The organism is Pseudomonas sp. NFACC25 (assembly GCF_900100935.1).
Taxonomy (GTDB): Bacteria; Pseudomonadota; Gammaproteobacteria; order Pseudomonadales; family Pseudomonadaceae; genus Aquipseudomonas; species Aquipseudomonas marginalis.
In genome coordinates this window covers 114,707-172,377 of sequence record NZ_FMUC01000012.1, presented here as the reverse complement: position 1 = coordinate 172,377, position 57,671 = coordinate 114,707, and the positions used below count along the sequence as shown (strand labels likewise).

Annotated in this window: 48 protein-coding genes and 1 pseudogene (2 of these 49 running past the window's edge); 33 read left to right on the top strand and 16 right to left on the bottom strand. The window is 61.9% G+C overall.

All coding sequences use genetic code 11. The features are described from left to right. From BLQ09_RS24010 to BLQ09_RS23940, 15 genes are all read left to right on the top strand, one after another. Positions 1-673 carry the 3' portion of an acyl-CoA synthetase family protein gene (locus BLQ09_RS24010; protein ID WP_027604980.1) on the top strand. Its footprint begins 998 nt before the window's first position, so the window shows 673 of its 1,671 coding nt (coding positions 999-1,671); its start codon lies off the left edge, out of view; the stop codon is at positions 671-673. A 221-nt stretch (positions 674-894) separates the two neighbouring features. Beyond that, positions 895-1,629, top strand: a complete 735-nt coding sequence (locus BLQ09_RS24005; RefSeq protein ID WP_027604981.1) for a glycosyltransferase family 2 protein — start codon at positions 895-897, stop codon at positions 1,627-1,629. Beyond that, entirely contained in the window at positions 1,626-2,561 is a 936-nt protein-coding gene (locus BLQ09_RS24000; protein ID WP_027604982.1) for an LpxL/LpxP family acyltransferase, read from the top strand. Before BLQ09_RS24005 ends, BLQ09_RS24000 begins: the two co-directional genes overlap by 4 nt. After that, positions 2,545-4,086, top strand: coding sequence for an HAL/PAL/TAL family ammonia-lyase (hutH, locus tag BLQ09_RS23995; protein WP_092358773.1), 1,542 nt, complete (start codon positions 2,545-2,547; stop codon positions 4,084-4,086). The genes BLQ09_RS24000 and hutH overlap by 17 nt, the downstream gene beginning before the upstream one ends. Then, on the top strand, positions 4,079-4,504 hold the full coding sequence (locus BLQ09_RS23990) for an acyl-CoA thioesterase (RefSeq protein WP_027604984.1): 426 nt from the start codon (positions 4,079-4,081) through the stop codon (positions 4,502-4,504). The genes hutH and BLQ09_RS23990 overlap by 8 nt, the downstream gene beginning before the upstream one ends. Beyond that, on the top strand, positions 4,501-5,091 hold the full coding sequence (locus BLQ09_RS23985; RefSeq protein ID WP_027604985.1) for an outer membrane lipoprotein carrier protein LolA: 591 nt from the start codon (positions 4,501-4,503) through the stop codon (positions 5,089-5,091). Before BLQ09_RS23990 ends, BLQ09_RS23985 begins: the two co-directional genes overlap by 4 nt. Then, positions 5,081-7,393, top strand: a complete 2,313-nt coding sequence (locus BLQ09_RS23980) for an MMPL family transporter (protein WP_092358771.1) — start codon at positions 5,081-5,083, stop codon at positions 7,391-7,393. Before BLQ09_RS23985 ends, BLQ09_RS23980 begins: the two co-directional genes overlap by 11 nt. Before the next feature lie 33 nt (positions 7,394-7,426). Further along, entirely contained in the window at positions 7,427-8,674 is a 1,248-nt protein-coding gene (locus tag BLQ09_RS23975; protein ID WP_092358769.1) for an NAD(P)/FAD-dependent oxidoreductase, read from the top strand. Next, positions 8,671-9,405, top strand: coding sequence for a class I SAM-dependent methyltransferase (locus tag BLQ09_RS23970; protein ID WP_027604988.1), 735 nt, complete (start codon positions 8,671-8,673; stop codon positions 9,403-9,405). Before BLQ09_RS23975 ends, BLQ09_RS23970 begins: the two co-directional genes overlap by 4 nt. Then, positions 9,402-9,884, top strand: coding sequence for a hypothetical protein (locus BLQ09_RS23965; protein WP_027604989.1), 483 nt, complete (start codon positions 9,402-9,404; stop codon positions 9,882-9,884). The genes BLQ09_RS23970 and BLQ09_RS23965 overlap by 4 nt, the downstream gene beginning before the upstream one ends. Further along, a complete protein-coding gene (locus tag BLQ09_RS23960) occupies positions 9,881-11,047 on the top strand; it encodes a beta-ketoacyl-[acyl-carrier-protein] synthase family protein (protein ID WP_092358767.1) in 1,167 nt (388 codons plus the stop codon). The genes BLQ09_RS23965 and BLQ09_RS23960 overlap by 4 nt, the downstream gene beginning before the upstream one ends. Beyond that, entirely contained in the window at positions 11,044-11,505 is a 462-nt protein-coding gene (locus BLQ09_RS23955) for a hotdog family protein (protein WP_027604991.1), read from the top strand. Before BLQ09_RS23960 ends, BLQ09_RS23955 begins: the two co-directional genes overlap by 4 nt. Next, a complete protein-coding gene (gene fabG, locus BLQ09_RS23950) occupies positions 11,502-12,230 on the top strand; it encodes a 3-oxoacyl-ACP reductase FabG (protein WP_027604992.1) in 729 nt (242 codons plus the stop codon). The genes BLQ09_RS23955 and fabG overlap by 4 nt, the downstream gene beginning before the upstream one ends. Next, positions 12,230-13,456 carry a beta-ketoacyl-ACP synthase gene (locus tag BLQ09_RS23945; RefSeq protein ID WP_092358765.1) on the top strand — a complete coding sequence of 409 codons (1,227 nt, stop codon included), beginning with the start codon at positions 12,230-12,232 and terminating at the stop codon, positions 13,454-13,456. The genes fabG and BLQ09_RS23945 overlap by 1 nt, the downstream gene beginning before the upstream one ends. A 26-nt stretch (positions 13,457-13,482) precedes the next feature. Further along, entirely contained in the window at positions 13,483-13,929 is a 447-nt protein-coding gene (locus BLQ09_RS23940; RefSeq protein WP_092358763.1) for a hypothetical protein, read from the top strand. Between the two features lie 118 nt (positions 13,930-14,047). Here the strand turns inward: BLQ09_RS23940 and BLQ09_RS23935 are convergent, their stop codons facing one another. Continuing rightward, positions 14,048-14,971 carry a LysR family transcriptional regulator gene (locus BLQ09_RS23935; protein ID WP_092358761.1) on the bottom strand — a complete coding sequence of 308 codons (924 nt, stop codon included), beginning with the start codon at positions 14,969-14,971 and terminating at the stop codon, positions 14,048-14,050. Between the two features lie 172 nt (positions 14,972-15,143). Between BLQ09_RS23935 and BLQ09_RS23930 the strand changes: the two genes are divergently transcribed. From BLQ09_RS23930 to BLQ09_RS23920, 3 genes are all read left to right on the top strand, one after another. Further along, positions 15,144-16,373 (top strand): MFS transporter, encoded by a 1,230-nt coding sequence (locus BLQ09_RS23930; RefSeq protein ID WP_371914546.1) that lies wholly within the window; start codon positions 15,144-15,146, stop codon positions 16,371-16,373. A gap of 76 nt (positions 16,374-16,449) precedes the next feature. After that, complete coding sequence (locus BLQ09_RS23925; protein ID WP_092358757.1) at positions 16,450-17,715, top strand: AAA family ATPase; 1,266 nt, start codon at positions 16,450-16,452, stop codon at positions 17,713-17,715. Next, the gene (locus BLQ09_RS23920; RefSeq protein WP_081744406.1) at positions 17,712-18,356 is read left to right on the top strand and encodes a retron system putative HNH endonuclease; all 645 of its coding nucleotides are present in this window, start codon (positions 17,712-17,714) and stop codon (positions 18,354-18,356) included. Before BLQ09_RS23925 ends, BLQ09_RS23920 begins: the two co-directional genes overlap by 4 nt. Here BLQ09_RS23920 and BLQ09_RS23915 read toward each other — a convergent pair. From BLQ09_RS23915 to pilM, 11 genes and pseudogenes are all read right to left on the bottom strand, one after another. Then, positions 18,314-18,892 (bottom strand): cytochrome b/b6 domain-containing protein, encoded by a 579-nt coding sequence (locus BLQ09_RS23915; protein WP_081744407.1) that lies wholly within the window; start codon positions 18,890-18,892, stop codon positions 18,314-18,316. The genes BLQ09_RS23920 and BLQ09_RS23915 overlap by 43 nt on opposite strands. 195 nt (positions 18,893-19,087) lie before the next feature. Then, entirely contained in the window at positions 19,088-20,155 is a 1,068-nt protein-coding gene (hemE, locus tag BLQ09_RS23910; protein ID WP_027604999.1) for a uroporphyrinogen decarboxylase, read from the bottom strand. Between the two features lie 242 nt (positions 20,156-20,397). Beyond that, a complete protein-coding gene (locus tag BLQ09_RS23905; protein WP_027605000.1) occupies positions 20,398-21,816 on the bottom strand; it encodes an FAD-dependent oxidoreductase in 1,419 nt (472 codons plus the stop codon). A 32-nt stretch (positions 21,817-21,848) separates the two neighbouring features. Further along, positions 21,849-26,294 (bottom strand): glutamate synthase large subunit, encoded by a 4,446-nt coding sequence (gene gltB, locus BLQ09_RS23900; RefSeq protein ID WP_027605001.1) that lies wholly within the window; start codon positions 26,292-26,294, stop codon positions 21,849-21,851. 351 nt (positions 26,295-26,645) lie between these two features. Continuing rightward, the gene (locus BLQ09_RS23890; RefSeq protein WP_027605003.1) at positions 26,646-28,190 is read right to left on the bottom strand and encodes an SPOR domain-containing protein; all 1,545 of its coding nucleotides are present in this window, start codon (positions 28,188-28,190) and stop codon (positions 26,646-26,648) included. A gap of 10 nt (positions 28,191-28,200) precedes the next feature. Beyond that, a complete protein-coding gene (gene aroB, locus BLQ09_RS23885) occupies positions 28,201-29,301 on the bottom strand; it encodes a 3-dehydroquinate synthase (protein ID WP_027605004.1) in 1,101 nt (366 codons plus the stop codon). Between the two features lie 125 nt (positions 29,302-29,426). Continuing rightward, entirely contained in the window at positions 29,427-29,945 is a 519-nt protein-coding gene (aroK, locus tag BLQ09_RS23880; protein WP_003171222.1) for a shikimate kinase AroK, read from the bottom strand. 4 nt (positions 29,946-29,949) lie between these two features. Further along, a pseudogene (locus BLQ09_RS23875) lies at positions 29,950-31,215 on the bottom strand (type IV pilus secretin PilQ); the annotation flags it as partial. A 129-nt stretch (positions 31,216-31,344) separates the two neighbouring features. Further along, on the bottom strand, positions 31,345-32,316 hold the full coding sequence (locus tag BLQ09_RS23870; RefSeq protein ID WP_092358753.1) for a pilus assembly protein PilP: 972 nt from the start codon (positions 32,314-32,316) through the stop codon (positions 31,345-31,347). Further along, the gene (locus BLQ09_RS23865) at positions 32,313-32,864 is read right to left on the bottom strand and encodes a PilN domain-containing protein (RefSeq protein WP_092358751.1); all 552 of its coding nucleotides are present in this window, start codon (positions 32,862-32,864) and stop codon (positions 32,313-32,315) included. The genes BLQ09_RS23870 and BLQ09_RS23865 overlap by 4 nt, the downstream gene beginning before the upstream one ends. Beyond that, entirely contained in the window at positions 32,861-33,517 is a 657-nt protein-coding gene (gene pilM / locus BLQ09_RS23860; protein ID WP_027605008.1) for a type IV pilus biogenesis protein PilM, read from the bottom strand. The genes BLQ09_RS23865 and pilM overlap by 4 nt, the downstream gene beginning before the upstream one ends. Before the next feature lie 221 nt (positions 33,518-33,738). Between pilM and BLQ09_RS23855 the strand changes: the two genes are divergently transcribed. Next, positions 33,739-36,198 carry a penicillin-binding protein 1A gene (locus tag BLQ09_RS23855; protein ID WP_371263358.1) on the top strand — a complete coding sequence of 820 codons (2,460 nt, stop codon included), beginning with the start codon at positions 33,739-33,741 and terminating at the stop codon, positions 36,196-36,198. A gap of 200 nt (positions 36,199-36,398) precedes the next feature. Here the strand turns inward: BLQ09_RS23855 and BLQ09_RS23850 are convergent, their stop codons facing one another. The 3 genes from BLQ09_RS23850 to rpmE all read right to left on the bottom strand — a co-directional run bounded on the left by BLQ09_RS23850 (position 36,399) and on the right by rpmE (position 38,903). Further along, positions 36,399-37,667, bottom strand: a complete 1,269-nt coding sequence (locus tag BLQ09_RS23850; protein WP_027605010.1) for a malic enzyme-like NAD(P)-binding protein — start codon at positions 37,665-37,667, stop codon at positions 36,399-36,401. A 181-nt stretch (positions 37,668-37,848) separates the two neighbouring features. Next, complete coding sequence (locus BLQ09_RS23845) at positions 37,849-38,655, bottom strand: thermonuclease family protein (protein ID WP_027605011.1); 807 nt, start codon at positions 38,653-38,655, stop codon at positions 37,849-37,851. Positions 38,656-38,669: 14 nt separating this feature from the next. Then, positions 38,670-38,903 (bottom strand): 50S ribosomal protein L31, encoded by a 234-nt coding sequence (gene rpmE / locus BLQ09_RS23840; RefSeq protein ID WP_005784030.1) that lies wholly within the window; start codon positions 38,901-38,903, stop codon positions 38,670-38,672. 230 nt (positions 38,904-39,133) lie between these two features. Here rpmE and BLQ09_RS23835 point away from each other — a divergent pair, with 230 nt between their 5' ends. From BLQ09_RS23835 to BLQ09_RS23790, 10 genes are all read left to right on the top strand, one after another. After that, positions 39,134-41,353 (top strand): primosomal protein N', encoded by a 2,220-nt coding sequence (locus BLQ09_RS23835; RefSeq protein WP_027605012.1) that lies wholly within the window; start codon positions 39,134-39,136, stop codon positions 41,351-41,353. Positions 41,354-41,463: 110 nt separating this feature from the next. Then, positions 41,464-43,200 (top strand): arginine--tRNA ligase, encoded by a 1,737-nt coding sequence (argS, locus tag BLQ09_RS23830; RefSeq protein ID WP_027605013.1) that lies wholly within the window; start codon positions 41,464-41,466, stop codon positions 43,198-43,200. A gap of 1 nt (position 43,201) precedes the next feature. Then, a complete protein-coding gene (locus BLQ09_RS23825; RefSeq protein ID WP_027605014.1) occupies positions 43,202-43,903 on the top strand; it encodes an SPOR domain-containing protein in 702 nt (233 codons plus the stop codon). 258 nt (positions 43,904-44,161) lie between these two features. Beyond that, positions 44,162-44,692 carry an ATP-dependent protease subunit HslV gene (hslV, locus tag BLQ09_RS23820; protein ID WP_010563201.1) on the top strand — a complete coding sequence of 177 codons (531 nt, stop codon included), beginning with the start codon at positions 44,162-44,164 and terminating at the stop codon, positions 44,690-44,692. Between the two features lie 37 nt (positions 44,693-44,729). Continuing rightward, the gene (gene hslU, locus BLQ09_RS23815; RefSeq protein ID WP_027605015.1) at positions 44,730-46,067 is read left to right on the top strand and encodes an ATP-dependent protease ATPase subunit HslU; all 1,338 of its coding nucleotides are present in this window, start codon (positions 44,730-44,732) and stop codon (positions 46,065-46,067) included. Positions 46,068-46,216: 149 nt separating this feature from the next. Then, positions 46,217-46,594 (top strand): gamma-butyrobetaine hydroxylase family protein, encoded by a 378-nt coding sequence (locus BLQ09_RS23810; RefSeq protein WP_027605016.1) that lies wholly within the window; start codon positions 46,217-46,219, stop codon positions 46,592-46,594. A 249-nt stretch (positions 46,595-46,843) separates the two neighbouring features. Next, a complete protein-coding gene (gene phaC / locus BLQ09_RS23805) occupies positions 46,844-48,523 on the top strand; it encodes a class II poly(R)-hydroxyalkanoic acid synthase (RefSeq protein ID WP_027605017.1) in 1,680 nt (559 codons plus the stop codon). 137 nt (positions 48,524-48,660) lie between these two features. Beyond that, entirely contained in the window at positions 48,661-49,506 is an 846-nt protein-coding gene (phaZ, locus tag BLQ09_RS23800; RefSeq protein WP_027605018.1) for a poly(3-hydroxyalkanoate) depolymerase, read from the top strand. A gap of 88 nt (positions 49,507-49,594) precedes the next feature. Beyond that, positions 49,595-51,277 carry a class II poly(R)-hydroxyalkanoic acid synthase gene (gene phaC, locus BLQ09_RS23795; RefSeq protein WP_027605019.1) on the top strand — a complete coding sequence of 561 codons (1,683 nt, stop codon included), beginning with the start codon at positions 49,595-49,597 and terminating at the stop codon, positions 51,275-51,277. A gap of 27 nt (positions 51,278-51,304) precedes the next feature. After that, positions 51,305-51,925: a TetR/AcrR family transcriptional regulator gene (locus tag BLQ09_RS23790; RefSeq protein WP_027605020.1), complete on the top strand. Its 621-nt coding sequence runs from the start codon at positions 51,305-51,307 to the stop codon at positions 51,923-51,925. Positions 51,926-51,963: 38 nt separating this feature from the next. On the opposite strand, the gene BLQ09_RS23785 is transcribed toward BLQ09_RS23790, so the two are convergent. Next, positions 51,964-52,626, bottom strand: coding sequence for a response regulator transcription factor (locus BLQ09_RS23785; RefSeq protein ID WP_043293466.1), 663 nt, complete (start codon positions 52,624-52,626; stop codon positions 51,964-51,966). A gap of 370 nt (positions 52,627-52,996) precedes the next feature. Between BLQ09_RS23785 and BLQ09_RS23780 the strand changes: the two genes are divergently transcribed. The 4 genes from BLQ09_RS23780 to BLQ09_RS23765 all read left to right on the top strand — a co-directional run. After that, complete coding sequence (locus BLQ09_RS23780; protein ID WP_027605022.1) at positions 52,997-53,578, top strand: fimbrial protein; 582 nt, start codon at positions 52,997-52,999, stop codon at positions 53,576-53,578. A gap of 99 nt (positions 53,579-53,677) precedes the next feature. Next, on the top strand, positions 53,678-54,445 hold the full coding sequence (locus BLQ09_RS23775; RefSeq protein WP_223841667.1) for a fimbrial biogenesis chaperone: 768 nt from the start codon (positions 53,678-53,680) through the stop codon (positions 54,443-54,445). Positions 54,446-54,453: 8 nt separating this feature from the next. After that, positions 54,454-55,221 carry a fimbrial biogenesis chaperone gene (locus tag BLQ09_RS23770; protein WP_092358749.1) on the top strand — a complete coding sequence of 256 codons (768 nt, stop codon included), beginning with the start codon at positions 54,454-54,456 and terminating at the stop codon, positions 55,219-55,221. 158 nt (positions 55,222-55,379) lie between these two features. Continuing rightward, positions 55,380-57,671 carry the 5' portion of a fimbria/pilus outer membrane usher protein gene (locus BLQ09_RS23765; RefSeq protein ID WP_092358747.1) on the top strand. It continues 294 nt past the right edge of the window, so the window shows 2,292 of its 2,586 coding nt (coding positions 1-2,292); its start codon is at positions 55,380-55,382; its stop codon lies off the right edge, out of view.

Below are 57,671 nucleotides of genomic sequence, written 5' to 3'. Positions count from 1 at the left end.
CAAGCTGGAAGAAAAACGCATCTCCCTGCCCATGCTTGAGCAGGCGCTGATGGCCCACCCGTGGGTCGCCGAAACGCGCCTGGGGGTGGTGCAGGAAAACCGCGCCTCCCTCGGCGCGCTGGTGGTGCTCAGTGCCGACGGCCTGCACGCCTTGCGCAACCAGGGCCGACGGACTGTCACCCAGACCCTGCGCCAGCATTTGAGCCAGCATTGCGAAGCCCTGGCGCTGCCACGTCGCTGGCGGCTGCTGCGCCAGCTGCCGCTGAATGCCCAGGGCAAACTGCCCCAGGCCGATGTGGCCGCGCTGCTGCTGGCGCCCCGGCCCAAGGCGCCGGAAGTGCTGGAGCAAGTCGAAGTCGATGGCGAATGGACCTTGCAACTGAGCGTGCCGCCAGACCTGGCCTATTTCAGCGGCCACTTCCCGGTCACTCCGGTATTGCCCGGCGTGGTCCAGGTGGAGTGGGCGTTCAACCTCGGCCAACAACTGCTCGATCTGCCCGCCACCTTTGCCGGCATGGAAGTGCTCAAGTTCCAGCAACTGGTGCGCCCCGGCGACCGTATCGAACTGCACCTGCGCTTTGACCAGGAACGCGGCAAGTTGTATTTCGCCTACCGCAACGGCGTCGCCGCCTGCTCCAGCGGCCGCATCCAATTGGAAGCGGCCCATGCATAAGCTTTTGTGGCGAGCGGGCTTGCCCCGCGTTGGGCTGCGTAGCGGCCCCAAAACCTGCGCCGGAGGTCTGTCTGACACGTCTCGGTTACCTTACTGGGGCCGCTCCGCGGCCCAACGCGGGGCAAGCCCGCTCACCACAACAAGCCCGCTCGCCACGACAAGCCGGTTCACTACAACAAGCCCGCTCACCACAGGTTATTTACCAGACGGTGAGGGATACCATGCATAACCCCTGCGCCCTGATCCCGGTCTACAACCACGAAGCCGCCGTGCCCGCCGTGGTCCACAGCCTGTTGAACAGTGGCCTGCCGTGCCTGTTGGTGGACGATGGCAGCAGCCCGGCCTGCGCAGCGGTGCTGGCGCAACTGGCGCGGCTGGACAATGTCACCCTGCTGACCCTGCCGACCAATCAGGGCAAGGGCGGCGCAGTGATGGCGGGCTTTCGCGAAGCGGCGCGCCTGGGCTTCAGCCACGCGTTGCAGGTCGATGCCGACGGCCAGCACGACCTGCGTGAAGTCGAAACGTTTATCGACGCGTCCCGCAGGCAGCCCCACGCAATCATCTGCGGCTACCCCGAATACGACGAAAGCGTGCCCAAGGGCCGTTTGTATGCGCGTTACCTGACCCATGTGTGGGTGTGGATCAACACCCTGTCACTGCAGATCCGCGACTCGATGTGCGGCTTTCGCGTGTACCCGCTGGCACCGGTGCTGGCGCTGATGGACTCGGCCTATATCGGCACGCACATGGACTTCGACTCCGACATCCTGGTGCGCCTGGCCTGGCGCAACCAGCCGATGCGCTGGCTGCCGACCCAGGTGCATTACCCCGCCGACGGCCTGTCGCACTTCCGCCTGTTCCGCGACAACGTACGCATCAGTGCCATGCACACCCGCCTGTTCTTCGGCATGTTGGTGCGTGCGCCGCTGATCCTGTGGCGACGGTGGCAGGCATGAGCGACAGCACCAAGCACTGGGCCGACCGCGAAGAACGCGGCAGCTACTGGCTGATGAAATTCACCGCCCTCGCCGCCAAGGTCCTCGGCCGCCGCCTGCTGAGCCCGGTGCTGTACGGCATCGTGCTGTACTTCTTCCTGTTCGGCCGCACCGCGCGCCAGAGCGCCTGGCAATACCAGCAGCGCCTGGCCGACTGGAGCGGGCGCGATGAACTGCGCCCCAGCCAGCGCAGAGTCTTTGCCCAGTTCATGGCCTTCGCCGATGCCCTGCTCGACAAACTCGACGTGTGGAACGGCAAGCTGCGCCTGGAACAGATCGAGATCAACGACCCGGCGAAACTGCGCGGGCAACTGCGCGCCGGGCGCGGGCAGATGCTGGTGGGCGCCCATCTGGGCAACCTCGAAGTGTGCCGCGCGCTGGCGGAAATCGGCGAACAGGTCACCATGAACGTGCTGGTGCACACCAAGCACGCCGAACGCTTCAACCGCCTGCTGGGCGAAGCTGGTGCCACCCACTTGCGCCTGATCCAGGTCAGCGAGCTGGACCCGGCCACCATGCTGCTGCTCAGCCAGCGCCTGGACGACGGCGAGTGGCTGGCGATTGCCGGCGACCGCGTGCCCTTGCATGGCGGGCGCACGGTGCGCGTGGATTTCCTCGGCCATGACGCCGCGTTCCCCCAAGGCCCGTGGCTGCTGGCGGGCCTGCTGAAATGCCCGGTCAACCTGCTGATGTGCCTGAAACACCAGGGCCGCTATCGCCTGACCATCGAGCCCTTCGCGCAATTGATCGAATGGAAACGCAGCACCCGCGAGCAGGTCATCGCCCTGTGGACCGCGCGCTACGCCGCACGCCTGGGCCGGTTCTGCCTGGAAGCGCCCCAACAATGGTTCAACTTTTACCCTTTCTGGAAGACCGATGACGACGCATCTTGAGCCGGTAACCTTTGGCGAACGCCCCATGCGCATCGAAGACGTGCTGGCCCTGGCCAACCGTCAGGTGCCTACCCAGCTGCAAGGCGATGCCGCGTATCGCCAGCGCATCGCCAAGGGCGCACAGTTCCTCGACTCGCTGCTGGACAAGGAAGGCGTGATCTACGGCGTGACCACCGGCTACGGTGACTCCTGCGTGGTCGCGGTGCCGTTGCAACACGTGGAGGCCCTGCCCCGTCACCTGTACACCTTCCACGGTTGCGGCCTGGGCAAGTTGCTCGACGCCCAGGCCACCCGTGCGGTGCTGGCGGCGCGCTTGCAGTCGCTGTGCCACGGTGTCTCCGGGGTGCGCGTGGAACTGCTGGAGCGCCTGCATGGGTTCCTCGAACACGACGTGCTGCCGCTGATCCCGGAAGAAGGCTCGGTGGGCGCCAGCGGTGACCTGACCCCGCTGTCCTACGTGGCCGCGACCCTGTCCGGCGAGCGTGAAGTGCTGTTCCGTGGCGAGCGTCGCCAGGCAGCCGACGTGCATCGCGAACTCGGCTGGGAGCCGCTGGTACTGCGCCCCAAGGAAGCCCTGGCCCTGATGAACGGCACCGCGGTGATGACCGGCATCGCTTGCCTGGCCTTCGCCCGCGCCGATTACCTGCTGCAACTGGCCACCCGTATCACCGCGCTGAACGTGGTGGCGCTGCAAGGCAACCCGGAACACTTCGACGAGCGCCTGTTCGCCGCCAAGCCACATCCGGGGCAGATGCAAGTCGCAGCCTGGCTACGCGAGGATCTGGCGATCGACGCGCCGACCGCGCCGCTGCATCGCCTGCAGGATCGCTACTCGCTGCGCTGCGCGCCCCACGTCCTCGGCGTGCTGGCCGACAGCCTGAACTGGCTGCGTTCGTTTATCGAGATCGAGCTGAACAGCGCCAACGACAACCCGATCATCGACGCCGAAGAAGAACGCGTGCTGCATGGCGGGCACTTCTACGGCGGGCATATCGCCTTTGCCATGGACAGCCTCAAGACCCTGGTGGCCAACGTCGCCGACCTGCTTGACCGCCAGCTCGCCCTGCTGGTGGACGTGCGCTACAACCACGGCCTGCCGAGCAACCTGTCCGGCGCACCGGCGGACCGCGCGATGATCAACCACGGTTTCAAGGCGGTGCAGATCGGCACCAGCGCCTGGACCGCCGAAGCACTGAAAAACACCATGCCGGCCAGCGTGTTCTCGCGCTCCACCGAGTGCCACAACCAGGACAAGGTGAGCATGGGCACCATCGCCGCCCGCGATGCGATCCGCGTGCTGGAGCTGACCGAACAGGTCGCCGCCGCCACCCTGCTCGCCGCCAACCAGGGTGTGTGGCTGCGCGCCCAGGCCGACGACGCACGCCCGTTGCCGCCGGCGCTGGCGGCCATGCATGCAGAGCTGGCCCAGGACTTCCCGCCGGTCATCGAAGACCGTGCTCTCGAAGGCGAACTGCGCCTGTGCCTGCAACGCATCGCCGAGCAACACTGGAGGCTGCATGCGTAGCCCTGGCGTATTGCACAGCGACACCGAAATCCTGGTGCCGTTTTTTGACGTCGACACCATGCACGTCGTCTGGCACGGGCATTACGTGAAGTACCTGGAAGTCGCACGCTGCGCGCTGCTGGACAAGATCGGCCATAACTACACGGCGATGCTCGAAGCCGGCTACGCCTGGCCGGTGATCGACATGCAACTGCGCTATGTGCGCGGTGCGGTGTTCGGCCAGACGATCAACGTGCGCGCCAGCCTGGTGGAGTGGGAGAACCGCTTGAAGGTCAATTACCTGATCACCGACCTGGCCAGCGGCGAGCGCCTGACCCGCGCCAGCACTGTGCAGGTGGCGGTGGACATCGCCACTCGCGAGATGCAGCTGGCGTCCCCCAAAGTATTCACCGACGCCGTCGACAGGGCCTTGTCATGAAACTGATCACCTTCCTCGGCGCGTTGCTGCTGTCGCTTCAAGCCCAGGCCTTCGACCTGCAACAACTCAGCGACCAGTTGGCCAAACCCTCTGTGATCCACGGCAGCTTTATCCAGGAAAAACACCTGCGTGCGCTGCCGCAGCCGTTGGTCAGCAAGGGCACCTTCGTCCTGGCCAAGGACCACGGCCTGCTGTGGCTGCTGAAAACCCCGCTGCAACAGGACTACCGCATCAGCGCCCAAGGCATTGCCCGGCGTGACGCCAACGGCTGGCAACTGCTGCCGAACAAGAGCGCCGGCGCCGAACAGAACCGTCTGTTCCTCGCCGTGCTCCAGGGCGACAGCAGCGGCTTGCAGCGCGACTTCGAGCTGCAACTGCAAGGCGAAGCCCGGCAATGGAAGCTCACGCTGATCCCGCGTTCACTGCTGCTCAAGCAGGTATTCACCCAGATCAATATCGACGGCGGTGAACTGGTGCAGAAGATCGAACTGCTGGAAACCCAAGGCGACAGCACTGTGCTGCGCATGCAGGACAGCAGCGCCGGCCAGCCATTGAGCGACGCGGAGCAACACGATTTTGCCCAGTGAGCGCCTGCTGCCCCGCCTGTTCCTGATCCTGCTGGTGGCCGTGCTGGCCCTGGCCGGCTGGCAGTGGCGCGATGGTGCACCGCTGTCGGCCAACCTGATGGAGCTGGTGCCGGGCAGTACGCCGGACGCCCTGGAACTGCAAGCCGAACAGCGCATGCAGGAGCCGCTCAACCGCGAAATGCTGGTGTTGGTGGGGCACGCCGATCGCCAGCAAGCGGTGGCCGTGGCCCAGCAATTGGGCGAGCGCTGGCAGGCCAGCGGCTTGTTCGAGAAGGTCCAATGGAACCTGCAAGCCGACCTGCCGGCACTGCGTGAACAGTTGCTGCGCGGGCGGCTGGCGATGCTCTCGACCAAGGACCGCGAACAACTGATCGACCACCCGGACGCGTTCATCCAGCAACGGGTGCAGTCGCTGTTCGACCCCTTCACCGGCTTCAGCCTGGTGCCGAGCCAGGACGACTGGCTGGGCCTGACCGGGCGCATCCAGAACAGCCAGCCGCAACGCGGCTCGGTGCAACTGGACATCGGCAGCGGCGCCTTGATCGCCGATGCCGACGGCAAGAGCTGGGTGCTGCTGCGGGCGCGCACCACCGGCAATGCCTTCGACATGAAACTGCCGCTGCAGGTGGCGGATCTGCTCCAGGCCAGCCGCACGCAGGCCGGCGAACACGGCGCGCAATTGCTCGCCGCCAGCGGTTTGCTTTACGCCGCCAATGGCCAGCAGCAGGCCACGCGGGAAATCACCTGGGTCGGCGGCGGCGCCACCGTCGGCATTCTGCTGCTGCTGTTGCTGGCGTTCCGCCGCTGGCGAGTGCTGCTGGCGTTTGTACCGGTGCTGGTGGGCATGCTGTTTGGTGCCGTCGCTTGCGTGGCGCTGTTCGGCCATATGCATGTGATGACCCTGGTGCTCGGCTCCAGCCTGATCGGCGTCGCGGTGGATTACCCGCTGCACTACCTGTCGAAAAGCTGGAGCATGAACCCCTGGCGCAGTTGGCCGGCATTGCGCCTGACGCTGCCAGGGCTGAGCCTGAGCCTGGCCACCAGCTGCATCGGCTACCTGGCGCTGGCCTGGACACCCTTCCCGGCCTTGACGCAAATCGCGGTGTTCTCCGCCGCGGGCCTGGTCGGCGCCTACCTGTCAGCGGTGTGCCTGCTGCCGGCACTGCTCAAGGGTGTCGAACTGCGCCCGGCCCAATGGCCGCTGCGCGTCGCCGAATGCCTGTGGCGGATGCGGGCCACCTTGCTCAAGCGTGTGCCCAGTCCGGTGCTGCTGGTGTGGGTGCTGCTGTTCTGCGCCGGCGGCCTTTGGCAGCTGGACAGCAAAAACGATATTCGCCAGTGGATCGGTGCGCCGCCGCAACTGCTGCAAGAGGCACAGGCCGTGGCGCGCATTACCGGTTTCCAGCCCACCAGCCAGTTTTTCCTGATACGGGCCGACAACCAGCCGCAGTTGCTGGAGCGGCAAGCCGCCCTGGGCCAACGCCTGGACCAACTGGTGAATATGGACAAGCTCCAGGGTTACCTGGCGCTCAACCAACTGGTCAGCCTGCCCGCCGAACAGCAGCAACTGCGCGATGCCCTGAGCACACTTCCACAGCATTGGCAGCCGCTGCTGGACCTCGGCGTGCCCGCCGGCGCCCTGCACGCCGAAGTCGCGCAACTGCAAGCGCTGCCCACCGAAGACATCGACGCTGCGCTGGTGGGCCCCTTGGCCGAACCCTGGCGCACGCTGTGGCTGGGCCCGGTGGACGGCGGCGTGGCGGCCATGGTCAGCCTGCAGGGCTTGAACAACCCGGCGCTGCTGCGGGTGCAGGCCGTGGACCTGCCCGGCGTGCAGTTGGTGGATCGTCTCGGGGATTTGAACCGTGTATTCGCCGACACGCAGATCAGCGCCGCCGAATTGAAGTTGATGTCGTGCGTGCTGATCGTGCTGTTACTGATCCTGCCGTTCGGTTTCGGCGGGGCCTTGCGCATCGTCGCCCTGCCGTTGCTGGCTGCACTGTGCAGCCTGGCCAGCCTGGGTTGGCTGGGCCAGCCGCTGACCCTGTTCAGCCTGTTCGGGTTGCTGCTGGTCACGGCCATCAGTGTCGACTATGCGATTTTGATGCGCGAACAGATCGGCGGCCCCGCTGTCAGCCTTCTAGGGACGCTGCTGGCAGCGCTGACGACCTGGTTGTCGTTCGGCCTGCTGGCGGTGTCCAGTACCCCGGCAGTGAGTAATTTCGGCCTGTCGGTCAGCCTGGGCCTGGCATTCAGCTTTATGCTGGCCCCCTGGGCCGGCCAACGGAAACACGCCTCATGAATGTAGTTATCGCCAAAGCGGCAAGGAGCCCTCGTGCCCATAGTTGAAATGGAACGTCGCCAAGTGGTGGTGATTGGTGCCGGGCCATCCGGCGCGATTGCCGCCGCACTGCTCAAACGCAAAGGGCATGATGTATTGATCATCGAGCGCCAGCATTTCCCGCGCTTCTCGATCGGAGAAAGCCTGCTGTCGCACTGCATCGATTTCATCGAAGAGGCCGGCATGCTCGACGCCGTGCAGGCGGCGGGATTCCAGGTAAAAACCGGTGCCGCGTTTGCCTGGGGCGAGCGTTACAGCGCGTTCGATTTCGGTGACACCTTCAGCAACGGCAAGCCCACTACCTTCCAGGTGCAGCGCGGCGAGTTCGACAAGTTGCTGGCCGATCAGGCCGCCCAGCAAGGCGTCGACATCCGCTACGGCGAAACCATCGTCGGCGTGGATTTCTCCGGTGAGTGCCGCTACCTGCATGTGCGCCGCGAGAACGGCAGCGAGTACCACATCAAGGCCAAGTTCGTGCTCGATGCCAGCGGCTACGGCCGCGTGCTGCCGCGCCTGCTCGACCTGGAGGCGCCGTCGAATTTCCCGCTGCGCCAGGCGGTGTTCACCCACGTTGAAGACCGCATCGAACACCCAGGCTTCGACCGCACCAAGATCCTGGTCACCACGCACCCTACGAAACGCGACATCTGGTTCTGGACCATCCCGTTCAGCAACGGTCGCTGCTCGGTGGGTGTGGTCGCGGCCAAGGAGCATTTCGACGCGCGCGATGCGGACCTCGACGCCTGCCTGCGCGGTTTTATCGACGAAACCCCGAGCTTGTCCGGCGTGCTGGACAACGCCGTATGGGACACACCGGCGCGCACCATCGGCGGCTACTCGGCCAACGTCAAAACCCTGCACGGCCCCGGCTTTGCGCTGCTGGGCAATGCGGCGGAATTCCTCGACCCGGTGTTCTCCTCCGGCGTGACCATCGCCATGCGCTCGGCGAGCATGGCCGCCGGCGTGCTGCATCGTCAGCTCAAAGGCGAGACCGTGGACTGGCAAACCGAGTTTGCCGAGCCGCTCAAGCGCGGTGTCGACACCTTCCGCTGCTACGTCGAGGGCTGGTATGCAGGCACCTTCCAAGATGTGATTTTCCACCCCGGCAGCTCACCGGACATTCGCCGGATGATCAGTTCGATCCTCGCAGGTTACGCGTGGGACGAACGCAACCCGTTTGTCAGCGAGCCCAAGCGACGTTTGCGGATGTTGTCGGAAATTTGTGCGAGTGAACCGGTATGACGTCTCAATACCTGAGTAAAAACTACGTCGAAGAAACCCGCTTCGGCTTCTGGTTCCTGCGCAGCCATACCTGGCAGCACCATGTATTGCGCGTGGCAATCAACGACCTGCGCAGCCTGTTCACCGACCCGTTGCCCGAGGCGCCGGTGCTGCTGGACGCCGGTTGCGGCCAGGGCAAGTCATTCCAGTACTTGCAACAGGTGTTTGCCCCCGCGCGCCTGATCGGCCTGGATGCCGACCCCCACAGCCTGGAGCTGAGCAAGGCCGAAGCCGCGCGCCAGGGCCTGGCCATCGAATTGATCGGCAGCGACTGCGCCACCCTCGATGTGCCGGACGCCAGCGTCGACATCCTGTTCTGCCACCAGACCTTCCATCACCTGGTTGAACAGCATCGCGCACTCAAGGAGTTCTACCGGGTGCTCAAGCCGGGCGGTTACTTGCTGTTTGCCGAATCCACCGAAGCCTATATCGACACATGGGTCATTCGCTGGTTGTTCCGCCATCCCATGCATGTGCAGAAAAGCGCCGAAGAGTACCTGCAGATGCTCCGCGAGCAGGGCTTTGAGTTCGGCCCGCAGAACGTTTCGTACCCCTACCTGTGGTGGAGCCGTTCCCGCGACTTCGGCCTGCTGGAGCGCTGGGGCCTGCGTACCCCGCCGCCGGTGGGCCAGCGTGAGGAAACCCTGGTCAACTGCGTGGCGCGCAAACCCCTGGCGAGCGCCACACCATGATGCGCAGCCTGTTGATCGGTTGCCTGTTGCTGCTGAGCGCCTGCGCCAGCCAGGCGCCGCTGCCTGAAAAAACCCCGGCCCTGGCCTTGCCGCTACAGCTGCATGTGCAGCGCCTGGCGGACGGCCAGAGCCAGGACTGGCTGCTGGTGATCCAACGCGAAGGCGGCGCAATCCGCTGGTCGATGATGGACCCCCTGGGCATTCCCCAGGCCCGGCAAAAACTGATCGATGGCCAGTGGCAGGCCGACGGTCTGTTGCCGCCCAATCCCCAGGCGCGCGAGCTGTTTGCCGCACTGTTGTTTGCCTTGGCCTCGGCCGATGACGTACGCGCGCTCTACCCCGGCGCCCAGGCGATGGACCTCACGCGGACCCTGCCGGGCCATTGGCAGATCGTCTACCAATCGTCAGAAGTCTTCAGTGTGAACATGAGCGACCAGCCCTTGAGCTACCGCATCACGCCACTCGGTGCCGCCCGATGAGCGCCTACCTCAATGCCCTCGGCGTGATTTGCGCCCTTGGCCGTGGCCAGGCCGCCGTCAGTCGCAGCCTGTTTGCCGGCGACTGCTCGGGAATGCGTGCCGAAAGCGGCTGGGTGCCGGAGCGCACGCTGCCGGTAGGCAGTGTGCACGGCGAGCTGGCGACCATTCCGACAGAGCTCGGCCAGCAAAGCAGCCGCAATAACCAACTGCTGCTGGAGGCGGCGCTGCAGATCGAGGGCGAGATTCGCCAGGCGATCCACCGCTATGGCGCCTCGCGGGTCGGGGTGGTGCTCGGCACCAGCACCTCCGGCATCGACGAAGCCAGCCGTGGAATCGCCCAGTACCTGCGCGATCAGCACTTCCCCAGCGACTACGACTACCAGCAACAGGAACTCAGCGCCCCGGCGAATTTTCTCGCCGACTGGCTGCAACTGAGCGGCCCGGCCTATGTGATTTCCACCGCCTGCACCTCCAGCGCCCGGGCCTTGATGAGCGCACAACGCCTGCTCGACCTGGGAGTGTGCGACGCGGTGCTCTGCGGCGGCGTCGACAGCCTGTGCAAGCTGACCCTCAATGGGTTCGGCGCGTTGGAAGCGGTGTCCAACGAACGCTGCAACCCGTTTTCGGTGAACCGCAACGGCATCAATATCGGCGAAGCGGCGGTGCTGTTCCTGATGACTAAAACGCCTGCGGCGATCGCCCTGCTCGGCAGCGGTGCGAGTTGCGATGCGCACCATATTTCCGCGCCGGAACCCACCGGCAAAGGCGCGTTGCAGGCGATGCGCAAGGCCCTGGCCAGCGCAAAAGTGCAGCCCGGGCAGATCGGCTACCTGAACCTGCACGGCACCGCCACCCAACACAACGACGCCATGGAAAGCCTGGCCGTCGCCAGCCTGTTCCCCGACGGCGTGGCCTGCTCGTCGACCAAACCCATGAGCGGCCACACCCTGGGCGCGGCCGGCGCGCTGGAAGCCGCGTTCTGCTGGCTGAGCCTGGCCCACGGCCGGGTGCCGCCCCATGTGTGGGACGGCCAGGCCGACCCCACGCTGCCCGCCCTGCAATGGGCGCAGGCGGGGGACACCTTGGAAAAACCCCGCCTGATGAGCAACTCGTTTGCCTTCGGTGGCAACAATGTCAGCCTGATAATCGGAGAGGCCCCATGACCGATTGGCCACTCGCCGAACTGCTGCCCCACGCGGGCGACATGATCCTGATCGACCAGGTGCTGTCGTTCGATGAAGAGCAGATTCACACCCGCCTCACCGTCAAGCCCGGCGGCCTGTTCAACCGCCCTGACGGCAGCCTGCCGGCCTGGGTCGGCGTCGAGTTGATGGCGCAGAGCGTCGCCGCCTACGCCGGCTGCCGCGCCCGTCAAAAGGGTGAAGCGGTGGAACTGGGCTTCCTGCTCGGCACACGCAAGTTCGAGTGCAACGTGGAACACTTCCCGGCCGGCGCCGAGTTGAACATCCACGGCCTGCGTTCCCTGGAAGACGACAACGGCATGGGTGTGTTCGAATGCCACCTCACCGGTAGCGGTATCCAGGCCAGTGCGCGCCTGAATGTATTTCGACCGCCCCAGGCGGCCAACTATTTAGATGAATCGAAGGACGAAACGCCATGACTGAACCCGTACTGGTCACCGGCTCCAGCCGTGGCATCGGCCGCGCCATTGCCCTGCGCCTGGCCCAGGCCGGGCATGACATCGTGCTGCATTGCCGCAGCGGTCACGCCGAAGCCTGCGCGGTACAGGTCGAGATCGAGGCCTTGGGCCGCCAGGCGCGGGTGCTGCAATTCGATGTGGCGGACCGCGCCGCGTGCAAGCAGATCCTTGAAGCCGATGTTGAGCAACACGGTGCTTATTACGGCGTGGTGCTCAACGCCGGCCTGACCCGCGACGGTGCCTTCCCGGCCCTGTCGGAAGACGATTGGGACGTGGTGATGCGCACCAACCTGGATGGTTTCTACAACGTGCTGCACCCGGTGATGATGCCGATGATTCGTCGTCGCGCAGCCGGGCGTATCGTGTGCATCACCTCGGTCTCCGGGTTGATCGGCAACCGTGGCCAGGTCAACTACAGCGCCTCCAAGGCCGGCCTGATCGGTGCGGCCAAGGCCCTCGCCATCGAACTGGGCAAGCGCAGGATCACCGTCAACTGCGTCGCCCCCGGCCTGATCGACACCGCCATGCTGGATGAAAACGTACCGGTGGAAGAACTGATGAAGATGATCCCGGCGCAACGCATGGGCACCCCGGAAGAAGTCGCCGGTGCGGTGAATTTCCTCATGTCGGCCGAAGCCGGCTATATCACGCGCCAGGTCCTGGCCGTGAATGGAGGCCTGTGCTGATGAAACGCGTCGTCGTCACCGGCATGGCCGGCGTGACCTCCCTGGGCAGCGACTGGGGCACCATCGCCGCCAACTTCCGCGCCAACCGCAGCGGCATCCGACGCATGGACGAGTGGGAGCGTTTTACCGAATTGAACACGCGCCTGGCCGGGCCGGTCGATGATTTCGTCGTGCCCGCCCATTGGACGCGCAAGCAGCTGCGCAGCATGGGCCGTGTCTCGCGCCTGGCGGTGTGGGCGGCGGAACAGGCGTTGCAGGACGCGGGCTTGCTCGGCGACGAGTCGATCAAGGACGGGCGCATGGGCGTGGCCTGTGGCTCGTCCACCGGCAGTACCGACGAGATCAAAGCCTTCGGCAATATGCTGCTGAACTCGGTGGCCGAGGGGCTCAATGCCAACTCCTACGTGCGCATGATGCCCCACACCACGGCGGCGAATATCAGCATCTTCTTTGGCCTCACCGGGCGGCTGATCCCCACGTCCAGCGCGTGTACCAGCGGCAGCCAGGGCATCGGCTATGCCTATGAAGCGATCAAGTTCGGCCGCCTGCCGTTGATGCTCGCCGGCGGCGCCGAGGAGCTGTGCCCCACCGAAGCCATGGTGTTCGACGCGCTGTATGCCACCAGCCTGAAGAACGATGCGCCGCAGACCAGTCCACGTCCCTACGACAGCGGCCGCGACGGTTTGGTGATCGGCGAAGGCGGCGGCATGCTGGTGCTCGAAGAGCTGGAACATGCACTGGCGCGGGGGGCGCATATCCATGCCGAGATCGTCGGTTTCGGCAGCAATGCCGACGGCCAGCACACCACGCGCCCGGAACAGAAAACCATGCGCCGCGCCATGGAGCTGGCCCTGGAAGATGCGGGCCTGGAGCCGGCCGCCATCGGCTATGTCAACGGCCACGGCACCGCCACCGACCAGGGCGATATCGCCGAGACCCAGGCCACCAGCAGCCTGTTCGGCAGCCGCATGCCCATCAGCTCGCAGAAAAGCTTCCTCGGCCATACCTTGGGCGCCTGCGGTGCGCTGGAATCGTGGTTCAGCATCGAGATGATGAACCGCGACCAATACGTGCACACCTTCAACCTGGACTCCGTCGACCCGCAATGCGGCGAGCTGGATTACCTGCAGGGTGAATTCCGCGAGATGCACCACGACTACGTGATGAACAACAACTTTGCCTTTGGCGGCGTCAATACGTCGCTGATCTTCCGCCGCTGGTCCTGACTTTTTAATCGATTGGAGAATACGGAATGTCTTCCTTGCTACGCGTCACCCTGATCACCCTGGCTCTGCTGGTCACCGCCGGCTGCACCAGCAAGCCGGTCCTCAACACCCAGCACGACCTGCCGGCCGACGCCCAGGTCAGCGAAGAAAAGATGAAAAAGGTGATCGTCAACGCCCTGCAAAAACGCGATTGGACAGTGCAACGCCTGAGCCCGCAACTGGTACAGGCCGAAATCATCGTGCGCAACCAGTACTACGCGGCCATCGACATCCGCTACACCCGCAACAGCTACGCCATCACCTACCGCGACAGCCGCGAGTTGGGCTACAAGGACGGCAAGATCCATCGCAACTACAACCGCTGGGTGAACAATCTGGACAGCGACATCATGGCGGGATTGCGCAGCAATGGCGTGAGTGGTGAGGCAGGGTCGGCAGCGCAGTTGTTTGAGCAGACGGGAACGTCGAAGTAAAACCAAGGCCGGGCACATTCTCTGTGGCGAGCGGGCTTGTCGAATCGTCGCACCGCCCGCGTTGGGCTGCGTAGCAGCCCCATTAAGATCACCGCGTTTTTTCAGGCAGATCACAGCGTCAGATTTGGGGCTGCTTCGCAGCCCAACGCGGGGCAAGCCCGCTCACCACCAACAACTCCACAAACGCCTTCGCCATCGGCGTTTGTGCGCCTTTGCGCTGCACCAGCCATACCGCCGTCACCGCCTCCTGATCCAGCAAGGTGCGATAGACCACGCCATCGATGCGTATCCGTTGATAAGACGCCGGCAGCACCGACACCCCCAAGCCCGCCGCCACCAACCCGATGATGGTCATCGCCTCCCCCGCTTCCTGGGCGAAGTGCGGGCTGAAACCGGCATCGCGGGCCAGGTTGAGCAGTTGGGCGTACAGGCCACTGCCGTAGGTGCGAGGGAAAAATACAAAGGGCTCCTCCGCCAGTTGCGCAAGGTGCAGACCACGCTCACTGCCCTCCACTAAGGGGTGGTCAGCGTTTAATACGGCAACCAGCGGTTCGCGCATCAGCTCAATCACACTCAATGAGTCCGGCAACGGCAGCGGACGCATCAGCCCAACCTGGATCGACTCATCCACCAGCGATTCGGCCACTTCGGTGCTGCTCATTTCCCGCAGGTTCAGGTGCACCGCCGGGAAGGCTTGGCGAAACGCGAAGATCGCCTGCGGAATCGTGGAGTTGAACGGCGCCGACGAGGTGAAGCCGATCTTCAACTCGCCCAGCTCCCCCAACTGCGCACGGCGGGCCACGTCCGCCGCCTTGTCGACCTGGGCCAGCACCAACCGCGCCTCGTGCAGGAACAAGCGCCCGGCCTCGCTCAGTTCGACCCGACGATTGGTACGCTCAAACAAGCGCGCGCCCACCTCCTGCTCCAGTGCCTGGATCTGCTGGCTCAATGGCGGTTGCGAGATGCCCAGCACCTGCGCGGCACGGCCAAAGTGCAGTTCTTCGGCAACGGCAATGAAGTACCGCAGGTGACGTAGTTCCATGCCAGCCTCATTAGGTCGTAAAAGCTATCAAACGGGTCGAACAATATATTGGAAAGAATCATTAGCCAGCTATATTCTTTTTTGCATTGCCAGTCCTGGCAGGCTTTTCCTCCCCGAGGTCTCCGTGAAATCTGCTGTCGCTCCATTCGCCCAAGACGTCCCGCCCACCGCCCTGGATGAGGTGGTGGCGCAGCTCAATGACGCATACATCGAAAAAGGCACGCCGATGTTCATGCGCACGGTGCTGGCGCTGTTCTCCGGCGGCTTCGCCACGTTCGCCCTGCTGTATTGCGTACAGCCGATGATGCCGGCGCTGTCCCACGAGTTCTCGATCAATGCGGCACAAAGCAGCCTGATCCTCTCAGTGGCGACGGCGATGCTGGCGCTGGGCTTGCTGATTACCGGGCCGATTTCCGACACCCTGGGCCGCAAACCGGTGATGGTCGCCGCGTTGTTTTGCGCCGCGCTGGCGACCATCGCCAGCGGCCTGATGCCGTCCTGGGAAGGGATTTTGCTGATGCGTGCGCTGGTGGGCCTGTCCTTGAGCGGACTGGCTGCCGTGGCGATGACGTACCTGAGCGAAGAAATCCACCCCCAGCACATTGGCCTGGCCATGGGCCTGTACATCGGCGGCAACGCCATCGGGGGCATGAGCGGACGCCTGATCATCGGTGTACTGATCGACTTCGTCAGCTGGCACACCGCAATGCTGATCATCGGCGCCCTGGCGCTGATTGCCGCCACGGTGTTCTGGAAGATCCTCCCCGAATCGCGCAACTTCCGCGCCAGCAGCCTCAAGCCGCGCAGCCTGGTGGATGGCTTCGTCATGCATTTCAAGGATGCCGGCCTGCCGTGGCTGTTCCTTGAAGCCTTCCTGCTGATGGGCGCATTCGTGACGATGTTCAACTACATCGGCTATCGCCTGCTGGCCGACCCGTATGGCCTGAGCCAGGCCTTGGTGGGCCTGCTGTCGCTGGTGTACCTCTCGGGCATCTACAGCTCGGCGAAAATCGGCTCCCTGGCCGACCGCCTCGGCCGCCGCCGCGTGCTCTGGGCCACCATCGTGCTGATGCTCGGCGGCATGGCCCTGACCCTGTTCACCCCACTGTGGCTGGTGGTGCCGGGCATGCTGATCTTCACCTTCGGCTTCTTTGGCGCCCACTCGGTGGCCAGCAGCTGGATCGGGCGCCGCGCGGTGAAAGCCAAGGGGCAGGCGTCGTCGCTGTATCTTTTTTGCTATTACGTAGGCTCAAGCATCGCCGGGACAGCGGGGGGATTCTTCTGGCACTTCGGTGGATGGAACGGCATCGGCGCGTTTATCGTGGCGCTGTTGATGGGTGCGTTGCTGGTGGCGTTGAAACTGGCGAAGTTGCCGCCGTTGGGGAGCGCAAAAAGCGCGTAACACCTGCACCTCTGGCGGTTCCGACGAGCCAAGGTACACTGTCGGCATTCGTCAGTCTTGGTAAAGGAAAGCCAGAATGCGCCTGGACCAGCTTCATATTCAGAATTTTCGTTGCTACGAAGATGCCACTTTTGACTTTCAGCCGGGTTTTAACCTGGTGGTGGGGGTGAATGGGAGCGGTAAGACTTCGTTGTTGCAGGCGGTGGCGGCAAGCCTGTATTCGTTTTCATCGTCATTGGGGGGAGCGGCTCTTCAGATCTCAAACCAAGATGCAAGGTTCGAAATCCAAGAGTTCGAGGGTCGCTATAGGTTTGAACGTATATATCCCGTGACACTGGATGCTGTCGGCTCCGCTTTCGGCCGCGCGGCTTGGAATGAATCGTTGGTACGTGAAGGTCAACTCAAGGTCTTTGATATCCCAGTACTCAACAGTTCAATTGATATCCTCAACCCATCATCAAAAAACATTGTTGATCTCCCGCTCATGGCTTTTTATCGAGCTGACCGCCGATGGAATTCGTCTGATATATCTGTTGAATTCGCAGCACGCCAACAACCCTCAAGACTAGACGCCTACAAAGACTGGTTTGATGCCTCTGCAAATCTAGAAATATTTGAAAGCTGGCTTATTGGAAAAACCTTAGAACGCCTTCAGAAAATGTCTCGTTCCACAGCATCACCCAAGTTCAATGACGAGCTCCAACTGATAAATTCAGCGCTGACCCACGCTCTACCTGACGCAAAAGGGATTGAGTACGACCTTGGTATTCGCAGCTTACTGGTGCATTTTGAAAACAATAGAAGCTTAACTTTTAACAGTTTGAGCGATGGACAGCGCGGCATGCTGGCAATGGTTTCTGACATAGCTCGGCGAATGTGCCTACTCAATCCACACTTAAAAAATAAAGTTTTAGAAGAGACAACTGGAATTGTCATAATCGACGAACTGGACATCCACTTGCACCCTGGATGGCAGCGGACAATAGCTTCGACTTTGAAAAAACTATTCCCTAAAATCCAATTCATCGCAGCCAGTCACTCGCCTCAAATTATTGGTAGTCTCAGGCCAGGAGAAGTCATTCTCTTAACTAATGAATCCCCCTCTCATCCCCGCGTTACTTATGGGTTAGACTCCAGCCGAATCCTGGAAGAAGTCATGGGTGTCTCCGAGCGCGAGCCAAAAGTAGAAGTACTTCTAAGCAAACTATTCAGCACCATCGAAGATAACGAACTGGAAAAGGCCAAAACCCAGCTCCAAGCACTTAAAAAACTAGCGCCAGACCTACCCGAATTTGCTGGTGCCCAAGCGCTGATTCGCCGCAAGGAGATACTCGGAAAATGAAACAAGTGTTCAAAGGAACTGAACCTGCTTCTTTTAGTCAGTGGAAAGCTTCAATCAACGACGAATGGGTACCCACATACTCTACGCTGCAGAATCCCGAAAAACGTGAACTGCATGTCAGCTTATTGCTGGAACAAGGTGGCTTTTGTTGTTACTGCGGCAGAGATATTGATGCTGCATCCAGCCACATCGAACACTTCCGTCCCCAGGAGCATTTCGAAGAGCTGGCGCTTGAATACCAAAACCTTCATGCCTCCTGCATCAGGGAAACCAAGCCCGGTTCGCCTTTGCATTGCGGGCACGTCAAAGGCAATTGGTTTGATGAAGCTGAACATATCTCGCCCACCGAGGACGGTTGTGAACTGCGCTTCCGCTATCTATTGACGGGGCAAATCCAAGCGACAGATACCAATGACTCGCCAGCAACAAAAATGATCGAAGTCCTAGCCTTGGATATCGCCTATCTGAACAACCGCCGCCAAGATGCCTTAGAGCGCGTATTCGATCCGGCATTTGTTGCCCAGGCCACTGACGAGGACTTCAAAACCATTACGACTGCATTACGCGCGACAGAACTCGGTAATCAGCAAGCCTTCGATCATGTGGTTGCACGATTTGCAGAACAAATTCTGACACCCTGATCCCCGAGCACAGCACCGGATGTCTTCTCAAAAGACATCCGCGCCATCACCCGCTTGCCCCGGCGCTCATGCATGACTACGGCGCCGATATGCAGGACCAGCATCAGCAGCAACCCCACACACGAGAGCACATGCACACGGGTATACAGGGCGATGCGGGCCGGGTCGTGGTCGAGGGGGGCGATGGAGAGCAGGTTAAAGATATTGATCGGGCGATCCATCATCAGCACGCCGGTCGCCAACACCACGGCGAGCACCAGGTACATGGCCTTGTGAACCAGCAACGCCAGGTATTCCTGCAGTGTTCGCTTGACGGAAAAGTCCAGGCCGTGGGCAAAGGAACAATAGACCCGCAAAACAAACACCGGAATATAGACAGTGGTCAGCGACACGTTGAAGAACGCCACCCACGCCTTGACCGAGGCGGGCACGCTGAATACAGCCACGAAAAAACCCGACAATAACGCCCACACAATAATGACAGCCGAAACCCAATGCAGCAGTTTCTGGCTCGTTGAATACGCTGAAGTGTTCATCCTGAGATCACCTGACAATGAACGCCATGCACTGGCGAGAGGAAGAGTCGGGTAGGATTTTTACCGAGGCAAGTTACCGGAGGCTGTAGGAGAAATCCCAAAGCATCCACATTACCAAGGCAGGACTTAACGAACGCTGAAACGCAGCGAATCCCCCTTCGCCAGGCAAAGGGGGATCCGATTCAGGCGGGAGTATTACGGGTGGTATTGCGCTGACAGCTCGTGCACGGCCTGCAGGAAGGCACCCGCATGGTCCGGGTTCACTTCCGGAGTGATGCCATGGCCGAGGTTGAACACGTGGCCACTGCCTGTACCGTAGCTGGCCAGGATGCGGCCGACTTCGGTGCGGATCGCTTCCGGCTTGGCGTACAGCACGGTCGGGTCCATGTTGCCTTGCAGCGCGACCTTGCCACCGACACGACGACGGGCTTCGCCGATATCGCAGGTCCAATCCAGGCCCAGTGCATCCGCGCCAGCGTCGGCGATGCTTTCAAGCCACAGGCCACCGCCCTTGGTGAACAGGATGACCGGCACTTTACGGCCTTCGTGTTCACGGATCAGGCCGCTGACGATCTTGCGCATGTAGGCCAGGGAGAATTCCTGGTACGCCGCCGCCGACAGGTTGCCACCCCAGGTATCGAAGATTTGCACGGCTTGCGCACCGGCCATGATCTGGCCGTTGAGGTAGGAGGTGACCGACTGGGCCAGCTTGTCCAGCAACAGGTGCATGGCTTGCGGGTTGTCGTAGAGCATGGCCTTGGTCTTGCGGAAGTCTTTCGACGAGCCGCCTTCGACCATGTAGGTGGCCAGGGTCCATGGGCTGCCGGAGAAGCCGATCAGCGGCACGCGGCCGTTCAACTCGCGGCGGATGGTGCTGACGGCGTCCATCACGTAGCCGAGGTCTTTGTGCGGGTCGGGGATCGGTAGGGCTTCGATATCGGCCAGGGTGCTGATGACTTTCTTGAAACGCGGGCCTTCACCGGTCTCGAAGTACAGGCCTTGGCCCATGGCGTCGGGGATGGTGAGGATGTCGGAGAAGAGGATGGCCGCATCCAGTTGCGGGTAGCGATCCAGTGGCTGCAGCGTGACTTCGCAGGCGAACTCCGGGTTCATGCACAGGCTCATGAAGTCGCCAGCGTGGGCGCGACTGGCGCGGTATTCCGGCAGGTAGCGACCGGCCTGGCGCATCATCCACACAGGGGTGACGTCCACGGGTTGCTTGAGCAGGGCACGAAGGAAACGGTCGTTCTTGAGGGCAGTCATGTCGGCATCCGCAAAAAAAGTGCGGGCATTTTCTCAGAGCGCGACGCAAAAGGCACGGCAAGAGCGGTGCCTTTTGTCTATCGGGTCAATTTGTCGCGGTAGCTAGCTGTGGTGAGGGGGCTTGCCCCCCGTCGGGTTCACCGCAGATCAAAGGGGCTGCTTCGCAGCCCGGCGCGGGACAAGCCCGCTCACCACAGCAAGCCCCTCCCACATTTTGATCCCCTTTCAACCTGGGATCAGGGTCAGACTTGCAGGTAGTCCAGGATCCCTTCGGCGGCATTGCGGCCTTCGAAGATCGCGGTCACTACCAGGTCAGACCCGCGCACCATGTCGCCACCAGCGAAGATTTTCGGGTTGCTGGTCTGGTGCTTGTACTGGCCTTGTTCCGGGGCCACGACACGGCCCTGGCTGTCGGTCTGGATCTCGAACTGCTCGAACCACGGTGCCGGGCTTGGACGGAAACCGAAGGCGATGACCACGGCGTCGGCCGGAATGATCTCTTCGGAGCCCGGGATCGGCTCGGGGCTGCGACGGCCACGGGCGTCCGGTTCGCCGAGACGGGTCTCGACCACCTTCACGCCCTCCACGCGGTCTTCGCCAACGATGGCGATCGGCTGGCGGTTATAGAGGAACTTCACGCCTTCTTCCTTGGCGTTCTTCACCTCTTTGCGCGAACCGGGCATGTTGGCTTCGTCACGACGATACGCACAGGTCACCGACTTGGCGCCCTGGCGGATCGAGGTACGGTTGCAGTCCATCGCGGTGTCGCCACCGCCAAGTACCACGACCTTCTTGCCTTTCATGTCGACGAAATCTTCCGGCGACTTTTCAAAGCCCAGGTTGCGGTTGACGTTGGCGATCAGGAAGTCCAACGCGTCGTAAACGCCCGGCAGGTCCTCACCGGCAAAGCCGCCCTTCATATAGGTGTAGGTGCCCATGCCCATGAACACGGCATCGTATTCGGCGAGCAACTGCTCCATGGTCACGTCTTTGCCGATTTCGGTGTTCAGGCGGAACTCGATGCCCATGCCGGTGAACACTTCACGACGGTTGCTCAGAACGGTTTTTTCCAGCTTGAACTCGGGGATGCCGAAGGTCAGGAGGCCGCCGATTTCCGGGTTCTTGTCGAACACCACCGGGGTCACGCCGCCGCGCACCAGCACGTCGGCACAGCCCAGGCCCGCCGGGCCCGCACCGATGATCGCGACACGCTTGCCGGTCGGCTTGACCTTGGACATGTCCGGACGCCAGCCCATGGCGAACGCGGTATCGGTGATGTACTTCTCCACCGAACCGATGGTCACCGCGCCGAAACCGTCGTTCAGGGTGCAGGCACCCTCGCACAGACGGTCCTGCGGGCACACCCGGCCGCAGACTTCCGGCAGGGTGTTGGTCTGGTGGGACAGCTCGGCGGCGGCGAGGATGTTGCCCTCGGCCACCAGCTTGAGCCAGTTGGGAATGAAGTTGTGCACCGGGCACTTCCATTCGCAATACGGGTTACCGCAACCCAGGCAGCGGTGGGCCTGATCGGCCGAATGCTGGGGTTTGAAGGGCTCGTAGATTTCCACGAACTCTTTCTTGCGTTGACGCAACAGTTTCTTCTTCGGATCTTTGCGCCCGACATCGATGAACTGGAAGTCGTTATTCAGACGTTCAGCCATGTTAAAACCTCATCAAACTCTTCAGGCGCATATCACTGCGGGTTGGCACGGATGCTGGAAAGCAACGATTTCAGGTTGGCAGCCTTGGGCTTGACCAGCCAGAAACGACGCAGGTAATCATCGAGGTTTTCAGCGAGGTTACGCCCCCATTCGCTGCCGGTCTCCTCGACGTACTCGTCCAGCACGTGCTGCAAGTGGTTCCGGTAGGATTCCATGGCTTCGCCGCTGATCCGCTGGATCTCGACCAACTCGTGGTTGACCTTGTCGACGAAGGTGTTGTCCTGGTCGAGCACGTAGGCGAAACCGCCGGTCATGCCCGAACCGAAGTTGTAACCGGTCTTGCCCAGTACCGCGACAAAGCCACCGGTCATGTACTCGCAGCAGTGATCGCCCGTGCCTTCCACCACGGTGTGGGCACCGGAGTTACGCACGGCGAAACGCTCACCGGCCGTACCGGCGGCGAACAGCTTGCCACCGGTGGCGCCGTACAGGCAGGTGTTGCCGATGATGGCACTGTCCTGAGTCTTGTAGACGCTACCTTTGGGCGGAACGATGACCAGCTTGCCGCCGGTCATGCCCTTGCCTACGTAGTCGTTGGCGTCGCCTTCCAGGTACATGTGCAGGCCGCCGGCGTTCCAGACGCCGAAGCTCTGGCCCGCAGTGCCCTTGAAGCGGAAGGTGATCGGCGCCTTGGCCATGCCTTGGTTGCCGTGCTTGCGTGCGATTTCGCCGGAGATGCGTGCGCCGATGGAACGGTCGCAGTTGCAGATATCCAGGGCGAATTCGCCACCAATGGCGTCGTTGATCGAGGAACCGGCCATTTCGACCATTTTCTCGGCCAGCAGGCCTTTGTCGAACGGCGGGTTGCGATCCACCTGGCAGAATTGTGGCTTGTCTGCCGGGATGTGATCGCTGCCCAACAACGGCGTCAGGTCCAGGTGCTGTTGCTTGGCGGTCTGGCCTTCGAGGATGTCCAGCAGGTCGGTGCGACCGATCAGCTCTTCCAGGGAACGCACGCCCAGCTTGGCCAGCCACTCACGGGTTTCTTCGGCGACGTAGGTGAAGAAGTTCACCACCATGTCGACGGTGCCGATGTAGTGATCCTTGCGCAGCTTTTCGTTCTGAGTGGCGACGCCGGTGGCGCAGTTGTTCAGGTGGCAGATGCGCAGGTATTTACAGCCCAGGGCGATCATCGGCGCGGTGCCGAAGCCGAAGCTCTCGGCGCCGAGGATCGCGGCCTTGATCACGTCGAGGCCGGTTTTCAGGCCGCCGTCGGTCTGCACCCGCACTTTGCCGCGCAGATCGTTGCCGCGCAGGGTCTGGTGGGTTTCCGCCAGGCCCAGTTCCCACGGTGCGCCGGCGTACTTGATCGAGGTCAGCGGCGATGCGCCGGTGCCGCCGTCGTAGCCGGAGATGGTGATCAGGTCGGCATAGGCCTTGGCCACGCCGGCGGCGATGGTACCGACGCCCGCTTCTGCGACCAGTTTCACCGAGACCAGGGCCTGCGGGTTGACTTGTTTCAGGTCGAAAATCAGCTGCGACAAATCTTCAATCGAGTAGATGTCGTGGTGCGGCGGGGGCGAGATCAGGGTCACGCCCGGTACCGCATAACGCAGCTTGGCGATCAGGCCATTGACCTTGCCGCCCGGCAGCTGGCCGCCCTCACCGGGCTTGGCGCCCTGGGCCACCTTGATCTGCAGCACTTCGGCATTGACCAGGTATTCCGGGGTCACACCGAAACGGCCAGTGGCAACCTGCTTGATTTTCGAGCTCTTGATCGTGCCGTAGCGCGCCGGGTCTTCACCGCCTTCACCGGAGTTGGAACGCGCGCCCAGGCGGTTCATGGCTTCGGCCAGGGCTTCGTGGGCCTCAGGGGACAAGGCGCCGAGGGAAATACCGGCAGAGTCGAAGCGCTTGAGGATCGATTCCAGCGGTTCGATTTCGCTGATAGCCAGCGGCGTATCCAGGGTCTTCACCTTGAACAGGTCGCGGATCATCGACACCGGGCGGTTATCCACCAGCGCGGTGTATTCCTTGAACTTGGCGTAGTCGCCCTGCTGCACGGCGGCTTGCAGGGTGCTCACCACGTCCGGGTTGTAGGCGTGGTATTCGCCACCGTGCACGAACTTGAGCAGGCCACCTTGCTGGATCGGCTTGCGCGCGCTCCAGGCTTCGGCGGCCAGGGCTTTCTGTTCGGCTTCGATGTCGACGAACCGCGCACCCTTGATGCGGCTCGGCACGCCACGGAAGCTCAGCTCGCAAACTTCTTCCGACAGGCCGATGGCTTCGAACAGCTGCGCGCCACGGTAGGAGGTGACGGTGGAGATACCCATCTTCGACAGGATCTTCAGCAGGCCCTTGGTGATGCCCTTGCGGTAGTTCTTGAACACCTCGTAGAGGTCGCCCAGTACTTCGCCGGTACGGATCAGGTCACCCAGCACTTCATAAGCGAGGAACGGGTACACCGCCGAGGCGCCGAAGCCGATCAACACCGCAAAGTGGTGCGGGTCGCGGGCGGTGGCGGTTTCCACGAGGATGTTGGAGTCGCAGCGCAGGCCTTTTTCGGTCAGGCGGTGGTGCACCGCGCCGGTGGCCAGCGAAGCGTGGATCGGCAACTTGCCTGGAGCGATATGACGGTCGGTCAGCACGATCTGGGTACGCCCGGCGCGCACGGCTTCTTCGGCCTGGTCGGCGACGTTGCGCACAGCGGCTTCAAGGCCGAGGCTCTCGTCGTAGTTCAGGTCGATGATCTGGCGGTCGAACCCCGGGCGCTCCAGGGTCATCAGCGAACGCCACTTGGCCGGGGAAACGACCGGCGAGCTGAGGATCACGCGGGAGGCGTGCTCAGGCGACTCCTGGAAGATGTTGCGCTCGGCACCGAGGCAGACTTCCAGGGACATCACGATGGCTTCGCGCAGCGGGTCGATCGGTGGGTTGGTCACCTGGGCGAACTGCTGGCGGAAATAGTCGTACGGCGTACGCACGCGCTGGGACAGCACGGCCATCGGCGTGTCATCGCCCATGGAGCCGACCGCCTCGTAGCCTTGCTCGCCGAGCGGGCGCAGCACCTGGTCGCGCTCTTCGAACGTGACCTGGTACATCTTCATGTACTGCTTGAGCTGGTCGATGTCGTAGAACGCCGAACCGTGGTCGTTGTCTTCCATGGTCGCCTGGATGCGCAGGGCGTTCTTGCGCAGCCATTGCTTGTACGGGTGACGGGACTTCAAGCGATTGTCGATGGCATCGGTGTCGAGGATCTGGCCGGTTTCGGTGTCCACGGCGAGGATCTGCCCAGGGCCTACACGGCCTTTGGCGATCACGTCTTCCGGCTTGTAGTCCCACACGCCGATTTCCGAGGCCAGGGTGATGAAACCGTTAGTGGTCGTGACCCAGCGGGCCGGGCGCAGACCGTTACGGTCGAGCAGGCACACCGCGTAGCGACCGTCGGTCATGACCACGCCGGCCGGGCCGTCCCACGGTTCCATGTGCATCGAGTTGTACTCGTAGAATGCACGCAGGTCCGGGTCCATGGTCTCGACGTTCTGCCACGCAGGCGGAATGATCATGCGCACGCCACGGAACAGGTCGATGCCGCCGGTGACCATCAGTTCGAGCATGTTGTCCATGCTGGAGGAGTCGGAACCCACACGGTTGACCAGCGGGCCGAGTTCTTCCAGGTCCATCAAATCGTTGGCGAACTTGGTGCGACGGGCCACGGCCCAGTTGCGGTTGCCGGTGATGGTGTTGATCTCGCCGTTGTGGGCGAGGAAGCGGAATGGCTGGGCCAGCGGCCATTTCGGCAGGGTGTTGGTGGAGAAGCGCTGGTGGAACACGCAAATGGCGGTTTGCAGGCGCTCATCGCTCAGGTCTGGATAGAAGGCGGTCAAGTCCGCCGGCATCATCAGGCCTTTATAAATGATGGTCTTGTGGGAAAAGCTGCAGATGTAGTGGTCGGCATCGGCGGCGTTGGCCACGGACGAGCGACGACGGGAGGTGAACAGCTTGATCGCCATGTCCTGGTCGCTCAGGCCGTCGCCTGCGATGAACACTTGTTCGATCTGCGGCAGGCGCTCCAGGGCCAGGCGGCCGAGCACGCTGGTGTCGATCGGCACTTTGCGCCAGCCCACCAGCTGCAGGCCGGCAGCGACGATCTCGCGGTTCATGTTCTCGCGAGCGGCTTCGGCTTTGGCCGGGTCCTGGTTGAAAAACACCATGCCCACGGCGTACTGCTTGGGCAGGTCGACCGCGAAATGCTCTTTGGCGACCGCGCGCAGGAACTGGTCGGGCTTTTGAATCAGCAAGCCGCAACCGTCACCGGTCTTGCCGTCGGCGTTGATCCCACCGCGGTGGGTCATGCAGGTCAGGGCCTCGATGGCCGTTTGCAGAAGGGTATGACTGGGCTCGCCCTGCATATGGGCTATCAGGCCGAAACCGCAGTTATCCTTGAATTCATCGGGTTGGTACAGACCTGCTTTCATAGACACTTTCTCACCAGGCTGCCTCTTATATCGAGGCAAATTTCTTTTCAATTCAACCGGTTACCTTCCACGCCGAACGTACGCCGGCTTAGCGGGGGCAAAAGGGAGGTCATTGTACACACCGACACGAACGCTCACAAATTTAGCGACGAAATGTCGCAAATCTATGTCGCATTTATGAAAGGTTTAAAGCGATATGCTGTGCTAGTCAAAACTTTTTTAATTCTGACCGCTACGACTCAAAAGCTACTGTAACGCAGACACCACAAAGCGCGCGGCCTGGAGGGGCTGCACGCCTTGCGATCTTTTTTGAGGTGCCGGGAGGGCGGCCTGGGTAAGGCCGCCGGATCTTCAGCGAGTTGCTGCCAGTTCTTGTTGAACGCTGGCGACAGTGCGAGGCCAAGGTTTACCAGCCTGAACCTTCGCTGGCAAGGCTTTGATGGCGGAATCAGCTGCGGCACGGCTTGGGAAGCTGCCGTAGGTGATCACGTAGAGAGGCTTGCCGTTGAGCACTTTCTTGAAATAACGGTATTCGCCGCCCTGCTCTTTCACGAACGCCTGGGCGTTCGCTTCGGAGCTGGTGCCGAGGATCTGCACGACGAAGTTGCCGGTGGGCTGGCTGCTGTACCAGCTGCTGCCGGCCTTGGCGACGGTGGCTGCCGGCTTTTCAGCCGGTTTGGCGGCTGGCGCCGGAGCCGGCTTCGCCACTGGCGCCGCAGGCTTGGCAGTGGCAACGGTCGGTGCCGGGGTCGGCTTGGCGGCGGGCGCCACAGGGGTCGCTGGCGTACCTGCGGGAACGCCCGCAGGTGGCGCAGTAGTGGTGACGGTCGGCGGTGTGGCGCTGGAGCCTTCCACCGGCACACCGTCGTCGCCTTCGGAGATACCACCGGCTTCTTCGGCGAGCGGGCCACGCATCACCGGCTGGCCCACCATCGGCAGGTTGGTCGGCTGACCGGAATTGGCGAACTCGACATTCGGCGTGGGCTTGCCCAGTGGCAACTGCGCCTGTTCGGTTGGCGCACCGGCGGTGGTCGGTGCCTTGCTGCGACCCGGAATCAACCAGGCGGCGGCAACCGCAACCACGACAACGGCGGAAATTGCCAATACGTGCTTCTTAGGCATAGTGAACCCCATCTTTGGACGCTTGACCGCAGAGCGGCTGGCAATCATGGCTTCGATCATGGCATCGCGGGCGACCTGGTTGATGGTGCCAGGCCAGCCGTCGGAGCTTTCGTGAATATCAGAGATCTGCGCAGCGGAGAAAAGTTCGATGCCCTGCCCTGCGCCTTCGAGGCGTTGAGCCAGGTATTCCCGGGTTTCGTCCTCTTCGTACGGCTGCAGTTCGATAACGTGGAACAGCTCCTGATCACCGCTGATCTGCTCCAGATCGGCGATCAACGACGATTCACCGAACAGGAACACATGGGGGCGACCTTCCGGCGTACCCGCCGCCAGCGCCAGCAGCGCTTCCAGGGCGGATTCGTCGAGCTGCTCGGCGTCATCCACCAGCAGGTAGACTTCCTGGCCGGTCAGACCCAGTTGCACCACCTGCTTGAGGATCGCATTCGGCTCGGCAGTGGCGACGTCCAGCGCCTGGGCTACCTGACGCAGCACGCCCGCCGCATCACCGGCACCACGGGCCGACACCACCACGCTCTGTACGGACTGTTTGTTGGTGCTGGCCACCAGGGCCTGGCGCAGCAAGGTCTTGCCGCTGCCCAACGGGCCCGTGACGACCAGCAGCAGTTGGCTGTAGCGCGCGAGATGGTGCAGTTGCCCCAGCACCGGCTTGCGCTGGGCCGGGAAAAATTTGAAACCAGGCACCCGTGGAGCAAAAGGGTCGTGGCTTAACTGGTAATGGCCGAGGAACGCCTCGTCGGCATGCAAACTAGTCATCGGGATCTTATTAACCTTTCAGCTGAGCCAGGGCGCGGTAATCCGCTCCCAGCGTGGCCTGTAAAATCTCTTTCGGATAATCGTCGGTCACTACCGCTTCGCCCATATGGCGCAACAGCACCAGTCGCAGGCGACCGTCGATCACTTTCTTGTCTATTGCCATATGTTCGAGGAAGTCCGCCTCGGTCATCTCTTCCGGCGGGATAACCGGCAAACCGGCACGCTGGAACAGGCGAATACCGCGATCACGCTCCTGGGCGCTGATCCAGCCCAGACGTTGCGACATCTCCAATGCCATCACTGTGCCAGCCGCTACGGCCTCTCCATGCAACCACACACCATAGCCCATGTGGGTTTCGATCGCATGGCCGAAGGTGTGGCCCAGGTTCAAGGTGGCCCGTACACCGGACTCCCGTTCGTCGGCGTTCACCACCAACGCCTTGGCGGCGCAGGAGCGGGAAATCGCCTCGGTGAGCGCCACCTGGTCGAGTGCGCGCAGGGCGTCCACATGTTCTTCCAGCCAGGCCAGGAAGGGTTCGTCGCAGATCAACCCGTACTTGATGACTTCCGCCAGGCCCGCCGACAGTTCCCGCGGTGGCAAGGTGTTGAGGGTCGCGGTGTCGATCAGCACGGCCTGGGGCTGGTAGAACGCGCCGACCATGTTTTTGCCCAGGGGGTGATTGATGCCGGTCTTGCCGCCCACCGACGAATCGACCTGGGACAACAGGGTGGTCGGCACCTGGATAAAGTCCACGCCGCGCTGGTAGCAGGCCGCTGCAAAGCCGGCCATGTCGCCGATCACACCGCCGCCCAGGGCAATCACGGTGGTTCGGCGGTCATGGCGCGCGGTCAGCAGGCCGTCAAAGATCAGTTGCAGGGTTTCCCAGTTCTTGTGGGCTTCGCCATCGGGCAGAATCACGGAGATCACTGAGTACGCCGCCAGGCTGCGGCTCAGACGCTCAAGATACAGCGGCGCGACCGTCTCGTTGGAGATGATTGCCACTTGCCGCCCGGCAATGTGCGGGGCCAGCAATTCGGGCTGGTCCAGCAGACCTTCGCCAATATGGATCGGGTAGCTGCGCTCGCCTAGATCGACCTTAAGTGTCTGCATGTGTCCCCGCGTTGAAGATGTATTGACGACCGGTAACGTCGAGATCAGACGTTGCCTGATGGCTCTACGCCACACCCCGCAGGGTGATAGCGCGCCGCCGAGAATAGCGCATTTCGGGCCTGGCTTTAACGGGGTGGCAGCCGTTGCAGGCGCTCGAGAATGTCGAGAACCACCATCCGAGGCGGCCGCTCATCGGTTTCCACCACCAGATCGGCGATTTCCCGATACAGCGGATCGCGCAGCGCGAGCAGGTCGCGCAAGGTTTTTTCCGGGTTCGCCGTGCGCAGCAAAGGACGATTGCGATCACGAGCGGTACGCCCCACCTGCTGCTCGACCGACGCATGCAGATAGACCACCCGACCACCGGCATGCAGCGCCCGCCGATTTTCATCGCGCATCACCGCGCCGCCGCCGGTGGCCAATACCACGCCATCGCAGCCGCACAGCTCGGCAATCATCGCCTGCTCGCGGTCGCGAAAGCCCAGCTCGCCTTCCTTATCGAAGATCCATGGGATATTGGCACCCGTGCGCAATTCAATTTCCTTGTCGGAATCTTTGAATGGCAGGCGCAGCTCTTTGGCCAGCAATCGGCCGATGGTGCTTTTTCCAGCCCCCATCGGTCCTACAAGAATCAAATTTCGCACAGAATCAACGACTCACAACAATCGCCTGGTTATTCATAATACGCGGAGTCAGGAATACCAGCAGCTCGGATTTTTTCTCCGCCAGCACATCGCGCCGGAAAAGGCGGCCAAGATACGGCACATCGCCCAAAAATGGCACTTTATCTACCACTTTGCTTTGGGTATTGGAGAAAACCCCGCCGATGACGATGGTCTCGCCATCCTTGACCAGCACCTTGGCATTCACCTCGTTTTTCTTGATCGGCGGTACGTCATTGAGTTTGTTGAGATAGTCGGGCTCGTCCTTGGTGACCTTGACCACCATGATCACATGGTCATCGGGGGTGATCTGCGGCGTGACCTCCAACGACAGGGACGCCTCCTTGAACGACACCGAGGTAGCACCCTGGGAGGTGGATTCCTGATAGGGAATTTCGGTGCCCTTCAGAATGCGCGCGGTTTCCTTGTCGGAAGTGACCACCTTGGGCTGCGAGACGATTTCGCCATTGCCGGTTTTCTCCATGGCGGTCAGTTCCAGGTCCAGCAGGAGGTTATCGGTGATAAAGGCGATGCCCAGTCCCGATGTACCCGTGAGTGAACCCAGGTCGACAAATGGCGAGCCGGGCACGTTTTCCGGCGCCTGGGCACCGTCCGGCAAAGGCTTCTGGATCCCCCCGGCAGCCCAATTCCCGCGAGTGAGCCGCCCACCCCAGCGCGCGCCCAGGCTTTTGTCGTAGTCGACATTGGCCTCGACAATCCGCGCTTCGATCATCACCTGGCGCACCGGCACATCCAGTTGCGCCACGATCCGCCGCAACTCTTCCAGGCGCTCGCCGGTCTGGAAGGCAATGATGTTATTGGTGCGGTCATCCACTGCGACTGAACCACGCTCATCGGTCGTGCCTTCAAAGCCGCTCACCGACTGAAACAGCTTGGCCAGGTCTGCCGCCTTGGCATGGTTGACTTGCAGTAGCTCACGGCGCAGCGGCGCCAGGTCGGCCATCTGCTTGCGCGACTCCAGCGCCAGCAGTTCCCGTGCAGCCAACTCCTCGGCCGGCGCCACCAGCAGGACACCGGCCTTTATCCGTTTATCCAAGCCTTTGGTTTGCAGCACCAGGTCCAGCGCCTGATCCCAGGGCACGCCTTTGAGCCGCAGGGTGATAGAGCCCTGTACGTCATCGCCGACCACCAGATTGAGGCCCGCCACGTCGGCAATTTGCTGCAAGGCAGCACGTAGTCCGATGTCCTGGAAGTTGAGGTTCAACTTTTCACCGCTATAGACGCCCGAATCCGCGCTGCCGGGAGGCGGTAGCTGGATCAGGTCCACACGATTGGGCACAGCAGCAGCCATCGGTGCCGTGAACGCTATCCATAGCGCCACACCGAAGGACGAGAAAGTCCTTTTCATTGTTTGATTCCGTTATGAGTTGACGTTTAGCACGAGGGTTCGCGGACGCTCCAGCCATCCCCCCTGTTCATCGGGAAACAACTCGACCAGTTCGATATGGCCGTCATGAATCGCTGTAACTCGACCATGGTCCGGCCCCAGATAGTCGCCGACTGCCAGGCGATGCACGGTCGAGGCCTGGCGCAGCAAGGCGAAGGTCTGCGCCCCACGGGACAACGTGCCGACCATCTCGAACTGATCCATTGGGTGGCCCTCCAAGGCTTCCCGCGGGCGAGCGAGGTCCGGCGCAGCGGCCGTCCGCCCTGGCGCGCGGTCGACTTGCAGGGCAATGGGCTGGAACGGATCGCGAATACCAGAAGCACCGTATACAAACGGTTGCCCTTGCATGACAGCCGCGTCCCGCTTGATGCCTCGTCGCTCATGCCAGTACGTCTTGGTCAGCAGATCAAGGCGCAGCAGCTTGCCATCCCGCCTTATGGCAATGTCGTGCGCCGTGGCGATTCGCGAAAGGCCGCCCAGGGCACTCACAAAGGTCGCCAGGTCGTGATAGGTACCGGTGGCGCCGATGCGAACGGGCTGTTCGTGATAGAACGGCCTAGACAGCTTATCCAGCGGAGTGACGCTCTCAATCACCAAACCGTTGGCCAGCGCCATCCTGGCGATGTCCTCAAGAAAGCCGGGCATTTCGGACTCTTCGGGCATTTGCTGCAAAAGCCCGCTGACCTTTTCCTGCATAAGCTGGACCTGGCGAGCCCGCTCTTCAAGGTCCGCAGCCAGGACGGCTTTTTCCGCAAGTTGCTGCTGCAAGCTCACTTCCTGCACCTCGACCTCGCGCAAGCGCTCCCGCGACGGGCTGAGGTACACAAGGTCGCCCAACAGCATCACCACGCCGGCCAGCGCACAGCCCAGCAAGATCCTGCCAGGTAAGGGCCATTTGGCAGCATTGTGAGTCAGCGCGGAAAATTCGAGCCAGGACCGGCTCATGGCTGGGCCTCGGAAGATTCTCCCTGGCGCACCATCAACTGGAATTCATTGTTGCCGCGAGTGCCTTCGGTTCGTACATGCTGCAGGCGAGTGGCGTGGGCGCCTTCGGATGCCTCCAGGCGACGCATCAGTTGGGCAATATCCTGGCTGGATTCAGCACTGCCGCTGATACCCACCGTATCGCCCTTCGCCACGACCTCATGCAAATGCACACCGTCGGGCACCGCACGGGCCAACTGATCCAGCAGCTGTGCACCGGCGGAGCGATTATCGTGCAGGTCCTGCACGACTTTCATGCGCTCCGCCAGTTGCTGGCTTTGCACCTGGAGGTCGTCAATGGTCTGGATACGCGAGTCCAGGACGCCGACGTCCTTGCGCACATGATCGTTTCGCGTCACCTGCCGGTCGATCGCCTGGTCGATCACCTGGTCCGCCAGCCACACCGTCGCGAGCGCGACACAGGCAAACGCCACCAGCAGTATCAGGAAATATTTACGCCTGCGCTCCGCCAGCGCCTGGCGCCAAGGCAAAAGATTGATTCGTGTCATCCAGCGAAACTCCTCAGGGCCAACCCGCAAGCGACTCCCATCCCAGGGGCATCCACGATCCACTGGGCACCATCGACTCGATGACCCGGCGTGAAGCTGGCGAAATCCTGACGGCAAGCGCGCGCCAATGCAAACCCTTCGACATCCACCACCCTGGGCACCAGCCCCGCCAGGGCCAACACGGCTTCACGGACCTCGACGTGCTCCTTCAGACACGCGGCCAGCAACACCTCGACCCGCGCGGGATCCTGCGTTGACGGCCCCTGGACCTGAAAGTCCAGCGCCACCTCGTCCAGCGGGTAGGGAATGTATTGCTCTGCCTCCACCTGGATCCTCCGGGCCATTTCGTCGTCGCCAAGCCCCGCCTGCATTTCAATGACCCGTGTAATGACCGAAGGACCGGAAACGGCGACCGCCGCCTGCCTGGCCGACGTGCGCAGCCGGGACAGCGCCGTGTACAGCGCATGGCCTATGCCTTCCAGGTCCAGCCAGACGCCGTCGACCACCGCCTGGGCCGGCAGCGCCTGTGTGGCGTAGCCCTGCACGGTGTAACGGTTGGCTGAACAGTTCAGCTCTACCAGCCTGATCCCTGCCTCATTGATGTCGACGCCAAGGACGGTGTCGACTTTGCGCCTGAAAAATCCCTTTCCCATAAAACTCCCCAAAGCTTTGCCTGTCTTAACGCCTGATTGCCGCCGGAAGCCCTGCATTCGGTCGACTTGTTGAGCCGGCGCGAATGACGCCCCAAGGCGAAAAATGCTTTAATGCCCAGCGTTTTTCCCCGCTTTTTATCTGCAGCTCGGGTCGATCCATCGTTTGCCATGCATGCCCCGACGCGTAACCCATTCTTTTCTCTGGAAATCCAAAAGCCTTGATCCGTCTGCTGAAGTTTTTCGGGTACTCCATTGTCGCGATCGTCTGCGGGCTGCTGCTCGTACTCAGCGGGGCCTACCTCTACCTTAGTCCGGGTTTACCCTCCGTAGAGGCCCTCAGAAGTATCCAGTTGCAGATTCCTTTGCGGGTCTACAGCAGCGATGAAAAGCTGATCGCGGAGTTCGGCGAAATGCGCCGCACACCGATCCGTTTTGCCGACATTCCACCTAATTTCATCAGCGCATTGCTATCGGCCGAAGACGATAATTTTGCCAACCACTATGGCGTCGACCCCAGCAGCCTGGTGCGTGCGGCCACACAACTGGTAAAAAGCGGACACATTCAATCCGGCGGCAGCACCATCACCATGCAGGTGGCGAAGAACTTCTTCCTCACCAGCGAGCGCAGTTTTTCGCGCAAAGCCACTGAAATCCTGCTGGCATTGCAGATCGAACGTCAGCTGACCAAGGACGAGATCCTCGAGCTGTACGTCAACAAGATCTACCTGGGCAACCGTGCCTACGGGATCGAGGCGGCCTCCCAGGTCTACTACGGCAAGTCTATTCGTGACGCCAGCCTGGCGCAGATGGCGATGATTGCCGGCCTGCCCAAGGCCCCTTCGCGCTTCAACCCCCTGGCCAACCCGGCGCGCAGCAAGGAGCGCCGCGACTGGATCCTGGGGCGCATGTACAAGTTGGGCAAGATCGACCAGGCCGCCTATGAAAGTGCGGTGGCCGAGCCGTTGAACGCCAGCTACCACGTGCCGACGCCGGAAGTGAATGCCCCGTATATCGCCGAAATGGCGCGTGCCGAGATGGTCGGTCGTTACGGCAGCGAGGCCTACACCGAAGGCTTCCGCGTGACCACGACGGTTCCGAGCGACTTGCAGGAGATCGCCAATGACTCCGTGCATTCCGGCCTGATCACCTACGACCAGCGCCACGGCTACCGAGGGCCTGAGTCGCGCCTGCCAGGCAAGACCCTGAGCGCCTGGACGGCCGAGCTGGGCAAACAGCGTGCGATCAGCGGCCTGGAGCCGGCCATCGTCACCCAGGTGAAGAAAGATGGCGTGCAGGTACTGACCCGCACCGGCGAAGCCCACGTGGCCTGGGACAGCATGAAATGGGCGCGCCCGTTCCTGAACACCAACAGCATGGGCCCGATGCCGAAGCAACCGTCGGATGTCGCGCAAGTGGGTGACCTGATCCGCGTGCAACGCCAGAAGGACGACAGCCTGAAATTCAGCCAGGTGCCGCTGGCCCAGGGCGCCCTGGTATCGCTGGACCCGCAGAACGGTGCAATCCGCGCCCTGGTGGGTGGCTTCGCATTCGAGCAGAGCAACTACAACCGGGCCACCCAGGCCAAGCGCCAGCCGGGCTCTAGCTTCAAGCCTTTCATCTACAGCGCCGCCCTGGATAACGGCTATACCGCCGCCAGCCTGGTCAACGATGCACCCATCGTGTTCGTCGACGAGTACCTGGACAAAGTCTGGCGCCCGAAGAACGACACCAACACTTTCCTTGGCCCTATCCGTATCCGTGAGGCGCTGTACAAGTCACGCAACCTGGTGTCCATCCGCCTGCTGCAGGCGATGGGTGTCGGCAAGACCATCGACTACATCACGCGCTTTGGCTTCAACAAGTCGGACCTGCCGCCGAACCTGTCCCTGGCCTTGGGTACCGCGACCCTCACGCCGATGGAAATCGCCACCGGTTGGAGCACATTTGCCAACGGCGGCTACAAGATCGCGCCGTACCTGATCGACAAGATCGAAAGCCGCAACGGCGACACCCTGTTCACCGCCAACCCGCCACGCGTGCCGGGTGATGTGGTCAACGGCATCGCTGCAACGGATGGCCTGGCGGCGCCAGGCAATGGCGGTATCACCATCGAGCCGACCCCAGGAACCGCGCCAGCCACCAACCCCGCTGCAACCGAACCGCAGGCACCCGCCGTGGCCGAGCGCATTGTGGATGGCCGTACCACCTATATCCTCAACAGCATCCTGGAAGACGTAATCAAGAAAGGCACCGGCCGGCGCGCCCTGGCCTTGGGGCGCGCGGACATCGCGGGCAAGACCGGTACCACCAACGAATCCAAGGATGCCTGGTTCTCCGGCTACAACGCCGACTACGTGACCACTGTGTGGACCGGCTACGACCAGCCGGAAAGCCTTGGCCGCCGCGAGTTCGGCGGCACCGTCGCGCTGCCTATCTGGATGAGCTACATGGGCGCCGCCCTGAAAGACAAGCCGCTGCACACCCAACCGGAGCCGGAAGGCATCCTCAGCCTGCGGATCGACCCGGTCAGTGGCCGTGCGGCCTCGCCGAGCACGCCGAACGCGTACTTCGAACTGTTCAAGAGCGAAGATACGCCGCCGTCGGTCAACGAGCTGGGCAACGGTGTCGTACCGGGCAGCCCGTTGCCGGCGGATGAGGCGGCGCCGATCGATCTGTTCTGACAGAGCCTGTGTTTAAACACAGATCCAATGTGGGAGGGGGCTTGCCCCCGATAGCGGTGGACCAGCCAGTTTATCTGTAGCTGACCCACTGCAATCGGGGGCAAGCCCCCTCCCACATTCGGTTCTCCGAGTTAATTACCACACAGCAAAAAGCCCCGACTCGCGAGAGCCGGGGCTTTTTGTTGGTGCGCTACAACGGCTTAGCCGTTGAACACATCATCCACGCTTTGCAGCGGGTAGTTTTTCGGATACGGCAGGGTGGCCACACCGGTCTCGATCGCGGCCTTGGCCACGGCATCGGAGATCAGGGTGATCAGGCGCTTATCCATTGGTTTCGGGATGATGTACTCACGACCGAATTCCAGCTTGGCGCCACCGTAGGCGTCGCACACGTCCTGAGGCACGGGCAGCTTGGCCAGTTCACGCAGGGCGTTGGCGGCAGCCACTTTCATCTCTTCGTTGATGCGCTTGGCGCGAACGTCCAGGGCACCACGGAAGATGAACGGGAAGCCCAAAACGTTGTTGACCTGGTTCGGGTAGTCCGAACGACCGGTGGCCATGATCACGTCGTCGCGGGTGGCGTGGGCCAGTTCCGGGGCGATTTCCGGATCAGGGTTGGAGCAGGCGAACACGATCGGGTTGGCCGCCATGGACTTCAGGCCTTCAGCGCTCAGCAGGTTCGGGCCGGACAGGCCGACGAACACGTCGGCACCGTTCAGGGCGTCAGCCAGGGTACGCTTGGAGGACGGGTGGGCAAACATCGCCTTGTACTGGTTCAGGTCGGTACGCTCGGACTGGATCACGCCCTTGCTGTCGACCATATAGATGTTTTCCAGCTTGGCGCCCATGCTGACGATCAGCTTCATGCAGGAGATGGCCGCAGCGCCGGCGCCCAGGCAGACGATCTTGGCGTCAGCCAGGGTCTTGCCGGCGATTTCCAGGGCGTTGATCATGCCGGCCGCGGTGACGATCGCGGTGCCGTGCTGGTCATCGTGGAATACCGGAATGTCGCACTGCTCGATCAGGGCCTTTTCGATCTCGAAGCACTCAGGTGCCTTGATGTCTTCCAGATTGATGCCACCGAAGGTGATGGAAATGCGCTTGACCGTGTCGATGAAAGCCTGCGGGCTCTCGGAGTCGACTTCGATATCGAAAACGTCGATGCCGGCGAAGCGCTTGAACAGCACGCCCTTACCTTCCATGACTGGCTTGGAGGCCAGTGGGCCGAGGTTACCCAGGCCGAGAATCGCTGTGCCATCGGAAATCACTGCAACCAGGTTGCCTTTGCCGGTGTACTTGTACGCCAGTTCGGGGTCGCGGGCGATTTCACGTACGGGCTCGGCCACGCCAGGGCTGTAGGCCAGCGACAGGTCGCGGGCGGTGGCGGTGGCTTTGGTGAGCTCTACACTCAGCTTTCCTGGACGAGGATGGGCATGATATTCGAGAGCGGCAGTTTTCAAATCAGACATATCGGCATTCCGCTTTTACTGTTGGTCGACGGACCGCCGAGGATACTCGTGTCGTAAAGTCCCTACAAGACTGGGCAGTCACAGGTGTCAAGGGCCCTGCACTAAGACTTTCGGCCAAGAGCCACGGGATACAAGGGCTCAAATGCTCACAATCGACTTAAAAAATGTCTACAATTTTTTCTCAAGGCGTCGATTTGAGCATGCCCGGATCGGTCAACGGCAGAAGCCAGCGCGCCTGACCTTTTTTCAGCCCGCCGCGTCGCGAGCGATCCTGTACCCAGCCCCGCGCCTCAACAGTGCGGCCTTGCAGACCATTGAGCGTGGCAGCATCGAATTGGCTGACCAGAACAGGGGCGATGCGTAATACCAGTGATCCCTGCATTTCAATCCAGATACCGCCACGATTGCGCTTTACCTGGCTGACCCGGCCACTGACCACGGCAAACCCGGAGCGTTTGAGCTGCGCCACAGACTGTACCGGCGATTGGCGCCACAGGCCCAGGCGCGCGTTACGGGCGCTGTTTTCAGCCGCCTGCTGACAGGTGACGAGATCGACATTCGGCGCCACGCCGACCTGGAACCCCAGGCCCTCGGCCAACAGCTGCGCCTCCAGGTTCTCGCCGTCGGCACCATAGAGGTGGGCCAGGGTGCGGCCATAATGATCCTTGCGATCACGCCCCGGCACCAGGCCGACACGACCACCGCTGGCATCCACCAACGCCTGCAGGCGCTGGCGCGCGGCAACCGCGAAAGGCTCGTCGGCGCGCCCCTTCTTGCCGGTTTCCGGGGCATTGATACCGATCATCCGCACACTGCGGCCATCCTTGAGGCGCACCGTATCGCCATCCACCACCCGCTGCACGTCCACGCGGGCCAGGGCTGCCGGCGCGGGGCAGAATACCTCGGCCTGCACGGCCGTCACCCAAATCGCAGGCACAAAAAAGGCGCCCGCAAGGGACGCCTTTTTCAACAGCTGGCAAAAGCCCATAAGGCTTTTGAGCCTTACTCTGCTGGAGTAGCAGCAGGCTTCTTGCCGAAAGCACCAAAGCGATCTGCGAAGCGCTGTACACGGCCGCCGGTGTCCAGAGTTTTCTGCTTACCGGTGTAGAACGGGTGGCACTCGTTGCATACGTCAGTACCCAGTGGCTTGCACAGGTTCGAGCGAGTTTCGAACTTGTTGCCGCAGCTGCAGGTTACTTCGATGGTTTCGTACGCTGGATGGATATCGGCTTTCATGGTGACTTCCTCGGGCTAGCGTGCCGCCACTCGACACTATTGTCGAATACCGCACGTAATTAGGCCGCGGATTCTACCAGACCTTTTTAAACGCGCAAGCGGCGACACCCATCGTGTGTCAACATAAAAGCACCTTTCATCAGAAAACTGGCGGCTACCCCAAGCCTCTCCCGGTCTGCTAGGCTCCCGCCCCTGCGCCACCGCCTGCCTTTATAGATGAGACCTCTCGCGTGCCCGACGCCATTTTGCGCCTAGCCCTGCCCTCGCCCCTGCGCCGCCTGTTCGACTACCGGGCCCCGGCCGGTGTGCTGCGTGCGCAGTTGCAGCCGGGCATGCGCGTGCGCGTGCCGTTTGGCCGTCGGGAGATGATCGGCATCCTGGTGGAAGTCGCCGACCACAGTGAAGTGCCGGCCGAGAAGCTCAAGCCGGCCATCGCCCTGCTCGATGCCACCCCGCCGTTGCCGCCCGCGCTGTTCAAGCTGTGCCTGTGGACCGCCCAGTATTACCAGCACAGCCTCGGTGACACGCTGAGCTGGGCACTGCCGGTGCTGTTGCGCCAGGGCGAACTGGCCGAAACGCGCCAGGAGCGCTTCTGGTCGACGGTGCCCGGCGCACGCCTCGACGACCCGCGCATCGCCCGCGCCCCGCGCCAGCGTGAAGCCCTGGCGACCCTGGCCCAGCATCCCCACGGCGTCGCCCATCAGCTATTGAGCAAGCTGATGCTGAGCAAGGACAGCCTCGACCTGTTGCTGGCCAAGGGCCTGGTACAGGTGGAAATCCGCAGGCACGCCCCCGACCCGCGCCACGAACACTGGCTGGCCCAGCCCGAACTGCCGCTGAACCCTGAACAACGCGCCGCCTATGAAGCGATTCGCGCAGGTTTCGACAGCTTCCATGCGTTCCTGCTGGCGGGCGTCACCGGCAGCGGCAAGACCGAAGTCTATTTGCAGCTGATCCGCGAAACCCTGCAGGCCGGCAAACAGGCACTGGTGCTGATCCCCGAGATCAACCTGGGCCCGCAGACCCTGGCGCGCTTCGAGCAGCGTTTCAATGCGCGCATCGCCCTGGTGCACTCGGCGGTCAATGACCGTGAACGCCTGGAGTCGTGGCTGGCGGCGCGGGATGGCGAAGCCGACATTATTATCGGCACCCGCTCGGCGCTGTTCACGCCGATGAAAAATCCCGGGCTGATCATCATCGACGAGGAGCACGACGGCTCCTATAAACAGCAGGAAGGCCTGCGCTACCACGCCCGCGACCTGGCGCTGGTGCGCGCGCGCCAGGAAGACATCCCGATTGTGCTGGGCTCGGCCACACCCTCCCTGGAAAGCCTGCACAACGCCTACACCGGTCGTTACGGGCTGCTGCGCCTGAACGAGCGCGCCGGCGGCGCCAAGCAACCACGCTTCCTGCGCCTGGACGTAAAAAGCCGGCCGCTGGACAGCGGCATTTCCGGGCCGATGCAACAAGCTATCGGCCAGACCCTGGCGGCCGGCCAGCAGGTCTTGGTGTTTCTCAACCGCCGGGGCTTTGCGCCGACGCTGCTGTGCCATGACTGCGGCTGGATGTCCGAGTGCGAGCGTTGCGATGCGCGCATGACCGTGCACCAGCGCCATGGCGAACTGCGTTGCCACCATTGCGGCCATGTGGAACGTGTACCGCGCCATTGCCCGCAGTGCGGCAAGGTCGACCTGCGTCCGGTGGGCGCAGGCACCGAGCGCGCCGAGGAGCGCCTGGGCATTCTGTTCCCGGACTACCCGGTTTTGCGGGTCGACCGCGACAGCACCTCGCGCAAGGACGCCATGAACCAGCTGTTCGCCACCATCCAGAAGGGCCAGCCGTGCATCCTCGTGGGCACACAGATGCTCGCCAAAGGGCACCACTTCCCCCGGGTGACCCTGGTGTCGATCCTAGATGCCGACGGCGGCCTGTTTTCCGGCGACTTTCGCGCCAGCGAGCGCATGGCGCAGCTGATCGTGCAGGTCGCCGGGCGTGCCGGGCGCGCCGAGGAGCCGGGCAAGGTGATTATCCAGACCCACCTGGCCGACCATCCGTTGCTGATTCAACTGACCGAACAAGGCTACTTTGCCTTCGCCGAACAGGCGCTGAGCGAACGCCGCTCCGCCGGCCTGCCGCCCTTTGCGCACCTCGCGCTGTTGCGCGCCGAAGCCCATAAACCGGGGCAGGCCGAGGGTTTTCTGGATGAAGCCTGCAGCGCCGCCGAACGCTTGCTCGGCGAGCTGGGGCTGAGCGGCATCGAATTGCTCGGCCCGGTACCCGCGCCCATGGAGCGTCGTGCCGGGCGTTATCGTGCCCAGCTACTCTTGCAGGCCACGTCCCGCGCACCGTTGCATCGCCTATTAAGTAGCTGGTTACTTGCGCTGGAGCAAATGCCCAGTGGCCGCCAGGTGCGATGGTCGTTGGATGTAGACCCGGTAGATTTGTATTAAGCCTGGCCATAGGTCCTGCGAAGGTTGGCAAGCCCGCCCTCGCCACGGATAATGCCCAGTTTTTCCACCTGCGCATCGCGCGCCGCCGCTTGCGGTCGAAAGAGAACACCATGAAAGACACCATTCGCCAGCTGATCCAACAAGCCCTCACCCAACTCGTCAACGAAGGTGTGTTGCCTGAAGGCCTGACGCCGGCGATCCAGGTGGAAAACACCCGCGACAAGACCCACGGCGACTTCGCCAGCAACATCGCGATGATGCTGTCCAAGCCGGCCGGCATGAAGCCGCGCGACCTGGCGGAAAAAATCATCGCCGCGCTGCCTGCCGACGAGAGCGTTACCAAGGCCGAAATCGCCGGCCCGGGCTTTATCAACTTCTTCCAGAACACCCAGGCCCTGGCTTCACGCCTGGATGCGGCCCTGGCCGACGCCAGGATCGGCGTACGCAAGGCCGGCCCGGCTCAGCGCGTGGCCATCGACCTGTCGGCGCCCAACCTGGCCAAGGAGATGCATGTCGGTCACCTGCGCTCGACCATCATCGGCGACGGCGTGGCCCGGGTCCTGGAGTTTCTCGGCGACACCGTGATCCGCCAGAACCACGTAGGCGACTGGGGCACCCAGTTCGGCATGCTGATGGCCTACCTGCAGGAAAACCCGATCACCAGCAACGAGCTGTCGGACCTGGAGAACTTCTACCGCGCCGCCAAGAAGCGTTTCGACGAATCCGAAGAGTTCGCCGATCGCGCCCGCGGCCTGGTGGTCAAGCTGCAAGCCGGCGACAAGGAATGCCTGGAACTGTGGGGCCGCTTCCGCGAGATCTCGCTGTCCCACTGCCAGGAAATCTACGAGTTGCTCAACGTCAAGCTGACCATGGCCGACGTGATGGGCGAAAGCGCCTACAACGACGACCTGATCAACGTGGTCAACGACCTCAAGGCCAAGGGCCTGCTGGTCGAGAGCAACGGCGCGCAGTGCGTGTTCCTCGAAGAATTCAAGACCGCCGACGGCGAGCCGCTGCCGGTGATCATCGTCAAGGCCGATGGCGGCTACCTCTACGCCACCACCGACCTCGCGGCCGTGCGCTACCGCAGCGGCGTGCTCAAGGCCGACCGTGCGCTGTATTTCGTCGACCAGCGCCAGGCCCTGCACTTCCAGCAGGTGTTCGAAGTGGCACGTCGCGCCGGTTTCGTCACCCATCCGATGCACATGGAGCACATGGGCTTCGGCACCATGAACGGCGCCGATGGCCGCCCGTTCAAGACCCGCGATGGCGGCACCGTCAAGCTGATCGACCTGCTCAACGAAGCCCAGGACCGCGCCTACAACCTGGTGAAGGAAAAGAACCCGGAGCTGGCCGAGGCCGACCTGCGCAATATTGCCCGCGTGGTGGGGATTGGCGCGGTGAAATACGCCGACCTGTCCAAGCACCGCACCAGCGACTACAGCTTCAACTTCGAACTGATGCTCAACTTCGAGGGCAACACCGCGCCGTACCTGCTGTACGCCTACACCCGCGTGGCCGGTGTGTTCCGCAAGCTGGGCAAGGACTTCAGCGAAGTCGAAGGCCGCATCGTGCTGGACGCGCCCCATGAACAGGAGCTGGCCGCCAAGCTGGCGCAATTCGGCGAAGTACTGAACAGCGTCGGCGAGAAAGGCACGCCGCATATCCTGTGCACCTACCTGTACGAAGTCGCCGGGTTGTTCTCCAGCTTCTACGAGAACTGCCCGATCCTCACCGCCGACGACGAAGCCCAGAAGCAAAGTCGCCTGCGCCTCGCCGCACTGGCTGGACGGACCCTCAAGCAAGGCCTGGAACTGTTGGGCCTGGAAACTCTGGAGCGTATGTAAGTTGGCTGCCAAGAAAAAACCTGCACCCAAGCGCGGCGCCAGCCGCTACCAGGCCCCGGCGAAGAAGCCGATCCCAGGCTGGTTGTGGATGGCCATCGGCCTCACGGTCGGCGCGTTTATCGTGTTCCTGATGAAGCTGGACCCAGGCCAGGGCGATGACGTCAAACGGGTCAAGCAGGAGCAGCAGAAGGCCACGAAAATGGCCGAAGCCAACAAGACTGCACCGAGCCCGACAGCACCGGTAAAGCCGAAGTACGACTTCTATACGCTGCTGCCGGAATCGGAAGTGATCGTGCCGCCTGACGCCGTGCCGGAGAAAACCCTGCCGACGCCGCAAGTGCCGACCACCCCGGTAACCCCGGCAGAAGCCGCGAAAATCGATACCGCCCGGGCCCAGGCGGCGTTGGCCGGGATTACTCCGCCACCAGCACCACCGGTTGCCGAAACCAAGGCCGCGCCGGTGACCAAGTTCTTCCTGCAGGCGGGCTCGTTCCCGAAGCAGGCCGATGCGGATCGCGTGCGTGCGCAGATCATTCTGTTGGGCCAGACGGTGACGGTGGAGTCCGGCACGGTGAAGGACGCGACTTGGTATCGCGTGCTGGTGGGGCCGTTCAGCAACCGCGAACAGCTCACCGTGGCGCAGAAGCAATTGGCCGGCGCCGGGTTTAGCAACCTGTTGTTACAACAGCGCCAGAGCCGCTGATTCGGGCTCAACTTCGATAAAAATGTGGGCGGGGGCTTGCCCCCGATAGCGGCAGTTCAGTCAATATTTTCGGCGACTGATACACCGCCATCGGGGGCAAGCCCCCTCACACAGTTGGTTTTGCAGCGCTCTGAAATGGGTGTCAGACCGATAAACACCACTCGTCCGCCATAAACCCCCATGGTTGAAATCCCCCCCGCCACCCCCATATGAGTTTCCATCAGGGCATTTTCGCCCCGCTGCGTGGAGACTCTCCCCTTGACCACCATCGTTTCAGTACGTCGCCACGGCAAAGTCGTCATGGGCGGCGACGGCCAGGTTTCCCTGGGCAATACCGTGATGAAAGGCAATGCGAAAAAAGTGCGTCGCCTGTATCACGGCCAGGTCCTCGCCGGTTTTGCCGGTGCAACCGCCGACGCCTTCACCCTCTTCGAGCGTTTCGAAGGCCAGCTGGAAAAACACCAGGGCCACCTCGTACGCGCCGCGGTCGAACTCGCCAAGGAATGGCGCACCGACCGCTCCCTCAGCCGCCTGGAAGCCATGCTGGCCGTCGCCAACAAAGATGCGTCCCTGATCATCACCGGTAACGGCGATGTGGTTGAACCTGAACATGGCCTGATCGCCATGGGCTCCGGCGGCGGGTATGCACAAGCCGCAGCCAGCGCACTGTTGAAGAAAACCGACCTGTCGGCCCGCGAAATCGTCGAGACCGCCCTGGGCATCGCCGGCGATATCTGCGTGTTCACCAACCACAACTTCACCATTGAGGAGCAGGACCTCGCCGAGTAAGCCACAGGCTTATTCCCGCTTGAGGCCGCCAAACACTATGTCCATGACTCCCCGCGAAATCGTCCATGAACTCAATCGCCATATCATCGGCCAGGACGATGCCAAGCGCGCCGTTGCCATCGCGCTGCGTAACCGCTGGCGCCGGATGCAACTGCCCGAAGAATTGCGCGTTGAAGTAACACCGAAGAACATCCTGATGATCGGCCCGACCGGCGTCGGTAAAACCGAGATCGCGCGACGCCTGGCCAAGCTGGCCAACGCGCCGTTCATCAAGGTCGAAGCGACCAAGTTCACCGAAGTCGGCTATGTGGGCCGCGATGTCGAGTCGATCATTCGTGATCTGGCCGACGCTGCCCTGAAGCTGCTGCGCGAGCAGGAAATGACCAAGGTCAGCCACCGCGCCGAAGACGCCGCCGAAGAACGCATCCTCGACGCCCTGCTGCCACCGGCGCGCATGGGCTTCAACGAAGATGCCGCACCGGCCTCGGATTCCAACACCCGCCAGCTGTTCCGCAAGCGCCTGCGTGAAGGCCAGTTGGACGACAAGGAAATCGAGATCGAAGTCGCTGAAGTCTCTGGCGTCGACATCTCCGCACCGCCTGGCATGGAAGAAATGACCAGCCAGTTGCAGAATCTGTTCGCCAACATGGGCAAGGGCAAGAAGAAAAGCCGCAAGCTCAAGGTCAAGGACGCGCTGAAGCTGGTACGCGATGAAGAAGCGGGACGCCTGGTCAACGACGAAGAGCTCAAGGCCAAGGCCCTGGAAGCCGTTGAGCAGCATGGCATCGTGTTTATCGACGAGATCGACAAGGTCGCCAAGCGCGGCAACTCCGGCGGCGTCGATGTATCCCGCGAAGGTGTGCAGCGCGACCTGCTGCCGCTGATCGAAGGCTGCACCGTCAATACCAAGCTGGGCATGGTCAAGACCGACCACATCCTGTTTATCGCTTCGGGTGCGTTCCACCTGAGCAAGCCAAGCGACCTGGTGCCCGAGCTGCAAGGCCGGCTGCCGATTCGCGTAGAGCTGAAGGCGCTGACCCCCGGCGACTTCGAGCGCATCCTCAGCGAACCCCATGCGTCGCTCACCGAGCAGTACCGTGAGCTGCTGAAAACCGAAGGGCTGGGCATCGAGTTCCTGCCGGACGGTATCAAGCGCCTGGCGGAGATTGCCTGGCAGGTCAACGAGAAGACCGAGAACATCGGTGCGCGCCGCCTGCACACCTTGCTTGAGCGCCTGCTTGAGGAAGTGTCCTTCAGCGCCGGCGACATGGCCGGGGCGCAGAATGGCGTAGCGATCAAGATCGACGCCGACTACGTCAACAGCCACCTGGGCGAATTGGCGCAGAACGAGGACTTGTCGCGGTATATTCTGTAAGCCTCACACAGAACTGCTTTGCTTCAAATGTGGGAGGGGGCTTGCCCCCGATAGCGGTGGATCAGTCAGCTTATCTATAGCTGACCCACTGCAATCGGGGGTAAGCCCCCTCCCACATTTTTAAGCCGGTTTATTCAAGAGCACCTCATATGGCCAAGTTTCCTACCGCTGTAAACCTGCACAAAACCTCCAACACCCTCGGCCTCACCTATGGGCCCGACGAGGTCTACCAGTTGCCCGCCGAACTGCTGCGGGTGCATTCGCCTTCCGCCGAGGTCCAGGGCCACGGCAAGCCCATCCTGCAATTCGGCAAGCTCAACGTGCGCCTGACCAAGATCGAACCAGCCGGCCAGTACGCACTGAAATTGACCTTCGACGACGGACATGACAGCGGACTGTTCACCTGGGACTACCTCTACCAATTGGCCGTGCGTCAGGACGCGTTGTGGGCCGATTATCTCGCCGAGCTCAAGGCAGCCGGCAAAACCCGTGATCCGAGCGAGTCGGTCGTGCGGCTGATGCTCTAGTCCAGGCTTCTTGCTCTTTAGAGGGCATTTTCTAATTTCATCTGCTTGAATGCCCTGTCGCGTGGCCAACGATTGGCCCGCTTGCGAAAAAAATTAAACTCGGGTAACCAATGGAACTGGCAAGTTCCCTGCATTTGACGATGCGGTATCAACGGTCACCCGAGTCGCAGTACCTGGCTTGTGTTGTGTATCGAAACCTGGTGCGCAGCGGTACCCGGTACTCGTCTTTCGGACAATGGAGCGTCGTAGATGAGTAACAAGAACAACGATGACTTGAAACGCCAGGCCTCGGAAAACACCCTGGGGCTCAACCCGATCATCGCGTTACGTAAAAAGGATTTACTGGCCTCGGCCAAGATGGTGCTGACCCAAGCCATCAAGCAACCGTTGCACAGCGTCAAGCACGTCGCCCATTTTGGCGTTGAATTGAAGAACGTGATGTTCGGCAAATCGCAGCTGCAGCCCGAAAGCGATGACCGTCGCTTCCACGACCCAGCCTGGAGCCAGAACCCGCTCTACAAACGCTACCTGCAAACCTACCTGGCGTGGCGCAAGGAACTGCACGACTGGATCGGCGACAGTAACCTGTCGGAACAGGACATCAGCCGCGGCCACTTCGTGATCAACCTGATGACCGAAGCCATGGCCCCTACCAACAGCGCGGCCAACCCGGCGGCGGTCAAACGCTTCTTTGAAACCGGCGGCAAGAGCCTGCTCGACGGCCTGTCACACCTGGCCAAGGACATGGTGCACAACGGCGGCATGCCGAGCCAGGTCAACATGGGCGCGTTTGAAGTGGGCAAGACCCTGGGCATCACCGAAGGGGCGGTGGTATTTCGCAACGACGTGCTGGAGTTGATCCAGTACAAGCCGATCACCGAACAGGTGCACGAACGCCCGTTGCTGGTGGTACCGCCGCAGATCAACAAATTCTATGTATTCGACCTGAGCCCGGAAAAGAGCCTGGCGCGCTTCTGCCTGCGCAATGGGCAGCAGACCTTTATCGTCAGTTGGCGCAACCCGACCAAGGCCCAGCGCGAATGGGGCCTGTCGACCTATATCGAGGCGCTCAAGGAAGCGGTCGACGTGGTCACCGCGATCACCGGCAGCAAAGACGTGAATATGCTCGGCGCCTGCTCCGGCGGCATCACCTGCACCGCCCTGCTGGGCCACTACGCGGCGCTGGGGGAGAAGAAGGTCAACGCCCTGACCCTGCTGGTGAGCGTGCTGGACACCACCCTGGACACCCAGGTAGCGCTGTTCGTAGATGAGCAGACCCTGGAAGCGGCCAAGCGCCACTCCTACCAGGCCGGTGTACTGGAAGGCCGCGACATGGCCAAGGTGTTCGCCTGGATGCGCCCCAACGACCTGATCTGGAACTACTGGGTCAACAACTACCTGCTGGGCAATGAGCCGCCGGTGTTCGACATCCTGTTCTGGAACAACGACACCACGCGCTTGCCGGCTGCCTTCCACGGCGACCTGATCGAACTGTTCAAAAACAACCCACTCGTGCGCGCCAATGCCCTGGAAGTGTGCGGCACGCCCATCGACCTCAAGCAGGTCACGGCCGATATCTATTCACTGGCCGGCACCAACGACCACATCACGCCCTGGCAGTCGTGCTACAAGTCGGCCCAGCTGTTTGGCGGCAAGGTGGAATTCGTACTCTCCAGCAGCGGGCATATCCAGAGCATCCTCAACCCGCCCGGCAACCCCAAGGCGCGCTACCAGACCAGCGACAGCCTGGCGGGCAAGCCACTGGAGTGGCAGGAGAATGCGACCAAGCATACTGACTCGTGGTGGCTGCATTGGCAGGCGTGGCAAGCGGAACGGGCGGGCAAGCTGAAGAAGGCACCGACGACTTTGGGTAACAAGACCTATGCCGCAGCGGAAGCAGCCCCCGGGACTTACGTACACGAACGCTGAATTGAAATGCGTTCAAATGTGGGAGGGGGCTTGCTCCCGATGGCCGTGTGTCAGCCATCTGATCAATTGCAATCGGGGGCAAGCCCCCTCCCACCGTTGGCCTGCATTCCAACCGTCACATCTCACAGGGCTTGAGCATGCCGCAACCGTTCATCTTTCGTACCATCGACCTGGATGGCCAGACCATCCGCACGGCGGTACGCCCGGGCAAGCCCCACTTGACGCCACTGCTGATCTTCAACGGCATCGGCGCCAACCTTGAGCTGGTGTTTCCGTTCGTCCAGGCCCTGGACCCGGACCTGGAAGTGATCGCCTTCGATGTGCCGGGCGTGGGTGGCTCCTCGACGCCCAACCGGCCTTATCGTTTTCCCGGCCTGGCCAAGCTCACTGCACGCATGCTGGATTACCTGGACTATGGCCAGGTGAATGCGGTAGGCGTGTCCTGGGGTGGCGCCTTGGCACAGCAGTTTGCCTACGACTACCCGGAGCGCTGCAAGAAGCTGATCCTGGCGGCGACCGCGGCCGGTGCCTTTATGGTGCCAGGCAAGCCGAAGGTGCTGTGGCTGATGGCCAGCCCCCGGCGCTACATCCAACCGTCCCACGTGGTGCGCATCGCACCGATGATCTATGGCGGTTCGTTCCGCCGCGATTCGAAACTGGCGGCCGAGCACGCGAGCAAAGTGCGCTCGGCCGGCAAGCTGGGCTACTACTGGCAACTCTTCGCGGGGTTGGGCTGGACCAGCATCCACTGGCTGCACAAGATCCGCCAGCCGACCCTGGTGCTGGCCGGGGACGACGACCCGCTGATCCCGCTGGTCAACATGCGCATGCTGGCCTGGCGCATTCCCAACGCACAGTTGCACATCATCGATGACGGCCACCTGTTCCTGATCACCCGGGCTGAAGCCGTGGCGCCGATCATCATGAAGTTTCTCGAGGAGGAGCGCATGCGGGCCGTGATTCACCCGCGACCTGCGGTGTAAGGACCACACCGCCGCGCAACTTGCCGAGAACCGACTATGGTTCTGAATTGGCGTGCCTGTTGATGGCTTGACGAAGGAGTGTTGGCTCATGCGAGAAAGACCCGTGACGAACCCGGCGCCCACCCCTGCCGCGTTCATCAACGCACAAAACGCGATCACCGGCCTGCGCGGTCGGGATTTGCTGTCGACCTTACGCAGCGTTGCCGCCCACGGCTGGCGCAACCCGGTGCATACCGCCCGTCACGCCCTGGCCCTGGGCGGTCAACTGGGTCGTGTGCTGCTGGGTGAGACCGTGCACGAGCCCAACCCACGGGACAGCCGCTTCAGCGACCCGACCTGGACGCTCAACCCGTTCTACCGACGCAGCCTGCAAGCCTATTTGAGCTGGCAGAAGCAGACCCGCCAGTGGATCGATGACAGCTCACTGAGTGACGACGACCGCGCCCGCGCGCACTTTGCCTTCGCCTTGATCAACGACGCCGTGTCGCCCTCCAACACCCTGCTCAACCCGCTGGCCGTCAAGGAGCTGCTCAACTCCGGCGGCAACAGTGTGGTGCGCGGCGTGAGCAACCTGTTCGACGACCTGCTGCACAACAACGGCCTGCCGCGCCAAGTGAGCAAACAGGCCTTTGAAGTCGGCAAGACCGTGGCCACCACCCCAGGCTCGGTGGTATTTCGCAATGAGCTGCTTGAGTTGATCCAATACAAGCCCATGAGCGAAAAACAGTACGCCAGGCCGCTGCTGATCGTGCCGCCGCAAATCAACAAGTACTACATCTTCGACTTGAGCCCGGCCAACAGCTTCGTGCAGTACGCCCTCAAGAACGGCCTGCAGACCTTCATGGTCAGTTGGCGCAACCCGGACGTGCGCCACCGCGAATGGGGCCTGTCCACCTATGTGGCGGCGCTGGAGGAAGCACTCAACGTCTGCCGGGCCATCACCGGTGCCCGCGAGGTCAACCTGATGGGCGCCTGCGCCGGTGGCCTGACCATCGCCGCCCTGCAAGGCCACTTGCAAGCCAAGCGCCAGCTGCGCCGCATCTCCAGCGCCAGCTACCTGGTGAGCCTGCTGGACAGCCAGATCGACAGCCCCGCCATGCTGTTCGCCGATGAGCAAACCCTGGAAGCCGCCAAGCGTCGTTCCTACCAGCAAGGCGTGCTGGACGGCCGCGACATGGCCAAGGTGTTCGCCTGGATGCGTCCCAACGACCTGATCTGGAACTACTGGATCAACAATTACCTGCTGGGCAAGGAACCGCCGGCCTTCGACATTTTGTACTGGAACAACGACAACACGCGCCTGCCCGCCGCACTGCATGGCGACCTGCTCGATTTCTTCAAGCACAACCCGCTGAGCCATCCCGGCGGCCTGGAAGTGTGCGGCACGCCCATCGACCTGCAGAAGGTCACGGTGGACAGCTTCAGCGTGGCCGGGATCAACGACCACATCACGCCGTGGGACGCGGTGTATCGCTCCACGCAATTGCTCGGTGGCGAGCGGCGCTTCGTGCTGTCCAACAGCGGGCATATCCAGAGCATCCTCAACCCGCCGGGCAACCCCAAGGCCAACTACGTCGAAAATCCCAAGCTGAGCAGCGACCCGCGTGCCTGGTACTACGACGCCAACCACGTCGAGGGCAGTTGGTGGCCGCAGTGGCTGGCGTGGATCCAGCAGCGCTCGGGCGTACAGCGCGAAACCCTCACCGCCCTGGGCAACCAGAATTACCCACCGATGGAAGCGGCGCCCGGCACCTATGTGCGAGTGCGCTGAGCTCAACGATCAGATTAAGAAGACTGGATGAAGACCCGCGACCGTATCCTTGAATGTGCCTTGCAGTTGTTCAACCAGAAGGGCGAGCCGAACGTGTCGACCATGGAGGTGGCCAATGAAATGGGGATCAGCCCCGGCAACCTCTACTACCACTTCCATGGCAAGGAACCGCTGGTGCTGGGGTTGTTCGAGCGCTTCCAGGGCGAATTGGCGCCGCTGCTCGACCCACCGGCGGACGCGCAACTGCAGGCCCAGGATTACTGGCTGTTCCTGCACCTGATCATCGAACGCATGGCCCAATACCGGTTTTTGTTCCAGGACCTGTCGAACCTGGCGGGGCGCCTGCCGAAACTGGCCAAGGGCATTCGCAACCTGCTGACCGCACTCAAGCGCACCCTCGCGTCCTTGCTGGCGCGCCTGAAGGCGGACGGGCAACTGGTCAGTGACACCCAGGCGCTGGGCCAGTTGGTGGAGCAGATCACCATGACCCTGCTGTTCTCCCTGGACTACCAACGCATTCTCGACCGTGAGGGCGAGGTGCGGGTGGTGGTGTATCAGGTCATGATGCTGGTGGCGCCGCATCTGCTACCTGCGGCGCGGCAGGCCACGGAGCGATTGGCGCTGCGCTATCTGGACGATCATGTTTAAGCATTATCCGGAAATCTGCGGCTGACAGTTGAGCCGAATCATTCAAACTCCCCGAATTGCTGGGTAAACTTGAATAACTCACTGTCATTCTTGATTCCCAATTTTCTATAAGCCGATTGTTTCTGCGTACTGATCGTACTCGCACTGCGTGAAAACTTTGCGGCAATCGAATTCACCGACATTCCATCCAGAAAACATCGCAGCACCTCCTGTTCTTTAGGCGTAAGACAGGCGTTCAAGCGCAACGGCGTTGCATAGTCCATTTTCGACTTCATACTCACGACTTCCAGCATTGATTGCATGCCCTGCAAAGCAGGCACCATGCAAGGCTGCAGATAAATTCGACCTTGGGCGACGGTTCGAATAGCCGTGATCAACTCCGTCAGGTTCTGGGTTTTACCCAGGATTCCCCAACAGCCAGCCTTCAGCGACAGTGATACGGTAGCGGGCGTGTAATGCGAACAGACAATCAACGGCCGGCACTGGCTGAAGCGCCGGTTCAGCGCTTGTATAAGACTCAGGCCATCGTTGTCCGAAGGGGCCAGGATGAAGTCCATTACCACCACATCCGCCGGGCGCCGCGCAAGGGCTTCCAGTAATTCCTTGGCCGTCCCGAAAGAGCCGACCACATGGAGGTCGGCCTCGTTGCTCAACCCCAACTCGATCCCCTGCCGAAGCATCGCATGGTCATCTAGCAGCATGACGGTATACGTAGTGGATATTGAAGTAGGCATAAATAAACCCGCATAAGTAAATACAACACCGCAACATTATTCGCTGCTGCGAGCACGGTATACCCTGCCCCATCAAGGGATCAACATAGCGGGGCAATAAGCGTTACCCCTTCAGCAACATCCTACAGATAATTCCCAGTACTACAGACAATTCCTAAGTTAACCCGATTATTTTTCGAACTATCACGAGATAAAACTCGCCACTTCACTATAGATGCCATCTGGCACTGCACGCCAAATTATATAACCGCCATTAGAGACTAGTTCGAAACGAACTACAGGTGCTGCTTTTTACCTGTGGCGGCTCTCGTTTATTAAAATCACGACCGGAATCATCATGAAATTTACCGCTATCTCCACCGCTGCAACACTTCTTGCCCTGACAGCTGCGTTATCACGGCCCGCATTCGCCACCAACGACGGGGTCATCAACTTCACGGGGTTGGTGACCGATGTGACCTGCACCGTCGAGGGTGCCGCACCTGGCACAGGCGCAGTGGTCAAGGACGTCAACCTGGGCGGCGTCTCTGCTTCACGCCTGGCAACCGCTGGCAGTCGCGCCAACCTCACCGGTTTCACCATTCGCATTGGCGGGCCCGGCGAAGGCAGTTGCACCAACGGCCGCACCGCCATGGTGGCGTTCGACCCAACCAGCCCGGCCATTGACGTGGCGACCGGGCGCTTGAACATCGACGGCTACGACGACCCTTCCGACACTACCAATGCCAAGAACGTACAGGTCGAAGTCACTAACCGCGACGGCTCCCCGATCAACGTCTACACCGATAAATCCGAGGGCGTCGTGATCGCCGATAACCAGGCCATTATCCCGCTGGCAGCCCAAATGTACGCCAGCGGCGCCGCAACCGAAGGCACGGTGAAAACACGCGTCGGCTTCCTGGTCGAATACGCCGAGTAAGGGACAACACGTCTGCATACGCAGACCTCGAAGCCCGGGACCTGCAATTGCATTGCGGGTCCGCCCCCAGACTCGAAGAGACTTCAAATGATTAAAAGAATGGCCTGCCGTGCTCTCGCCACCTGTGCCCTCGGGCTGCTATCGCTGCACGCGCTCAACGCCCATGCCGGCATCATTGTCCATGGCACACGCGTGATCTACCCCGCTGAGCAGCAGGAAGTGGTTGTGCGCCTGGAAAATAAAGGCGATCGCCCGGCACTGGTACAGACCTGGCTGGATACGGGCGACCGAAACTCGACACCAGCGACTGCGCGGACTCCGTTCACCCTCTCACCGCCGATGTTTCGCATCGAACCGCACCAACAACAGGCATTGCGCCTGCGTTATTCCGGCGCCCCGTTGCCTACTGATCGCGAAAGCCTGTTCTGGTTGAACATATTCGAAGTGCCGCCGACTTCCGCCGACGCCGCGCAAAACAACCAGATCGAATTGTCGTTTCGCACTCGCTTGCGGGTGTTCCTGCGCCCACAAGGGTTGCCATACCCCGTCAGCAGCGCGGCAACCAGACTGCAGTGGAAACTGGTCCCCCATGACAATGGGTTCGCCCTGCAAGCGACCAACCCCACGCCCTACCATATTTCGCTGGCATCGGTCGCGTTACTGAGCGAAGGCAAACGGTTCAACAAGGCGCCGAGCCAGGCGGCCAATGACGGTCTGTTATTGCCGGCCGGAGACATGAAACTGTTTGCATTGCCCCAGTTGCGTATTCGTCCCAACGGCAACCCCAAGGTCGAGTTCGTTTCCGTCAGCGATTTTGGCGCCCGCGTGCAGCACACGACGGCTGTCACCCTTTCGTCCGCAGGATAACCCGCAGCATGAACGCGACTTTGATCTCACATTGGCTAACCAGACTCAGCCTGTTGACGCTTGCACTGATCTGTCCCGTCATGGCGCAGGCAAGCGTTGTGATCAGCAGCACACGGATCATCTATCCGCAACAGGACAAGGAAGTCACAGTAAGGCTGGAAAGCAAGAATCAGGTACCCGTCCTGATGCAGGCATGGCTGGACAAGGGTGACGAGCACTCTACCCCGGACGCCGGCGGAATCCCCTTTGTTGTCACGCCGCCGATCTTTCGTATCGAGCCAGGCCGGCAACACGTCGTGCGCCTGGCATACACCGGCGAAACGCTGCCGTCTGCGCAGGAAAGCCTGTACTGGTTCAACTTACTCGAAGTGCCTTCGCAGGCCGAAGATGCCGCCCAGGGCAACCAGTTGCAACTTGCCTTCCGCTCCAGGATCAAGGTGTTTCTCCGACCGCCCAGCCTGCCCTTTGAGGCCGAAGCCGCGCCGGCCAAATTGCAGTGGCGCAGCGTAACCACCGAGCACGGCCCGTCACTGGAGGTCTATAACCCGACCCCCTATTACGTGAATTTCGACAAGATCGAAGTGGTCGCGAAGGGGCAGCGCCATGCGCGCAAATCCGCTGCATCGAGCGGAGACAATATGGTGGCGCCCGATAGCCGCAACCACTTCCAGATTGCAGGGCTTGCGTCGTTGCGTACGGCCGAGATGACCGTGGAGTTCCAGACGCTCGACGACTTCGGGCTCACGATCCAGCACAGCGCCAAGGTGTCGCCATGATCGCCCCACCCTGAGTTCATCAGGGTCCAGTCCCTGCCTCTCGAGGTTGATTGACCCGCCGCAGCACAAATCAAACACGTCCGTTCAGTACTTGTTCGTCAGGACAGGGCCGCGCTTTGTCGCAATTCGGACCACAACTTTCCCCGGGAACGGTATCCATGAGTTCGAAAACACCGGCCAGACCCGAAAACGGGTTTATATCGCCTTTCAGGTTGACGCTTGTAGCTCAAGGTCTATTGCTGTTGGGTGGCGCCCACACTGCAGCGGCCCAAGACGCCACGCATTCTGTATTCAACCCGGCCTTTTTTCCCGGCGGGGCAGCGGGCTTGCAGGTCGACATTTCAAAGTTCAACCAAGGCAACGTCGTGCTACCCGGCAGCTACCGTGCGGAGGTTTATCTCAACGGCCAATGGATAGGCAGAGAGACGCTATCGTTCAAAGCGATGGACGGACAAGACACTGCGCAGATGTGCCTTGAGCGTGACGCGCTCTTCAGGTTCGGCATCGACATGGAGGCGGTCGACAGGCAATCGACCGACGCCGTATTTTCCGCATGCGCCGATATTGCCAGCTACCTGCCAGGCGCCAGCGGCCGGTTCGATTCCGGTGAAAATCGCCTTGACCTGCAGATTCCGCAGATTTACCTCGCACGCAAGGCTCGGGGTTATATCGATCCCAAACACTGGGACAGTGGCATCGACGCTGCCTTCGTGCGTTACAACGCCAACACCTTTGCCACCCAAACCAGGCATCAGTCGCTCAACTCCAACTACGTCGGCCTGAACACCGGGCTCAACCTGGGCGACTGGCATTGGCGCCACAACGGCAGCTACAGCCAATCAAAGGTGGGCACTGGCTACCAAAGCAGCAGCACCTACGTTCAGCGTGAAATGAGCTCGCTGCAGTCTCAATTGATGGTCGGCGAAATCTACACGCCGGGCGAGCTGTTCGACAGCGTCCGCCTGCGGGGTGCGAGCCTGTTCAGCGATGACCGGATGCTGCCTGATTCCCAGACCGGTTTTGCCCCCGTGGTGCGCGGCGTTGCCGAGACCAACGCGCGGGTTACCGTGCGCCAGCGCGGGGTACTGCTGGATGAGGTGTCGGTGGCGCCTGGGCCGTTTGTACTCAATGATTTATTCCCTACCGGATATGGCGGCGACCTGACCGTCACGATCACCGAGGCGGATGGCCGTCAGCGGGAGTTCATCGTCCCCTTTGCGGCCAACGCCAACCTCCTGCGCCCCGGCCACCACCGCTATTCGCTGAGCATCGGCCAGCTCGACGAGCTTGGCCTTCGGCACCCACCCACACTGATGCAGGCGACCTACCAGCATGGCCTCAGCAATCTACTGACCGGCTATACCGGTGCGGTCGTGGGCCAAGACTACAACTCACAATTATTGGGAACGGCACTCAACACGCCATTGGGTGCGGTGTCATTTGACTTGACCCACTCCAATGCCCATGTACCTGGACACGGTTCGCGTGAGGGACAAAGCCTGCAACTGCGCTACAGCAAGAATTTCGCAGACACCGGCACTCACTTCGCATTGGGGGCCTACCGCTATTCCACTGAAGGGTTCCTGAGCGTGGGCGATGCCGCACGGGTTCGCGACCTTGCCATCGACGGACTCAGCCTCGACAGCATCTCGCGCCTGCGCGACAGAATGGACATAAGCCTCAACCAGAGCCTGGGCAACGGCTCGGTTTACCTGACCGGTTCTTCGCAAAACTATTGGAACCGCACAAGTGGCAACCTGACCTTTACCGCGGGATACAGCGGCACCTGGAAGGGCCTTCACTATACCGTCAGTGCACAGCGCACCCGTGACCTGTTGAGCGACCGAGTCGACAAGCAGGTGGATCTGACCTTGAGCCTGCCACTGGGCAGCGGCGCGCGTTCGCCGACCCTGACCACCACGGTCTATCACGGCGACCAAAACAGTGGCGAGCGCGTGAACGTCGGCGGCAGCCTTGGCGAACGCAGCGAATTCAGCTATGGCCTTGGTGCCAGTCGAACCCGAGGCAGTGGCAACGCAGCGAGTGCCGATATGAAATACCAGGCCAGTCACGGCGTGCTGTCTGCCGGTTACGGGCAGAGCAGCGACTACCGCTCGGTCTCGCTGGGGATGACCGGCGGCATCGTTGCCCACGCCGGCGGCGTGACCTTCGCCCCGGAGCTGGGCGACACCATCGGCATCGTCCAGGCGCCCGACGCCCAGGGTGCGCGGATCAACGGTAACCACAGCGCGCAAGTCGGTAACAGCGGCTACGCCGTGGTACCCCACCTTACCCCGTATCGCCAGAACGTCGTGGAGCTGGACCCGAAGGACCTTTCGGTCGATGTGGAACTCAAGACCGCCGCCCAGAACGTAGCGCCCCGTGCCGGTTCGGTGGTGAAGCTTAAGTTCGAGACGGTCAGCGGCCAGGCCATGTTGATCACGGCACTG

Coding starts and splice junctions, on each gene's coding strand:
- BLQ09_RS24005 (WP_027604981.1), top strand. CDS start 895: ATGCATAACCCCTGCGCCCTGATCCCGGTCTACAACCACGAAGCCGCC.
- BLQ09_RS24000 (WP_027604982.1), top strand. CDS start 1,626: ATGAGCGACAGCACCAAGCACTGGGCCGACCGCGAAGAACGCGGCAGC.
- hutH (WP_092358773.1), top strand. CDS start 2,545: ATGACGACGCATCTTGAGCCGGTAACCTTTGGCGAACGCCCCATGCGC.
- BLQ09_RS23990 (WP_027604984.1), top strand. CDS start 4,079: ATGCGTAGCCCTGGCGTATTGCACAGCGACACCGAAATCCTGGTGCCG.
- BLQ09_RS23985 (WP_027604985.1), top strand. CDS start 4,501: ATGAAACTGATCACCTTCCTCGGCGCGTTGCTGCTGTCGCTTCAAGCC.
- BLQ09_RS23970 (WP_027604988.1), top strand. CDS start 8,671: ATGACGTCTCAATACCTGAGTAAAAACTACGTCGAAGAAACCCGCTTC.
- BLQ09_RS23965 (WP_027604989.1), top strand. CDS start 9,402: ATGATGCGCAGCCTGTTGATCGGTTGCCTGTTGCTGCTGAGCGCCTGC.
- BLQ09_RS23960 (WP_092358767.1), top strand. CDS start 9,881: ATGAGCGCCTACCTCAATGCCCTCGGCGTGATTTGCGCCCTTGGCCGT.
- BLQ09_RS23955 (WP_027604991.1), top strand. CDS start 11,044: ATGACCGATTGGCCACTCGCCGAACTGCTGCCCCACGCGGGCGACATG.
- fabG (WP_027604992.1), top strand. CDS start 11,502: ATGACTGAACCCGTACTGGTCACCGGCTCCAGCCGTGGCATCGGCCGC.
- BLQ09_RS23945 (WP_092358765.1), top strand. CDS start 12,230: ATGAAACGCGTCGTCGTCACCGGCATGGCCGGCGTGACCTCCCTGGGC.
- BLQ09_RS23940 (WP_092358763.1), top strand. CDS start 13,483: ATGTCTTCCTTGCTACGCGTCACCCTGATCACCCTGGCTCTGCTGGTC.
- BLQ09_RS23935 (WP_092358761.1), bottom strand. CDS start 14,971: ATGGAACTACGTCACCTGCGGTACTTCATTGCCGTTGCCGAAGAACTG.
- BLQ09_RS23925 (WP_092358757.1), top strand. CDS start 16,450: ATGCGCCTGGACCAGCTTCATATTCAGAATTTTCGTTGCTACGAAGAT.
- BLQ09_RS23920 (WP_081744406.1), top strand. CDS start 17,712: ATGAAACAAGTGTTCAAAGGAACTGAACCTGCTTCTTTTAGTCAGTGG.
- BLQ09_RS23915 (WP_081744407.1), bottom strand. CDS start 18,892: ATGAACACTTCAGCGTATTCAACGAGCCAGAAACTGCTGCATTGGGTT.
- hemE (WP_027604999.1), bottom strand. CDS start 20,155: ATGACTGCCCTCAAGAACGACCGTTTCCTTCGTGCCCTGCTCAAGCAA.
- BLQ09_RS23905 (WP_027605000.1), bottom strand. CDS start 21,816: ATGGCTGAACGTCTGAATAACGACTTCCAGTTCATCGATGTCGGGCGC.
- gltB (WP_027605001.1), bottom strand. CDS start 26,294: ATGAAAGCAGGTCTGTACCAACCCGATGAATTCAAGGATAACTGCGGT.
- BLQ09_RS23890 (WP_027605003.1), bottom strand. CDS start 28,190: ATGACTAGTTTGCATGCCGACGAGGCGTTCCTCGGCCATTACCAGTTA.
- aroB (WP_027605004.1), bottom strand. CDS start 29,301: ATGCAGACACTTAAGGTCGATCTAGGCGAGCGCAGCTACCCGATCCAT.
- BLQ09_RS23870 (WP_092358753.1), bottom strand. CDS start 32,316: ATGAGCCGGTCCTGGCTCGAATTTTCCGCGCTGACTCACAATGCTGCC.
- BLQ09_RS23865 (WP_092358751.1), bottom strand. CDS start 32,864: ATGACACGAATCAATCTTTTGCCTTGGCGCCAGGCGCTGGCGGAGCGC.
- pilM (WP_027605008.1), bottom strand. CDS start 33,517: ATGGGAAAGGGATTTTTCAGGCGCAAAGTCGACACCGTCCTTGGCGTC.
- BLQ09_RS23850 (WP_027605010.1), bottom strand. CDS start 37,667: ATGTCTGATTTGAAAACTGCCGCTCTCGAATATCATGCCCATCCTCGT.
- BLQ09_RS23845 (WP_027605011.1), bottom strand. CDS start 38,655: ATGGGCTTTTGCCAGCTGTTGAAAAAGGCGTCCCTTGCGGGCGCCTTT.
- rpmE (WP_005784030.1), bottom strand. CDS start 38,903: ATGAAAGCCGATATCCATCCAGCGTACGAAACCATCGAAGTAACCTGC.
- argS (WP_027605013.1), top strand. CDS start 41,464: ATGAAAGACACCATTCGCCAGCTGATCCAACAAGCCCTCACCCAACTC.
- hslU (WP_027605015.1), top strand. CDS start 44,730: ATGTCCATGACTCCCCGCGAAATCGTCCATGAACTCAATCGCCATATC.
- BLQ09_RS23810 (WP_027605016.1), top strand. CDS start 46,217: ATGGCCAAGTTTCCTACCGCTGTAAACCTGCACAAAACCTCCAACACC.
- phaC (WP_027605017.1), top strand. CDS start 46,844: ATGAGTAACAAGAACAACGATGACTTGAAACGCCAGGCCTCGGAAAAC.
- phaZ (WP_027605018.1), top strand. CDS start 48,661: ATGCCGCAACCGTTCATCTTTCGTACCATCGACCTGGATGGCCAGACC.
- phaC (WP_027605019.1), top strand. CDS start 49,595: ATGCGAGAAAGACCCGTGACGAACCCGGCGCCCACCCCTGCCGCGTTC.
- BLQ09_RS23790 (WP_027605020.1), top strand. CDS start 51,305: ATGAAGACCCGCGACCGTATCCTTGAATGTGCCTTGCAGTTGTTCAAC.
- BLQ09_RS23785 (WP_043293466.1), bottom strand. CDS start 52,626: ATGCTGCTAGATGACCATGCGATGCTTCGGCAGGGGATCGAGTTGGGG.
- BLQ09_RS23780 (WP_027605022.1), top strand. CDS start 52,997: ATGAAATTTACCGCTATCTCCACCGCTGCAACACTTCTTGCCCTGACA.
- BLQ09_RS23775 (WP_223841667.1), top strand. CDS start 53,678: ATGGCCTGCCGTGCTCTCGCCACCTGTGCCCTCGGGCTGCTATCGCTG.
- BLQ09_RS23770 (WP_092358749.1), top strand. CDS start 54,454: ATGAACGCGACTTTGATCTCACATTGGCTAACCAGACTCAGCCTGTTG.